This is a genomic window from Rahnella selenatireducens, assembly GCF_046449555.1.
GTDB lineage: Bacteria > Pseudomonadota > Gammaproteobacteria > Enterobacterales > Enterobacteriaceae > Rahnella > Rahnella selenatireducens.
Window position 1 is genome coordinate 288358 of record NZ_JBKEZJ010000004.1, and the last position, 57671, is coordinate 346028.

At 52.9% G+C, this 57671-nt stretch carries 46 protein-coding genes (2 of these 46 only partly in view); 30 read left to right on the forward strand and 16 right to left on the reverse strand.

What is annotated here, in order from left to right:
- Both surA and lptD read right to left on the reverse strand, forming a co-directional pair.
- Positions 1–1263 carry the 5' portion of a peptidylprolyl isomerase SurA gene (gene surA, locus ACLBVC_RS09085; protein ID WP_410149332.1) on the reverse strand. It extends 33 nt beyond the left edge of the window, so the window shows 1263 of its 1296 coding nt (coding positions 1–1263); it begins with the start codon at positions 1261–1263; the stop codon falls past the left edge of the window.
- Positions 1264–1348: 85 nt separating this feature from the next.
- Positions 1349–3724, reverse strand: a complete 2376-nt coding sequence (gene lptD / locus ACLBVC_RS09090; protein ID WP_410149333.1) for an LPS assembly protein LptD — start codon at positions 3722–3724, stop codon at positions 1349–1351.
- A gap of 181 nt (positions 3725–3905) precedes the next feature.
- On the opposite strand from lptD, the gene djlA reads away from it, so the two are divergent.
- The gene (djlA, locus tag ACLBVC_RS09095; protein WP_410149334.1) at positions 3906–4727 is read left to right on the forward strand and encodes a co-chaperone DjlA; all 822 of its coding nucleotides are present in this window, start codon (positions 3906–3908) and stop codon (positions 4725–4727) included.
- Positions 4728–4789: 62 nt separating this feature from the next.
- On the opposite strand, the gene rluA is transcribed toward djlA, so the two are convergent.
- From rluA to ACLBVC_RS09110, 3 genes are all read right to left on the reverse strand, one after another.
- Positions 4790–5491, reverse strand: a complete 702-nt coding sequence (gene rluA, locus ACLBVC_RS09100) for a bifunctional tRNA pseudouridine(32) synthase/23S rRNA pseudouridine(746) synthase RluA (RefSeq protein ID WP_410149335.1) — start codon at positions 5489–5491, stop codon at positions 4790–4792.
- 68 nt (positions 5492–5559) lie between these two features.
- A complete protein-coding gene (gene rapA, locus ACLBVC_RS09105; protein WP_410149336.1) occupies positions 5560–8457 on the reverse strand; it encodes an RNA polymerase-associated protein RapA in 2898 nt (965 codons plus the stop codon).
- Between the two features lie 223 nt (positions 8458–8680).
- Positions 8681–11086 (reverse strand): DNA polymerase II, encoded by a 2406-nt coding sequence (locus ACLBVC_RS09110; RefSeq protein ID WP_410149436.1) that lies wholly within the window; start codon positions 11084–11086, stop codon positions 8681–8683.
- Positions 11087–11330: 244 nt separating this feature from the next.
- On the opposite strand from ACLBVC_RS09110, the gene ACLBVC_RS09115 reads away from it, so the two are divergent.
- From ACLBVC_RS09115 to ACLBVC_RS09125, 3 genes are all read left to right on the forward strand, one after another.
- A complete protein-coding gene (locus ACLBVC_RS09115; RefSeq protein ID WP_410149337.1) occupies positions 11331–12098 on the forward strand; it encodes a DedA family protein in 768 nt (255 codons plus the stop codon).
- 409 nt (positions 12099–12507) lie between these two features.
- Entirely contained in the window at positions 12508–13272 is a 765-nt protein-coding gene (locus ACLBVC_RS09120) for a nucleoside-specific channel-forming Tsx family protein (protein WP_410149338.1), read from the forward strand.
- A 44-nt stretch (positions 13273–13316) separates the two neighbouring features.
- Entirely contained in the window at positions 13317–14573 is a 1257-nt protein-coding gene (locus tag ACLBVC_RS09125) for a nucleoside permease (RefSeq protein WP_410149339.1), read from the forward strand.
- Here ACLBVC_RS09125 and thiQ read toward each other — a convergent pair.
- From thiQ to sgrR, 4 genes are all read right to left on the reverse strand, one after another.
- A complete protein-coding gene (gene thiQ / locus ACLBVC_RS09130; protein ID WP_410149340.1) occupies positions 14563–15276 on the reverse strand; it encodes a thiamine ABC transporter ATP-binding protein ThiQ in 714 nt (237 codons plus the stop codon). The genes ACLBVC_RS09125 and thiQ overlap by 11 nt on opposite strands.
- Entirely contained in the window at positions 15260–16870 is a 1611-nt protein-coding gene (gene thiP, locus ACLBVC_RS09135) for a thiamine/thiamine pyrophosphate ABC transporter permease ThiP (protein WP_410149341.1), read from the reverse strand. The genes thiQ and thiP overlap by 17 nt, the downstream gene beginning before the upstream one ends.
- Entirely contained in the window at positions 16846–17829 is a 984-nt protein-coding gene (thiB, locus tag ACLBVC_RS09140; protein WP_410149342.1) for a thiamine ABC transporter substrate binding subunit, read from the reverse strand. Before thiB ends, thiP begins: the two co-directional genes overlap by 25 nt.
- A gap of 334 nt (positions 17830–18163) precedes the next feature.
- Positions 18164–19825, reverse strand: coding sequence for an HTH-type transcriptional regulator SgrR (gene sgrR, locus ACLBVC_RS09145; protein WP_410149343.1), 1662 nt, complete (start codon positions 19823–19825; stop codon positions 18164–18166).
- Between the two features lie 101 nt (positions 19826–19926).
- Between sgrR and sgrT the strand changes: the two genes are divergently transcribed.
- Positions 19927–20112, forward strand: a complete 186-nt coding sequence (sgrT, locus tag ACLBVC_RS09150; RefSeq protein WP_410149344.1) for a glucose uptake inhibitor SgrT — start codon at positions 19927–19929, stop codon at positions 20110–20112.
- 260 nt (positions 20113–20372) lie between these two features.
- Positions 20373–21536: an MFS transporter gene (locus ACLBVC_RS09155; RefSeq protein WP_410149345.1), complete on the forward strand. Its 1164-nt coding sequence runs from the start codon at positions 20373–20375 to the stop codon at positions 21534–21536.
- Positions 21537–21595: 59 nt separating this feature from the next.
- Here ACLBVC_RS09155 and leuD read toward each other — a convergent pair whose 3' ends face one another.
- The 4 genes from leuD to leuA are packed head-to-tail and all read right to left on the reverse strand — an operon-like array spanning position 21596 to position 26294.
- A complete protein-coding gene (gene leuD, locus ACLBVC_RS09160; RefSeq protein WP_195813714.1) occupies positions 21596–22198 on the reverse strand; it encodes a 3-isopropylmalate dehydratase small subunit in 603 nt (200 codons plus the stop codon).
- A 10-nt stretch (positions 22199–22208) separates the two neighbouring features.
- Positions 22209–23609, reverse strand: a complete 1401-nt coding sequence (leuC, locus tag ACLBVC_RS09165; protein ID WP_410149346.1) for a 3-isopropylmalate dehydratase large subunit — start codon at positions 23607–23609, stop codon at positions 22209–22211.
- 1 nt (position 23610) lies between these two features.
- A complete protein-coding gene (gene leuB / locus ACLBVC_RS09170) occupies positions 23611–24702 on the reverse strand; it encodes a 3-isopropylmalate dehydrogenase (RefSeq protein WP_410149347.1) in 1092 nt (363 codons plus the stop codon).
- A 2-nt stretch (positions 24703–24704) separates the two neighbouring features.
- Entirely contained in the window at positions 24705–26294 is a 1590-nt protein-coding gene (gene leuA / locus ACLBVC_RS09175) for a 2-isopropylmalate synthase (RefSeq protein ID WP_195813715.1), read from the reverse strand.
- Positions 26295–27046: 752 nt separating this feature from the next.
- Between leuA and leuO the strand changes: the two genes are divergently transcribed.
- The 21 genes from leuO to lpxC all read left to right on the forward strand — a co-directional run bounded on the left by leuO (position 27047) and on the right by lpxC (position 52405).
- A complete protein-coding gene (gene leuO, locus ACLBVC_RS09180; protein ID WP_410149348.1) occupies positions 27047–27994 on the forward strand; it encodes a transcriptional regulator LeuO in 948 nt (315 codons plus the stop codon).
- Between the two features lie 292 nt (positions 27995–28286).
- On the forward strand, positions 28287–30083 hold the full coding sequence (locus tag ACLBVC_RS09185) for an AMP-dependent synthetase/ligase (protein WP_410149349.1): 1797 nt from the start codon (positions 28287–28289) through the stop codon (positions 30081–30083).
- 419 nt (positions 30084–30502) lie between these two features.
- Positions 30503–32221, forward strand: coding sequence for an acetolactate synthase 3 large subunit (gene ilvI, locus ACLBVC_RS09190; protein ID WP_410149350.1), 1719 nt, complete (start codon positions 30503–30505; stop codon positions 32219–32221).
- 2 nt (positions 32222–32223) lie between these two features.
- Positions 32224–32715 (forward strand): acetolactate synthase small subunit, encoded by a 492-nt coding sequence (gene ilvN / locus ACLBVC_RS09195; protein ID WP_192938010.1) that lies wholly within the window; start codon positions 32224–32226, stop codon positions 32713–32715.
- 167 nt (positions 32716–32882) lie between these two features.
- A complete protein-coding gene (gene cra, locus ACLBVC_RS09200) occupies positions 32883–33887 on the forward strand; it encodes a catabolite repressor/activator (protein WP_195813719.1) in 1005 nt (334 codons plus the stop codon).
- Between the two features lie 708 nt (positions 33888–34595).
- Entirely contained in the window at positions 34596–35054 is a 459-nt protein-coding gene (gene mraZ / locus ACLBVC_RS09205) for a division/cell wall cluster transcriptional repressor MraZ (protein ID WP_104923345.1), read from the forward strand.
- Positions 35055–35056: 2 nt separating this feature from the next.
- The gene (rsmH, locus tag ACLBVC_RS09210; protein ID WP_165058997.1) at positions 35057–35998 is read left to right on the forward strand and encodes a 16S rRNA (cytosine(1402)-N(4))-methyltransferase RsmH; all 942 of its coding nucleotides are present in this window, start codon (positions 35057–35059) and stop codon (positions 35996–35998) included.
- Positions 35995–36315: a cell division protein FtsL gene (gene ftsL, locus ACLBVC_RS09215; RefSeq protein ID WP_410149351.1), complete on the forward strand. Its 321-nt coding sequence runs from the start codon at positions 35995–35997 to the stop codon at positions 36313–36315. The genes rsmH and ftsL overlap by 4 nt, the downstream gene beginning before the upstream one ends.
- Before the next feature lie 27 nt (positions 36316–36342).
- Entirely contained in the window at positions 36343–38106 is a 1764-nt protein-coding gene (locus tag ACLBVC_RS09220; RefSeq protein ID WP_104923342.1) for a peptidoglycan glycosyltransferase FtsI, read from the forward strand.
- A complete protein-coding gene (gene murE, locus ACLBVC_RS09225) occupies positions 38093–39580 on the forward strand; it encodes a UDP-N-acetylmuramoyl-L-alanyl-D-glutamate--2,6-diaminopimelate ligase (RefSeq protein WP_410149352.1) in 1488 nt (495 codons plus the stop codon). The genes ACLBVC_RS09220 and murE overlap by 14 nt, the downstream gene beginning before the upstream one ends.
- A complete protein-coding gene (gene murF, locus ACLBVC_RS09230) occupies positions 39577–40938 on the forward strand; it encodes a UDP-N-acetylmuramoyl-tripeptide--D-alanyl-D-alanine ligase (protein WP_410149353.1) in 1362 nt (453 codons plus the stop codon). The genes murE and murF overlap by 4 nt, the downstream gene beginning before the upstream one ends.
- Positions 40932–42014 carry a phospho-N-acetylmuramoyl-pentapeptide-transferase gene (gene mraY / locus ACLBVC_RS09235; RefSeq protein ID WP_101075164.1) on the forward strand — a complete coding sequence of 361 codons (1083 nt, stop codon included), beginning with the start codon at positions 40932–40934 and terminating at the stop codon, positions 42012–42014. The genes murF and mraY overlap by 7 nt, the downstream gene beginning before the upstream one ends.
- A 2-nt stretch (positions 42015–42016) precedes the next feature.
- Entirely contained in the window at positions 42017–43333 is a 1317-nt protein-coding gene (murD, locus tag ACLBVC_RS09240) for a UDP-N-acetylmuramoyl-L-alanine--D-glutamate ligase (protein ID WP_410149354.1), read from the forward strand.
- A 5-nt stretch (positions 43334–43338) separates the two neighbouring features.
- Positions 43339–44541 carry a cell division protein FtsW gene (gene ftsW / locus ACLBVC_RS09245; protein WP_410149437.1) on the forward strand — a complete coding sequence of 401 codons (1203 nt, stop codon included), beginning with the start codon at positions 43339–43341 and terminating at the stop codon, positions 44539–44541.
- Positions 44538–45605 carry an undecaprenyldiphospho-muramoylpentapeptide beta-N-acetylglucosaminyltransferase gene (gene murG, locus ACLBVC_RS09250; RefSeq protein WP_410149355.1) on the forward strand — a complete coding sequence of 356 codons (1068 nt, stop codon included), beginning with the start codon at positions 44538–44540 and terminating at the stop codon, positions 45603–45605. The genes ftsW and murG overlap by 4 nt, the downstream gene beginning before the upstream one ends.
- 78 nt (positions 45606–45683) lie before the next feature.
- On the forward strand, positions 45684–47159 hold the full coding sequence (murC, locus tag ACLBVC_RS09255) for a UDP-N-acetylmuramate--L-alanine ligase (RefSeq protein WP_410149356.1): 1476 nt from the start codon (positions 45684–45686) through the stop codon (positions 47157–47159).
- The gene (locus ACLBVC_RS09260) at positions 47152–48072 is read left to right on the forward strand and encodes a D-alanine--D-alanine ligase (protein WP_410149357.1); all 921 of its coding nucleotides are present in this window, start codon (positions 47152–47154) and stop codon (positions 48070–48072) included. Before murC ends, ACLBVC_RS09260 begins: the two co-directional genes overlap by 8 nt.
- Before the next feature lies 1 nt (position 48073).
- The gene (ftsQ, locus tag ACLBVC_RS09265) at positions 48074–48910 is read left to right on the forward strand and encodes a cell division protein FtsQ (protein WP_410149358.1); all 837 of its coding nucleotides are present in this window, start codon (positions 48074–48076) and stop codon (positions 48908–48910) included.
- Entirely contained in the window at positions 48907–50163 is a 1257-nt protein-coding gene (gene ftsA / locus ACLBVC_RS09270; RefSeq protein ID WP_009634688.1) for a cell division protein FtsA, read from the forward strand. Before ftsQ ends, ftsA begins: the two co-directional genes overlap by 4 nt.
- Positions 50164–50234: 71 nt before the next feature.
- The gene (gene ftsZ, locus ACLBVC_RS09275) at positions 50235–51389 is read left to right on the forward strand and encodes a cell division protein FtsZ (protein WP_013577005.1); all 1155 of its coding nucleotides are present in this window, start codon (positions 50235–50237) and stop codon (positions 51387–51389) included.
- 98 nt (positions 51390–51487) lie between these two features.
- Positions 51488–52405 carry a UDP-3-O-acyl-N-acetylglucosamine deacetylase gene (gene lpxC, locus ACLBVC_RS09280; RefSeq protein WP_410149359.1) on the forward strand — a complete coding sequence of 306 codons (918 nt, stop codon included), beginning with the start codon at positions 51488–51490 and terminating at the stop codon, positions 52403–52405.
- A 12-nt stretch (positions 52406–52417) separates the two neighbouring features.
- Here lpxC and ACLBVC_RS09285 read toward each other — a convergent pair whose 3' ends face one another.
- Positions 52418–52945: a DUF721 domain-containing protein gene (locus tag ACLBVC_RS09285; RefSeq protein ID WP_410149360.1), complete on the reverse strand. Its 528-nt coding sequence runs from the start codon at positions 52943–52945 to the stop codon at positions 52418–52420.
- Between the two features lie 26 nt (positions 52946–52971).
- On the opposite strand from ACLBVC_RS09285, the gene secM reads away from it, so the two are divergent.
- The 3 genes from secM to mutT all read left to right on the forward strand — a co-directional run bounded on the left by secM (position 52972) and on the right by mutT (position 56811).
- Positions 52972–53499, forward strand: a complete 528-nt coding sequence (gene secM, locus ACLBVC_RS09290; RefSeq protein WP_410149361.1) for a secA translation cis-regulator SecM — start codon at positions 52972–52974, stop codon at positions 53497–53499.
- Positions 53500–53579: 80 nt separating this feature from the next.
- Positions 53580–56297 carry a preprotein translocase subunit SecA gene (gene secA, locus ACLBVC_RS09295; RefSeq protein WP_410149362.1) on the forward strand — a complete coding sequence of 906 codons (2718 nt, stop codon included), beginning with the start codon at positions 53580–53582 and terminating at the stop codon, positions 56295–56297.
- A 112-nt stretch (positions 56298–56409) separates the two neighbouring features.
- A complete protein-coding gene (gene mutT / locus ACLBVC_RS09300) occupies positions 56410–56811 on the forward strand; it encodes an 8-oxo-dGTP diphosphatase MutT (protein ID WP_195813728.1) in 402 nt (133 codons plus the stop codon).
- 80 nt (positions 56812–56891) lie between these two features.
- On the opposite strand, the gene yacG is transcribed toward mutT, so the two are convergent.
- Both yacG and zapD read right to left on the reverse strand, forming a co-directional pair.
- Positions 56892–57095, reverse strand: a complete 204-nt coding sequence (yacG, locus tag ACLBVC_RS09305; RefSeq protein WP_152325120.1) for a DNA gyrase inhibitor YacG — start codon at positions 57093–57095, stop codon at positions 56892–56894.
- Positions 57096–57104: 9 nt separating this feature from the next.
- On the reverse strand, positions 57105–57671 hold the 3' portion of the coding sequence (gene zapD / locus ACLBVC_RS09310) for a cell division protein ZapD (RefSeq protein ID WP_410149363.1). The gene runs 186 nt beyond the window's last position; the window shows 567 of its 753 coding nt (coding positions 187–753); the start codon falls outside the window, past its right edge — the gene reads right to left on this strand; it ends in the stop codon at positions 57105–57107.

Here is a 57671-nt window from a genome sequence, read left to right on the forward strand (position 1 = left end):
CGCTTCAGCACGTTGTTCCTGCATCCAGGTCTGGGCTTCTTCCGCAAATTTACGGTTGAACAGCATGCGGTAAGCACGTTCTTTTTGTGCAGCATCTGTTTTATCAACCTGGCGGGTATCCAGTAACTGGATCAGGTGCCAGCCGAAGGAGGAGTGAACCGGCGCACTGACTTCACCTTTCTTAAGGTTCATCAGCGCATCACGGAACGCAGGATCGTACATATCCGGAGACGCCCAACCTAAATCGCCACCCTGATTTGCAGAACCCGGATCCTGAGAAAGCTGTTTCGCTTCATCAGCAAACGTCGCTTTGCCACTCTTAATATCTGCGGCAACTTGTTCAAGTTTCGCGCGCGCCTGTGCATCTGTCATCACGACAGAGGGCTTGATCAGGATATGGCGTGCATGAACTTCAGTCACAGAAACGGTTTTGTTATCACCACGGATATCGTTCACTTTCAGGATGTGGAAGCCCACGCCTGAACGGATCGGACCGATAACCTGACCTTTCTGTGCGGTGCTCAGCGCCTGAGCGAACAGGGAAGGCAGCTCCTGCAATTTGCCCCAACCCATGTTGCCGCCTTTCAGCGCCTGAGAGTCAGCAGAATATGTGATAGCCAGTTTGCCGAAGTCCGCACCGTTGTTCAGATCGGCGACGATTTTTTTCGCCAGCTGTTCAGCAGTATCAACCTGATCCTGCGTTGGGTTTTCTGGCAATGGCAACAGGATGTGGCTGAGGTTAAATTCAGCACTGCCGCCGTTCTGGGCCGCAACCTGCTTGGACAACTGATCGACTTCCTGAGGCAGGATCGTCACGCGACGGCGAACTTCGCTGTTACGGACTTCGCTGATCAGCATTTCTTTACGGATCTGGGCGCGATAGGTGCTGTAGTTCAGACCGTCATAAGCCAGACGGCTACGCAGCTGATCAACGGAAATATTGTTCTGTTGCGCAATACCGGCAATCGCTTTATCCACATCCTGATCGGTCAGCGTAATACCCATACGGGTCGCCATCTGCAACTGGATCTGATCCATGATCAGACGATCAAGGATCTGGTGGCGTAATGTTGCTTCATCGGGCAGCTGCTGGTTCGCTTGCTTGGCCTGCTGTGTCACTGACTGATACAGGCTGTCTACGTCACTTTGCAACACGACGCCGTTGTTCACGACGGCGGCAACTTTATCAACTTCCTGAGGGGCTGCAAACGCAGTGCTGGCACAAAGCGTCACGCCGAGGAGAAGTGTTCTCCAGTTCTTCATACTTTTTCCATTTGTCTAATCCGCAAGCGCGGGTTTCAAGTTCACTGAGTTCGTAGAGTCTTAACTCATCAATCGTGGTATCGGCTTAGAAAGCGCGTTGATAAGGCAGTATGCCGCTGGCCAACATTTCTTTCGTTCCGAGGGTTTGATTGTTCCCCAGGCCTCTAAGTTCAATGTTGAATCCAATCTTATTGTCATACTTACTTTCTGACTTAACAGTATCGTAGTTGGTGATCTTACGTTCGTAACCCACGTTGATGGCCCAGCAGCAAGTGTTGTACTGCAAACCAATCAGCTGATCGGCAGATTGCTGTGCTTTCGTGTCGTAATAATAGGCCGCAACAATTGCCCAGCGGTCAGCAATCGGCCAGCTGGCGATCCCGCCCACCTGAGAAATACCATCCTGATAACCCGGGTTGGTCACGCTCGGCAGTGTCGCCTGAATATATTCCGGGCTGGCATAACGGTAGCTCAGCTGAACCATTCTTTCTGAGTCAGCGCGGTATTCCAGAACGGCATCGCCCAGCGCCAATGCATCTAAACGGGTGTCATACTGCACGCCGCCACGAACGCCCCAGAAGTCATTGATTTTGTAATAGCTGTCACCGGCCCAAACCAGACTACCTCTGTCATCACTTTTATCCAGAACACTGTTCACGTCACCCGTGCGTGGTGGCTGGAAGTAGTAAATCTGACCGGCAGACGCATTGAAGCGCTCTTCCAGATTTTCGTCGTAAATACGGGTTGTTAAACCGGTTGCCACCTGGTTTGCCGAAGCAATACGGTCCAGGCCGCTGTAGCTCTTATCGCGGAACAGACCGGTATAGTCGGACTGTAACAGCGTCGAGTCATAGGTATTAATCCCGCTCTGGTTACGATACGGAATGTACAAATATTGTGCGCGCGGTTCGAGGGTCTGTGTGTAATCACTGTTCCAGTCCATCGTCCGGTCGAAGACCATTTTGCCGTCGGTCTTGAACTCAGGCATCACACGGTTTACCGAAGAACGCAGTTTGGTATTCGGGTTCGCATCGTAATACGCATCCGGAATATCTTGCTGATAGTGTGTCGCCATCAGCTTCACTTCGTTATCCAGGCTTCCCCAGCCGTTACTCAGTGGCAGGCTCAGGGTCGGTTCGAAGTGAGTACGGACCGCTTCCGGGTTGTCAGGGTTAACGCTGGTGAATTTCACCGCCTGACCATAAAGATGCAGGTCGAAAGGCCCCACATCGTTTTTGTAATAGTTGATGTCCAGCTGTGGCTGGGCGCGGTAAGCGTTGCTGTTACCGTAGTCCGAGAACACCTGGAATTGTTTACTGGCCAGCGTCACATCCCAGTTTTCGTTGGCATAACCAACGCTAAACTTCTGGGTGGAATAGCCGTCAGTACTTGAACCGTATTTCGAGTCAAAATCGGTGAAGTAGTACGGATCACTGACCTTGGTGTAGTCGACGTTGAAGCGCCAAACCTGATCGTATACCCCGGCATGGCGCCAGTAGTACATCCATCGCTTGGTCTTATCGCTGGTCCGGTTCTCATCATCAACGTATTGCTGATCTATTTTCTTATCATTACCCAGATAATCGAACTCCATCAGACCTGCACCAGCCACGGTCAGATAGCGGAATTCGTTCTGCAATTGCAGACCACGGTTGCTCATGTAGTTCGGCGTGATCGTGGCATCGTAGTTTGGCGCGATGTTCCAGTACCACGGAACGGTCAGGCCGAAACCGTTGTTGCTGCTGTATTTGGCGTTCGGAATAAGGAAGCCCGAGCGGCGTTTGTCACCGATCGGCAACTGCATATACGGGCTGTAGAACACCGGAACCGGGCCGATATGGAAACGGGCGTTCCAGATTTCAGCCACTTCTTCCTGGCGGTCCTGAATCACTTCTGAACCCACCACGCTCCAGCTGTTATCGCCAGGCAGACAGGTCGTGAAAGTGCCGTTATCCATGATGGTGTAGCGGTTGTTGTCACGCTGCTTCATCTTGTCGGCATTACCACGCCCCTGACGGCCTACCATCTGGTAATCACCGTTCTGAACATCGGTATCTTTGGTGGTCAGGTTTGCAAAGCCTTTCGGCCCGTTCAGCTTGATCTGGTTATCGTTATAACGCACGTTCCCGGTCGCCGTGGCGGTACGGGTCGGGGTGGGCTGATTGGGATTGGCAATTTGGTTGAGCTGAACATGATCGGCATCGAGCGTACTGTTACCCTGAACGATATTCACGTTGCCGCTGAAAAGCGAGCTGTCAGGATAATTTCCGGTGGCCTTGTCGGCATTGATGGTCACAGGCAGTGAATTAGGATCACCCTGCACCAAAGGTTTGTCATAGGTCGGAACGCCGAGCATACATTGCTGCGCGAGGTCGGCCATTGCGCCGTGACTGTACAATACTGACCAGATTGTGGCAGCCAGCACTGTGGGTAAGCGTGTTTTCAGACGTCTGTTTTTCATACGTAAAATGGTGTTCCGTCATCAGAGGCATCATGCCGGCAAACGGTCAGAGACTATCTCACTCATCATGGTTGCGCTAGTGTTAAATCCAACCTGTTACGCTGTCGCCGTTAGGCACAACGATAAATGCCGGTTATGATAAAGCAATTTTTAAGCGACGGCATGGCGAATTGAGGAGTATATGCAGTATTGGGGAAAACTGCTCGGACTTATCCTGGGCTTATGGTCCGGTTTAGGCTTCTGGGGAATTGTTTCAGGGGTGTTGATAGGGCATATGTTTGATACCGCGCGTTCCGCGAAACGCCGGGGATATTTCGCCGATCAACAGACACGTCAAACCATCTTTTTCCGCACCACATTTGAAGTGATGGGGAATCTGACTAAATCAAAAGGCAGAGTGACCGAGGCGGATATACAAATCGCCAGTCTTTACATGGAACGTATGCAGTTGCACGGTGAGCAGCGTGAAGCCGCCCAGCGCGCCTTCCGCGACGGGAAAGAAGCAAATTATCCGCTGCGGGAAAAAATGCGGGCATTACGCAGTGCGTGTTTCGGTCGCTTTGATCTGATCCGGACTTTTCTGGAAATCCAGATCCAGGCGGCGTATGCCGACGGCTCTTTGCACCCGAACGAGCGCGAAGTGCTGTATGTGATTGCCGAAGAACTTAGGATTTCCCGCATGCAGTTCGATCAGTTCCTGCGCATGATGGAAGGCGGACAACAGTTCGGTGGAAGTCAGCAGGGCGGTCACTCTTATCGCGGCGGTTATCACCAGACGCAGCAAGGCCCGACGCTGGCCGATGCGTGTAAAGTGCTGGGCGTGAATGCCACGGACGACGCGACGACCATCAAACGGGCGTACCGCAAACTGATGGGCGAACATCACCCGGACAAACTGGTCGCAAAAGGTTTGCCGCCGGAAATGATGGAAATGGCAAAAGAGAAAGCGCAGTCGATTCAGGCCGCGTATGACCTGATCAAAAGAGAGAAAGGTTTTAAGTAATCTTCTCCAACGCAAAAGTAAAAGGCGCTGAATTCAGCGCCTTTTTTATTTCTTCCGGAAACTTAAAAATCCGGATCGCAGTTGAATACCAGCGGCGCGTCAGTGATCGGATGGTAAAACGACAGCTCCTGCGCATGCAATTGCAAACGGTCAGCGGCGGCCAGCGCCTGCGGATGTGCATAAAACTTATCGCCCAGAATCGGATGCCCGAGCGCCAGTAAATGCACGCGCAGCTGATGCGAACGCCCGGTAATCGGCCGGAGTTTGACACGCGTCGTACCGTCTTCATCCCAGGACATCACTTCATACTGCGTCAGCGCTTTCTTCCCGGTTTCATGGCAAACCTTCTGCTTTGGCCGGTTGGGATAATCGCAAATCAGCGGCAAATCTATAATGCCGTAATCTTCTTCGACCCGTCCCCAGACACGCGCGATATACACTTTCTTGGTTTCGCGTTCGCGGAACTGGCGTTTGAGTTCCCGCTCCGCGTCTTTGGTCAGCGCCACCACAATCACGCCGCTGGTCGACATGTCCAGACGATGCACCGATTCCGCTTCCGGAAATTGCTGCTGAATGCGCGTCATCAGGCTGTCCTGATGCTCGGCTAATTTGCCCGGCACAGAAAGCAACCCGCTTGGCTTATTCACCACCATGATGTGTTCATCCTGGAAAATCACCTGCAACCAGGGATCGGTCGGCGGATTGTAATTCTCCAGCGGCCGGGTTTTGGACGGTTCAGGCATTGTCGGTTGATGTTCGCTCATAGCGGTTTCAGTCTGCATTCAGGGTGAAATAAAAGAGGGGATGCAGAAGCGGCTGCATCCCGACAGGCTTACTGGTGGCTGACGACCACCAGACGGATCGCATCCAGACGCCAGCTGGCGTCATTGAGATTGGCCAGCACCTGCTTACGGTTTGAGTCTACCGATTCCAGTTCGTCATCGCGAATGTTCGGGTTCACTTCTTTCAGGGCTTTCAGACGATCCAGCTCTTTCGTCAGTTGCTCGTCCGCTTCAACTTTCGCCGCTTCAATCAGCGCACGTGCCTGCTCAGCAATTTCCGCTTCAGCCTGTTGCAGCATGGCGTGGACATCCTGCTGCACAGCATTCACCAGCTTGCTGGAGTTATGACGGTTGATGGCGTTCAGCTGGCGGTTAAAGCTTTCGAATTCCACCTGCGCGGCAAGGTTAGTGCCTTTGCGATCCATCAGCATGCGCACCGGCGTCGGCGGCAGGAAGCGGGTCAGTTGCAGGTGTTTCGGCGCCTGACATTCGACCACGTAAATCAGCTCTGCCAGCAAAGTACCGACCGGCAGCGCTTTGTTTTTCAGGATCGACACCGCACAGCTGCCGGTATCGCCGGAGAGGATCAGATCCAGACCGTTGCGCACGATCGGATGCTCCCAGCTGATGAATTGCGCATCTTCACGCGACAGCGCCTGTTCACGGTCAAACGTCACCGTACAACCGTCTTCCGGTAGGCCCGGGAAATCCGGCACCAGCATGTGATCGGACGGCGTCAGGACGATCAGATTATCGCTGCGATCGTCCTGATTGATGCCGACGATATCGAACAGATTCAGCGCGAAATTCACCAGATTGACGTCGTTATCCTGCTCGCCAATTTCTTTCGCCAGCTGCTGCGCACGTTCGCCGCCATTGGAATGCATCTCCAGCAGACGGTCGCGGCCATTTTCCAGCTTCTCTTTCAGCACGTCATGTTCAGCGCGGCATTTGAGAATAAAGTCGTCCAGACCTTCCTGTTCAGCCGGTGTGGCGAGGAACGTAATCAGCTGATCGTAAGCGCTGTCATAAATCGTCCGTCCGGTCGGGCAGGTATGTTCGAACGCATCCAGACCTTCGTGGAACCAGCGAACCAGCACCGACTGCGCGGTTTGCTCAAGGTAAGGCACCATGATGTCAATATTGTTTTGCTGGCCGATACGATCCAGACGGCCAATACGCTGCTCGAGCAGATCCGGGTTGAACGGGAGATCGAACATCACCATCTTGCTGGCGAACTGGAAGTTGCGACCTTCAGAGCCGATTTCAGAACACAGCAGAACCTGTGCGCCTTCTTCCTGAGAAGCGAAGTACGCGGCGGCGCGGTCACGTTCGATGATCGACAAACCTTCGTGGAACACGGCAGCTCGGATCGCTTCGCGTTCACGCAGAACCTGTTCCAGTTGCAGCGCCGTAGCGGCCTTGGCGCAAATCACCAGCACTTTTTCGTCACGGTTGGCGGTCAGATAACCGAGCAACCATTCAACGCGCGGATCGAAGTTCCACCAGGTGGCGTTTTCGCCTTCGAATTCCTGATAAATCTGCTCCGGATACAGCATGTCATGCGCACGGGCTTCGGCGGTTTTCTTCGCGCCCATAATGCCCGAGACTTTAATCGCGGTCTGATACTGCGTCGGCAGCGGCAGTTTCACCGAATGCAGATGGCGCTCCGGGAAACCTTTTACGCCGTTACGGGTATTACGGAACAGCACGCGGCTGGTGCCGTGGCGATCCATCAGCATGGAAACCAGCTGTTTCGCGGCGGCTTCGTCACCTTTATTGGCGGCGGTCAGCAGCGAGTCGGTGTCAGCATTGCCGACGCTTTCGCCCAGCAAGGCCAGCGCTTCCGGCGTCAGCGGCTCTTTGTTGAGCAGCAGCGTCACGGCATCTGCCACCGGCTGATATTGCTGTTGTTCTTCAAGAAATTCTTCGTAATCGTGGAAACGGTCCGGATCCAGCAAGCGCAGACGCGCAAAGTGACTTTCCTGGCCCAGTTGCTCCGGCGTTGCGGTCAGCAGCAGGACGCTCGGGATTTGCTGAGAGAGCTGCTCGATAACCTGATATTCGCGGCTTGGCGCGTCTTCGCTCCACACCAGATGGTGTGCTTCGTCGACGACCAGCATGTCCCAGGATGCATCGGACAGTTGCTCGAGGCGGGACTTGTTGCGGCGCACGAAATCAAGAGAACAGATAACCAGTTGCTCGGTTTCAAACGGGTTCGTCGCCTCATGCACGGATTCGGCATAGCGGTCGTCATCAAACAGAGAGAAACGCAGGTTGAAGCGGCGCAGCATCTCAACCAGCCACTGATGTTGCAGGGTTTCAGGCACCACGATCAGCACGCGTTCAGCGCGGCCGGACAGCAATTGCTGATGAATAATCATGCCGGCTTCGATGGTTTTACCCAGACCGACTTCATCGGCCAGTAAAACGCGCGGCGCATGACGCTGGCCGACTTCGTAAGCGATGTGCAACTGGTGCGGTATCAGGCTGGCGCGCATACCGCGCAGGCCGCCGAACTCCAGACGGAACTGCTCGCGCTGATATTTACGCGCACGGAAACGCAGGGCAAAACGATCCATGCGATCAATCTGACCGGCGAACAGACGATCCTGAGGTTTGCTGAATGTCAGTTTGCTGTCGAGCAGCACTTCACGCATGGCAACGCCGGTTTCTTCCGTATCCAGACGGGTACCGATATAGGTCAGCAGACCTTTGTCTTCAATGACTTCTACGACTTGCAGTTGCCAGCCTTCGTGGCAACTGATGGTATCACCGGGATTGAACATAACGCGGGTGATTGGGGAATCATTTCGGGCATACAAACGGTTTTCACCGGTGGCGGGGAAAAGCAGGGTAACCATGCGCACATCCAGCGCGACCACGGTTCCTAATCCTAATTCGCTTTCCGTATCGCTTATCCAGCGTTGACCCAATGTAAACGGCATAATCTCTCTCTGTGTTATTTGCTCTGTATACGATAACTGCGGCAGCGACTGCGCATTGCTCGCCATGCCTCTGATAATGCTTGGGCAATAGTTTTCTTTTCCCGTCAGCAGGCGGGAAGTGATTCACTGTGTGAGGATGATTCAGAAATGGGAAAGGGCGCTATGGTAATGGAAGGTAAGCGATTCGTCACCTTAGAATCACATCCGCAGCGCCTTCTTTTGCTTAAAATAACCCCATCTGACCTGTAATGAGTGTAGCAAAATCGTCATGAAGGAAAGGCAAAATGCCATCGGCCACCGGTTCCAGCTGGCGTTCGATGTAGTGATCGTAATCGACCGGTGACTGGCGGTTCTCCAGCGGCTCCGGCCCGGAGGTGGTCATCACGTAGCTTATCCATCCGCCGTTCTGGTACTGCTTTGCACGGCCATGCTCCACATTATAGTCATCCGCCAGTCGTGCAGCGCGGACGTGCGGCGGCACATTTTTCTCGTAATCACTGAGCTTGCGGCGCAGGCGTTTGCGGTACACCAGCTTGTCGTCCAGCTCGCCGTTGAGCGTGCGCGCCACATAATCGCGGACATAATCCTGATACGGCTGCTGATGGAAAATCCGCTGATACAACTCCTGCTGAAACTCCTGCGCCAGCGGCGTCCAGTCAGTGCGCACCGTTTCCAGTCCCTTATAAACGATGTGTTCGCCGTCGGCATCTTTCACCAACCCGGCATAACGTTTTTTACTGCCGGTTTCGGAACCGCGGATTGTCGGCATCAGAAAGCGTTGATAATGCGTTTCGAATTCCAGCTCCAGCGCGCTTTCCAGCCCGTACTCCTGCTGTAAATGGTTTTTCCACCAGGCGTTCACCTGCTCCACCAGACGGCGGCCAATCACATTGGCGTCTTCCTGCGTATGCGCTTTATTGAGCCAGACGAAGGTGGAATCCGTATCGCCGTAAATCACCTGATAGCCTTCGGCCTCAATCAGCTCGCGGGTCTGACGCATGATGTCGTGCCCGCGCAGCGTAATTGAAGAAGCCAGCCGCGGATCGAAGAACCGACAGCCGCTCGAACCCAGCACGCCATAAAAAGCGTTCATGATGATTTTCAGCGCCTGCGACAGCGGCTTGTTCTGGTGTTTTTTCGCGGCTTCGCGCCCCTGCCAGATCTGGCTGACGATTTCCGGCAGACAATGTTTTTCCCGCGAAAAACGGGCGTTGCGGTAGCCGGGAACAGAGTGTTCATCGTCGGGCTGTTGCAGCCCGGCCACCAGCCCGACCGGATCGATCAGGAATGTGAGGATAATCGACGGGTACAGACTTTTGTAATCGAGCACCAGCACGGAATCGTATAAGCCGGGGCGGGAATCCATCACGAATCCACCGGGGCTCATTTCCCCTTCCAGCTCGCCCAGATTAGGCGCGACATAGCCGGCACGGTGCATGCGCGGTAAATAGAGGTGCGTAAAGGCGGCGACTGAACCGCCGCTACGGTCGGCGGCCAGCCCGGTTACCGATGCGCGTTCAAGAAGAAACGGCATCAGTTCAGTTTTGGCAAAAATGCGCGTGACCAGCTCGCAGTCTTTCAGATTGTAACGTGCCAGCGCGGGTTTATTTTCGCGAAAGCGTTGCTCGATTTCGGCCAGACGCTGATACGGGTTATCGCTGGATTTGCCTTCGCCTAACAGACTTTGCGAGACGAATTCCAGGCTGAAAGAATTGAAGTTCCAGAAGGCGGATTTCAGGGCTTCGATACCGTCGATAATCAGACGCCCCGCAGCGGCGGCAAAAAAATGCCCCTGTTTGAAGCCGTGCTCGCGCCATTCAAGTTCACCGCCGCCCCGTCCGAATCTGAGCGGGATTTTGTAACGGTCGGCATGCTTTTGTAATACGCGCAGATCAAACTGTATGACGCTCCAGCCGATAATCGCATCCGGATCGTAAGTTTCCAGCCACTCGTTGAGTTTTTGCAGCAGTTGCGGACGGCTGTCGACGTATTCCAGATTGAAATCGAACTGACTGTCCGGGTAACCGTTCTGCGGCCCGAGCATATAAACGTGGCGCTGCCCGCAGCCTTCCAGCCCGATGCAGTACAGTTCGCCGTTACCGCTGGTTTCGATATCCAGAGAACAGAGTTTCAGCGGCGGGCGGTATTCCTGCGCTGGTTTCATTTTCGTTTCGAACAGCAGATTGCCCGGACCCGGTTTGCCGCTAAACCACACCGGCGCGGTGATATAACGCTCCATCAGAAAACGTTCCGGCGGACGGATATCCGCTTCATAGACCCTGACGCCATTCTCTTTTAACCGCTTTTCAATGCGCATTAACTGCCGGTGTTGCGGGCAATACAGGCCGAGAACCGGCCGGGAATGGAAATCCTGCAACGGTAATTCGCGCAAACTGACATTTTTTTCATCGGTCAGCAGACGTTCAGCCTGTGTGCGCTGTTCCGCCGGAATAAACGCCACCGACTCCTGCAACGGCAAACGAACTTTCTGCGGGCCGTCGTCAGTCGCCAGCCACAGTTCCACTTCCGTGCCACGCGGCGTGTCGCGCCAGTGGCGGGTCAGCACGAATCCCTGACGCGGTGCCGTGTCAGTGGTGCGTGTGGCGGAAGGAGTGGATTGTGCGTTAATAAGCGCCTCGGAAGCGGAATGAAAAAATCAATGACAGAGTATGGTTATTTATACAGTCTTTGTCCACGACTCTGGATTCTGCCAAATACGCATACAATTACTGGGTTGACGGCAATACTTCAGGCGCTGACAATTCAGCCGCTTGATGTATTTACTACAATCAAAGTTCAGAAAACTGACACTAGTCTCATTATTTATCCGTACTGATGCTCTATGCCTTTTGGGTCACAATTACTGGGAATTTATGGAAGCCTATTTACAACATCTGGTCGCTCAGTCGGTGGGCTTTGCTTTAATTATTGTCGCCGTGGTGGCTTTTTTCGAATCGCTGGCGCTGGTCGGGCTGATTCTGCCCGGCACGGTGATGATGGCGACACTCGGGACGCTGATCGGTAGCGGTCAGGTCGGCTTGTACGAAGCCTGGCTGGCTGCCGGACTCGGTTGCTTCTTCGGCGACTGGGCGTCTTACTTCATCGGGCGGCGTTTTAAAGAACCGCTACATCAGTGGAAATTCCTGCAACGCTATCAGTCATTGCTGGATAAAACCGGGCACGCGCTTGATCGTCACAGCTTTGCGACGGTGATTATTGGCCGCTTTATTGGGCCGACGCGTCCGCTGGTGCCGCTGGCTGCCGGTATGCTGAACCTTCCGCCGTATAAATTTGCGCCGCCGAATATCATCGGCTGTATCACCTGGCCGCCGGTCTATTTCCTGCCGGGAATTCTGGCAGGCGTCGCGATCGACATACCGACCGGCCACAACAGCGGGGTCTTCAAATGGATGCTGTTTGCGGCCTTCGTGCTGATCTGGCTGAGCGCCTGGCTTCTCTGGCGCTGGTTCCGTGCCGGAAAAGCCGCGCCGGACGCGATGACAAAATGGTTACCCTTGTCGCGGCTGCGCGTGGTTTGCGTGCTGGGTCTGGTTGCGACGGCGGTGAGCATCGTGATGCTCAGTAAACAGCCGATGATGCCGGTTTACGGACATCTGTTGTGGAAAGTGATTACCCGCTGACGGGAACGGCAATATCCTGCAAAAAGTCTTGTGCAGGATATTGCCGCATTATTTCGGTTTATATGAAAATAATATCGTCTGCTAATTGTTAGTGATAACGTGCCTTGGTAAACGTTTCGCCTTACTGTTTAATATTGATTTTATTTCCTTAATTTGAACTCACTCTCATATCTGACCGATAGTTTATTTCTTCTTTCGGTTTTAGTGTTTTGTGATGTTTTATAATGAATTGTTTTATATAGATAAAAATCCCTTTTGGGTGATTTATAGATAAAAGCTATAAATACCTCGCTAAATCAATATTGGTTTAGCCCTTTCCTCATCGTGAATACTCCCAGCGCTCGGATATTTGAATCTTATATGCACTTCTTTCCGGAATGTGCATTTCTGGCTAAGGGAATTAAGCACAGTGAAAAAATTAATTAAATATGCATTACCTCTGGCATTAACATTCTTACCCCCCGGCGCTCAGGCCGAGTATTTATGGGGTTTCTTTGATACCGGTTTGCATTATCTGGATTGGACGCAAAACACCACGCACAGAACCGGAATGAATTCGCATAAAGATGACTTTTTCTATCTTGAACTGGAAGGTGGTGCAGGATTTACCTGGGGTGAAACTTACGGTTTCTTCGATCTGGAAAATCCGCTGAATAAAGAACATGACCAGCCGGGAGATGAACAGCGCTATACCTTTAAAAGCACCAACCGGTTCTATCTGGGTAATTCAGGTTTTAATCTTTACGGCCATTTATACGGCACCTACGGCGCGCCGCTCGGCGTGCATTTCCATGATGTCATGGCGTTGTACGGAATAGGCTACAACATTAAAGCCGGTAACTTCTGGTATAAGCCTTTTATCGCGAAACGTTATACCGATCAGACGTATTACACCGGTGACAACGGCTATGTATTTGGCTGGGCGGCGGGGTATGACTTCACCGCCTGGGGTGAGAATTTCAGCCTGACCAACTGGACGGAATATGAGTTTGATCGCGCCGACCAATATGCTGCCGGTAACGGCGGTAAAGAAGGCGTCAACGGTGGCGCAGGTTTCTGGTGGAAGCCCAATTCCAGCCTGACGGTCGGATTACAGTATCGTTATGCGGATAATAAATTGGGTGAAAGTTTCCTCCAGGACGGAATTATCTACTCCATAAAGTATAACTTCTGATCTGCGCGCATCGCATTGTTCATGCTCTTCTGAAAGGAAATAAAATGACAATACAAATTCGGCTGAAAATTATGTTCTTCCTTCAGTTTTTTATCTGGGGTTCCTGGCTGGTGACGCTGGGTTCTTATATGATCAACACATTGCATTTTACCGGGGCGCAGGTGGGATTAGTTTACGGCGCTAAAGGTATTGCCTGTATTATTATGCCCGGCATCGTCGGTATTATTGCGGATCGCTGGGTAAAGGCCAATAAATTGTATGCGTTGTGTCATTTCTTCGGTGCGGTTGCCTTATTTACGGCGGCCGGCATTGCTGATCCCCATCTGATGTTCTTTGCGATGCTATTTAATGCCATGGTGTATATGCCGACCATCGCATTATCCAATACCATTTCCTATATTTGCCTTGAGAAGGCCGGGCTGGATACGGTAAAGAATTTCCCTCTGGTGCGCGTGTTTGGCACGGTCGGGTTTATTTTGGCCATGTGGGTTATCAGTCTTTCCGGTTTCGAGCTCAGCAATATTCAGCTGTATATCGCGTCGGGCATCTCGGTGGCGCTGGCTCTTTACGCGTTAACGCTGCCGGCTTGCCCGACGTCCGGCGTGAAAAAAGGCAGTTCGTGGGTGACCTTGCTGGGGCTTGATGCGTTTGTGTTGTTCCGCCAGAAGAAGATGGCCGTTTTCTTCCTGTTCGCCATGCTGCTGGGTGTTTCCTTGCAAATCAGCAACACGTTTGCCAGCCCGTTTATGCATGATTTCTACCGCAATCCGCTGTTCCACGACAGCCTGGTGGTGAAGTATCCGTCCATCCTGTTATCGATGTCCCAGATTGCAGAAGTCTTCTTTATTCTGACCATCCCGTTCTTCCTGTCCCGGTTCGGGATCAAGCGGGTCATGATGATCAGCATGGCGGCCTGGACGCTGCGCTTCGCACTGTTCGCTTTCGGCGACCCGTCGTTTGGCGGGATGATTTTCCTGTTGCTGTCGATGGTTGTTTACGGCTGCGCGTTCGACTTCTTCAACATTTCAGGGGCGATTTTTGTTGAAAAAGAAGTGGCGCATAACATCCGTGCCAGCGCTCAGGGCTTATTTATGACGATGGTGAACGGCGTAGGAGCCTATGTTGGCGCTATAGCCAGCGGGCATGTAGTTGACCACTTTACGGTAGATGGCGTGAAAGACTGGCAGAGTATCTGGCTTTCCTTTGCCGCTTATACCGTGGTTCTGGTGATCGTGTTTGCCTTCACGTTTAAGTACAAACATAACCCGGCAGAATTCGCCAAACCGGTTCTCAGCCACTGATATCCGGCCGCCGGATGCCCAGCACTTTGGCTTCCGGCGCGGTGCCGTCGGCCAGCGCCTGCGTCGGGCCATCGTAGAAAATCCGGCCATCCACAATCAGCAATGTGCGCGGCGCAATCCGCGCCGCATCGTCCAGATTGTGCGACACCATCAGCAGCGTGAGATTGCGCTGCTCACACACTTTATCCAGTAAACTCAGCATTTCGCTGCGCAGCGCCGGATCGAGCGCGGAAAACGGTTCGTCGAGCAACAAAATCGGCTGGCTGCGCAACAGACAACGCGCCAGTGCCACGCGCTGACGTTGCCCGCCGGAAAGCTGTGACGGCAGGCGTTCCAGGCAATCTTCCAGCCCAACCTGCCGGGCGATTTCCTCTAATGCCTGCTTTTGCTGCGCGCTGAGTTTCAGCCCCGGATGCAGCCCCAGCCCCATGTTCTGGCGTACGGTCAGATGCGAAAAAAGATTGTTTTCCTGAAACAGCATCGACACCGGACGTTTCGCCGGGGCCGTTGCGCTGTGATCGGCACCGTTCAGCAAAATCTGTCCGCTGACCGGCGTCAGAAAACCCGCCACCAGGCTGAGCAGGGTACTTTTCCCCGCACCGCTCGGGCCGAGGATCGCTACACGTTCACCCGCCGCAATGCGCAAATCAAAGCGCATCGGCAAATGCTCGTACAGATAGGTCAGTTTATTCAGCGTCAGCATGGCGGCCCGGTAATTTCTCAATCAGGGTAAATAACAGGAAGCATAGCAGCAGGAGTAAAAGTGCCGTGACCGCACCGTCCTGGCTGCGATAGGAACCTATCTGCTGATACAGATAAAACGGCAGCGTACGGAAATTCTCGTTGCCGAACAGCGCTATCACGCCGAAATCCCCGAGCGATAGCACACAGGCGAACGCCAGTGCCTGCGCAATCGGACGTTTTAGTGCACTGAGTTCTACACGGCGCAACCGCTGCCAGCCGCGCATATCCAGCGAAAGGCACAGCGGATTGGAGCGTTCGGCCACGTCGCGCATCGGGTTATCCAGCACTTTTAAAGCGTAAGGCACGGCCATCAGTGCGTTGGTTAAAATGACCAGCGGCCACGGTGATTGCGGCAATCCGGTAGTGTCACCGAGCAGCAGGAAAAATCCCGTGGCCAGCACGATGCCCGGCATCGCGAGGATCAGCATTCCGCTGAGATCCATGGCCTGCGCCCAGCCATTTTTCTGGCGTAAACGCAGCTCACGGCTGCTCCACAACAACATCATCGTCAGCAACACGCACAATAATCCGCTGCCCAGCGCGATACGGACTGACGTCCATAAAGCCTGCCACAGCGCGGGCTGTTGCAGCACGCTGATGGCGGCGCGATTTATACCATCGAAAACCACGGCCAGCAGCGGCGGCAGGATTAGCAGTAAAGCCAGGCCAATCAGCAGACCGTCGGTAATGCGGCGCAGCGGGGAATCGTCCGGATTGCGCCAGCTGTGAGCCTGCGTTTGCCCGACCGGCAGCGCCTGACTCAATTTCTGACTGAGCAAGACCAGCGCCAGACAGCAAAACAGCTGGATCAGCGCCAGCGTGGCGGCACGGCCTAAATCGTAGTCGTAACTCAGTGCCTGATAGATCGCCAGCTCAATGGTGGTCGCCTGCGGGCCGCCGCCGAGGGAAAGGACTGTCGCAAAGCTGGCGAAACACAGCATAAAAATCAGCGCCGCCGCCGGGAAAATCTGGCGACGCAGCGCGGGCCATTCAACAAACCGGAACTGGTGCCACCTGTTCATCCCCAGCTGAGCCGCCAGCTGGCGCTGCTCAACCGCGATATCTTCCAGCGCCTGCAACAAAAGGCGCGTTGCCAGCGGCAGATTGAAAAATACGTGCGCCAGCAAAATGCCCTGCAAACCGTACGGCGAAAAATGGTAATCCACGCCCAGCCAGCCGTAAATCTGCGCCAGCCAGCCCTGTCTGCCGTACACGCTGAGAATGCCGAACACCGCAACTAAAACCGGCAATACCAGCGTCATCGCGCACAACCGTAATAACAGCTGACGGCCGGGAAAACGGCGGCGGAAGAGGGCGCGCGCCAGCAAAATGGCGGGCAGCACCGAGCAGAGCGCCGAAAGCAGCGCCTGCCAGAAGGTGAAGCGGATGACGTGCCAGAGATACGGATCCTGCCACAGTGATGCGCCGCTCATTTGTGGCGCATGACGCCACAATGAGCCTAACGCCAGCGCGGCAACCAGCAGCATCGCCAGCGATGCCATCGCGCCCGGCCACAGCCAGCGGGGGATCAACGGCTGACGGCGTTTTGCCATGCCTTAATCCATTCGCTGCGGTGAGAAGCCACATCCTGTGCGCTGTATTGCAGGGATTTCGCCGGTACGGTCAACTGTTTAAAGGCATCAGGCAATGGCGTGCTGATCACCGGATACATCCAGTTGCCGGTCGGAATGACTTTCTGGAAATCTTCAGTAGTGACGAATTTCATGAACTGTTCGGCCAGTTTTGGCTGTTTGCTGCTGGCCAGCTGACCGGCGACTTCCACCTGCATGTAATGACCTTCGGTGAAGTCAGCGGCGGCGTAATTGTCCTTCTTCTCTTCGACAATGTGATACGCCGGGGAAGTGGTGTAGCTCAGCACCAGATCGCTTTCGCCTTTGAGGAACAGGCCGTAAGCCTCGCTCCAGCCTTTGGTGACGGTCACGGTTTTCGCCGCCAGTTTTTGCCAGGCTTCAGGCGCTTTATCGCCATAGACTTTTTGCATCCACAACAGCAGGCCAAGGCCCGGCGTGCTGGTCCGCGGATCTTCGTAAATCACTTTCCACTTCTGGTCGCTGTTGATCAGCTCATCGAGGCTTTTAGGCGGATTTTTCAGTTTGTTTTTGTCATACACGAACGCGAAATAACCGTAGTCGTAAGGCACAAACGTCGTGTTATTCCAGCCACCCGGCACCGTCAGTTTAGCATCGGTTTTCGGTGCTTTGGCAAACAGGCCGGTTTGCTCGGCCGCCTGCAACAGGTTGTTATCCAGACCGAGCACTACGTCCGCTTTAGTGTTTTTTCCTTCCATCCGCAGACGGTTCAGCAGCGACACGCCATCTTCCAGCGCGACATATTTGAGTTCGCAGCCGCACTGTGCCTCAAAGGCTTTTTTGATGGCCGGGCCGGGGCCCCATTCGGCAGAGAAGGAATCGTATGTATAAACCGTCAGAACGGGTTTTGCAGCAAAGGCAGATGCAGAAAGTAACAGCAGGCAGGGCAATAATTTTTTCAACTTTGCGCTCCAAAAAAGAAAAGGGGCAAAGGATTTTGAGTGAGCATCGCACAGTCTCAAATCCCTCCGCCGGGGTTAACCGGATCAGGTTCGACGGGTATACTCTCAGCCTTTTAAACATGCTGCGCGTGTGTAGATCGGGCGTCGTGCAGTGCTCGAAATGCTCACGTACTTTGTGTACGCTCCGCTTTCTGTGCGCTGGACTTCACCCGCTGAACACGCGCTCGCGGCGTTTAAAAATCGAGGTCATTCTTCATTACAAAAGAAGTCACTCGGGCACCCCGTTGAGAACGGATGTCATTCTAGTGATTAACGGCGCAATGCGATAGTCCGATTAACTGTCGGGCGGTGCGAACCAGGCAGATTTGAAGTCGAACCAGCCGAGGGTGTTCATCCGAACGCCGCGCATACTGCGCTGGCCTTGCAAAACCAGCCAGTGATGGAACAGCGGATGAATATGATGGCTGGCGATCTGCTTCTGACTCCAGTCGGCGATCGAGAGTTTTCCGGCGTGCCATAACGCGGCGTCTTCTCCCATCGTTTGCGGGAAACAATACGCCAGCAGCGGCAGTTCGTAGAAGGAGGCAAACAGCGAAAACTCCAGCGGCAACGTGAAGTTGGCACTGCCCAGCCACAGATCAGTTTTCACGCCGCCGCGATACCACACCGCATAATCGACAATCTGAATCACCAGCTCAATGCCTTCTGCCGCCAGCAGCGGACGCAGTGCATTGCAGATAGCGTGATGCTCCGAGTGCTCGTTATAAAACGTCAGCGTGACCTGCGTCAGACCGTCAGGTTTGGGCGGGTGGGGAAGCAGCGCTTTATGATGCCAGCGCGGCAACAGGCCGTAAGCCGGAGACCAGTAACGCTGATAAACCGGCTCGGCGGCGTTGAGCAGCGCAATCGGATTGAACAAATCGCACAGCCACTGGCGCGTTTGTGCGTTTTGGCCGACCGGCGAACGCTGGTCGAAAAGCAGAAAATAACAGCCTTCCTCAAGGCGGCTTTCAAGCTCGCTTTTGCCGGATTCGTCAGCCTGAAGTTGGACGCCGGAATGCACCAGTTCCTCACTGAGTTCAGGTAAAACCCAGATAATGACCTCATCGATCAGCGCCCGGAATCCAAAATATTCGTCAAATGCGCGGATCCGCAGCTGCGTTTTCTGATTTCGTACCACGGCATACGGGCCGGTTCCCACCGGATGGCGGGCAAAATCGGGCAATGACTCCCACTCCTGTGGCAGGATCGTCGCATGGATATTCCCGAACAGCCACGGCAGCCAGTGGTCGGGCGCGTTCAGATGGATGTCGATGACGTTTGGCGTCGGTGAGATCACCGAGACGATATTGCCGAATAAGCGGTGAGATTTGAGACGCGCGAAGGTGGTAATAATATCGGCCATTTCCAGCTCACGACCGTGATGAAAATGAATGGCCGGACGCAGATAAAACCGCCAGTGCAGCGGAGAGATTTCCTGCCAGTGATGAGCCAGATCGCCTTCTACTTCCCCGTTTTCCTCATTTATGCGTGTCAGCCCGCTGAAAATCTGTCGCGCGATGTGCGTTTCTGAGCGGCGTAACATAGTGCCGGGCAGCAGGTTAAACAGCGGGCGATAATACAGCACGCGCAGGATATGTTTGCCCTGACGGAAGCTGCGTCCCAGCTGGGATAACAGCATCTGGCGCACCATGCTTTTATCACCAACCAGCTGTACCAGCTGATCAATCCGGTCCTGCTCAAGCAGTTCTTCGGCGCGTTGCTGCTGGAGCGCCAGGCCGGTGTACAAAAAAGTGAGCTTTGACCGCTTACCGCGCCCGGCTTCGGCATCCCAGCTGAGCCAGCCCTGTTCCTGCATGGTGCTGAGCAATGACCGCATATGCCGCCGCGAGCAGTTCAGGATTTCCGATAACGCCAGCAAGGTCGTCTCGGTTTCTTCGCCGTGGCAGCTTTGCCACAATCTGATGAACTGCTGTTGCAAACGGGACGAGGTCATAAAAGAGGAACTCCGGAGGAAATCTCATCAATTTATCTTTCCTCATATTACCCCGATACTGATCTCCAACGAAAGCCAGTCATGAAGATCAGGAGGTCATCATGAAAAACTCTTTAACTGCCCGTTTCTATCAGCGTTACTTCTCTGCCATCAGCAGAAATGCGGTCAGAAATCATGCTGACTGGCTGTCATGGGTTCCGGTGGAATACCGTTTAGACATTCTCTCACGTCTGACGCAGTGGGACATCGCCTCGCAGGACGATGAGCAATACCGCCGTCATTTATAACCCGCAGGTGCGGCCAGATTCAAATTTCTGAGTAATGGTGTAATGTCACCAGCCAGTGGGGTAACTCACTGGTTTTTTTCTATTCATTATCCCCTTCACACTTTGAGCCGCAGATGCGTTGGCCGCTCTTGCTCACCCGAATCACTGACTCACGTCAGCTCAACGGGATTCGCGCGTTTGCCACCTTCCTGCAACTCGAATTGTTTTGGGTATACACTGTATCTTTCGTTGTAAGACTTTCATTTCTCAGGGATGGCGTTATGTCTAAACCTCGTATTAATGCAATTTATGTCACCTTTCTGGTGGTGTCCTTGCTGTGTGGTGTCGCGGGCGCGTTGCAGGCACCGACGCTTAGCCTGTTTCTGACCAATGAAGTGAAAGTCCGGCCAATGTGGGTCGGTTTCTTTTATACCGTCAACGCGATTGCCGGGATTGCGATCAGCTTTCTTCTGGCGAATCGTTCGGATAACAAAGGCGACCGCCGCAAGTTATTGATGTTTTGCTGCCTGATGGCCATCGGCAACAGTCTGGTGTTTGCTTTCAGCCGTGATTATCTGGTGCTTATTACCGTCGGGGTTTTGCTGGCAGCCATCGGGAATGCGGCGATGCCACAGTTGTTTGCACTGGCGCGTGAACACGCCGACCGTTCATCCAGCGAAGTCGTCATGTTCAGCTCAATGATGCGTGCGATGCTCTCGCTGGCGTGGGTGCTGGGTCCGCCGTTGTCATTCATGCTGGCGCTGAATTACGGTTTTACGCCGATGTATCTGAGTGCGGCCGCGGTGTTTGTCGGCAGCATTCTGATGATTGCATTTTTCCTGCCGTCCGTACCACGCCTCGAACAGCCGGTGGATGAAAAAGTCGTGCCGGTCAGCGCGTGGCGGAACAAAGATGTGCGTCTGCTGTTTTTCGCGTCATTGCTGATGTGGACGTGCAATATCATGTACATCATTGATATGCCACTGTATATCACCAGTGATTTGGGTTTGCCGGAAGGGCTGGCAGGCTTGCTGATGGGAACGGCTGCAGGGCTGGAAATCCCGGCTATGCTGTTGGCTGGCTATCTGGTTAAGCGTTTTGGGAAACGCAAACTGATGTTGTATGCGGTGGCGAGCGGGGTGATTTTCTATGCCGGTCTGGTGGCGTTCCCGTTTAAAGCCGCACTGATGATCCTGCAACTGTTTAACGCGATTTTCATTGGCATCGTGGCGGGTATCGGGATGCTGTATTTTCAGGATCTGATGCCGGGTCGCGCGGGTTCGGCGACCACATTATTCACCAACAGTATCTCGACCGGCGTGATTTGCGCAGGTTTGCTTCAGGGCGTGATCGTGGAGAACTTCGGCCATTATCCGGTGTATTGGGCGGCGACTATTCTGGCGGTTCTGGCGCTCGGCCTGATGTGTAAAGTCAAAGACGTCTGATCGCACTGAAAAGAAAAACCCGCGAAGCTCGCGGGTTTTTTATGCCTGAAGCACGGTCATCAGTGCATAAATGCAGGCTGATTTTTCTCGTAGCCGGAGATGTTCTCTTCGTGCTGCAAGGTCAGGCCGATGCTGTCCAGACCGTTAATCATGCAATGGCGGCGGAAGCTGTCGATGACAAACGGATAGCTTTTGTCACCGGCTTTCACGGTTTGCGCTTCCAGATCCACTTCAAACTGAATGCCTTCGTTATCTTTCACCAGCTGGAAAAGCTCATCAACTTCCGCTTCGCTCAGCGTGATGGGCAGCAACTGGTTATTGAAGGAGTTGCCGTAGAAGATATCGGCAAAGCTCGGCGCGATGACCGCGTGGAAACCGTAGTCGGTCAGCGCCCACGGCGCATGTTCACGGGACGAGCCGCAACCAAAGTTTTCGCGTGCCAGCAAAATACTTGCACCTTTGTAGCGCGGTTTGTTCAGCACGAAATCCGGGTTAGGCACCTGACCGGCATCGTCCAGAAAACGCCAGTCGTTGAACAGGTGCTGGCCGAAGCCGGTGCGGGTGACTTTCTGCAAAAACTGTTTCGGGATAATCGCATCGGTATCGACGTTTGCTGCATCCAGCGGAACCACCAGACCGATGTGTTGGGTAAATTTAGCCATGGTGTTTTCCTCAGTTCAGTTCACGGATATCAGCGAAGTGGCCGGTGACCGCCGCAGCGGCAGCCATTGCCGGGCTGACCAGATGTGTGCGTCCACCACGGCCCTGACGGCCTTCGAAGTTACGGTTGCTGGTGGACGCGCAGCGTTCGCCTGGTTCCAGACGGTCGTTGTTCATCGCCAGACACATGGAGCAGCCCGGCAGACGCCATTCAAAACCGGCTTCGATGAAGATCTTATCCAGACCTTCTTCTTCCGCCTGCGCTTTGACCGGACCTGAGCCTGGCACCACAATCGCCTGCACGCCGGTCGCTACTTTGCGGCCTTTGGCAATGGCTGCGGCGGCGCGTAAATCTTCGATACGTGAGTTGGTGCATGAACCGATAAAGACTTTGTCGATGGCGACGTCGGTCAGTTTAATGCCCGGCTGCAAATCCATATACGCCAGCGCTTTTTCAGCGGAAGCGCGTTCTACCGGATCAGCAAATGAAGCAGGGTTTGGGATCACCTGATTAACCGCCATCACCTGACCCGGGTTGGTGCCCCAGGTCACCTGTGGCGCGATTTCAGAGGCGTTCAGCGTCACGATGGTGTCGAATTTCGCGCCGTCTTCGGTTTTCAGGGTTTTCCAGTATTGTACCGCGGCGTCCCAGTTCTGCTCTTTCGGCGCAAACTGGCGGCCTTTCAGATAAGCAAACGTGGTTTCATCCGGCGCAACCAGACCAGCTTTCGCACCCATTTCAATCGCCATGTTGCACAGGGTCATACGACCTTCCATGCTCAGCGCTTCAATGGCTTTACCGCAGAATTCGACCACGTGGCCGGTACCACCCGCGCTGCCGGTTTTACCGATAATAGCCAGCACGATGTCTTTCGCCGTGATGCCCGCAGGCGCTTCGCCGGTGACCTCAATTTTCATGGTTTTCGCGCGGCCCTGTTTCAGGGTTTGCGTCGCCAGAACGTGTTCAACTTCTGAGGTGCCGATACCGAAAGCCAGTGAGCCGAACGCGCCGTGCGTCGCGGTATGGGAGTCGCCGCAGACGATGGTCATACCCGGCAACGTCATACCCTGCTCAGGGCCGATGACGTGAACGATGCCCTGGAACGGGTGGTTCAGGTCATACAACTGCACGCCAAATTCGGCACAGTTTTTGATTAATTCCTGCATCTGAATGCGCGCCATTTCGCCGCTCGCATTGATGTCTTTGGTTTGCGTGGATACGTTGTGATCCATGGTCGCAAAGGTTTTGCCCGGCTGACGCACAGGACGCCCCATTGCTCGCAGGCCATCGAATGCCTGCGGAGAGGTCACTTCGTGAACCAGATGGCGGTCAATATATAACAATGGCGTTTCGTTTTGCGCTTCGTAAACCACGTGAGCATCAAACAATTTTTGGTACAGAGTCTTGGCCATGTTATGCCCCTTCTTTCACAAAGCGGGCAATAATGTCGCCCATTTCACTGGTGCCCAACGCCTGCTGGCCGTTCGCCAGATCGCCGGTGCGGTGACCTGCTTCCAGCGCTTTATTCACGGCCTGTTCGATTGCATTTGCCGCGTCATCTGCGCCCAGGCTGTAACGCAGCAACAACGCTGCAGACAGGATTTGTGCAATCGGGTTAGCGATATTTTTACCGGCGATATCCGGCGCTGAACCGCCTGCCGGTTCGAACAATCCAAACGCCTGTTCGTTCATGCTGGCAGAAGGCAACATGCCCATAGAACCTGTGATCATCGCGCATTCGTCAGACAGGATGTCGCCAAACAAGTTGGAACACAGCAGCACATCAAATTGAGACGGATCTTTAATCAGCTGCATGGTCGCGTTGTCGATGTACATGTGGCTCAGGCTGACATCCGGGTAATCTTTCGCGATTTCGTTAACCACTTCGCGCCACATAATAGAGGTCTGCAACACGTTGGCTTTATCGATGGAGGTCACTTTGCTGCGGCGTTTGCGCGCAGATTCAAACGCGATACGTGCAATACGTTCAATTTCAAAGCGGTAATAGACTTCGGTATCAAATGCTTTTTCGTGCTGACCCTGACCTTCGCGGCCTTTCGGCTGACCGAAGTAGATACCGCCAGTCAGTTCACGTACGCACAGAATGTCGAACCCTTTTGCGGCAATGTCGGCACGCAGCGGACAAAACTCTTCCAGACCCTGATACAGACGGGCAGGGCGCAGGTTGCTGAACAATTTGAAGTGCTTACGCAGCGGCAATAATGCGCCACGCTCAGGCTGATCGTTTGGCGGCAAATGTTCCCATTTCGGTCCGCCGACGGAGCCAAACAGAATCGCATCAGCCTGTTCGCAACCCGCAACGGTGGCTTGCGGCAACGGGCTGCCGTGTTTATCGATGGCTGCGCCACCGACGTCATATTCGCTGGTCGTAATTTTCAGGCCAAAACGCTGACGCACTGCGTCCAGAACTTTATAGGCCTGGGCCATAACTTCAGGGCCAATTCCGTCTCCGGGTAAGACGGCAATATGATGGGTCTTGCTCATGTTCACACCGTTTCCTGATTATTTTGAATGTTGTTGTGTTGCTGACTTTCCTGCTGCAAACGTTGTTTTTCAATCTCAACTTGTTTGCTGCGCCAGATGTTGTTCAGTACGTGCACCATCGCTTGTGCGGAGGATTCGACAATGTCTGTCGCCAGACCCACGCCGTGGAAGCGGCGGCCATTAAAGGAGACGACAACGTCGACCTGGCCCAGTGCGTCGCGACCCTGGCCTTTTGCACTCAGTTGGTATTTGACCAGCTCAATCTGATAGCCGGTGATACGGTTGATGGCCTGATAGACAGCATCAACCGGGCCGTTGCCGGTGGCGGCTTCGGTCATGATTTCTTCGCCACAGGCCAGATTCACAGAAGCCGTTGCGGTAATTTTGGAGCCTGACTGCACGCTGAAGTTATCCAGACGGTAGAATTCCGGCTCTTCCTGCTGCTTATTAATGAAGACCAGTGCTTCTAAATCGTAGTCGAAAACCTGGCCTTTTTTGTCGGCCAGTTTCAGGAATGCGGTATACAGATGATCCATGTTGTAATCGGATTCTTTATAGCCCATTTCTTCCATACGATGCTTCACGGCCGCGCGGCCGGAGCGGGAAGTCAGGTTCAGCTGAATCTGGTTCAGACCGATAGATTCCGGGGTCATGATTTCGTAGTTTTCGCGGTTTTTCAGCACGCCGTCCTGGTGAATACCGGAGGAGTGTGCGAACGCGTTAGACCCGACAATCGCTTTATTGCCCGGGATTGGCATGTTGGTGATCTGGCTGACAATCTGGCTGGTGCGGTAGATTTCTTTGTGATTGATGTTGGTGTGAACATTCATGTATTCCGAACGGGTGCGGATTGCCATGATCACTTCTTCCAGCGCGGTATTACCGGCGCGTTCGCCGATACCGTTCAGCGTGCCTTCTACCTGACGCGCACCGGCCTGAATGGCGGCGATGGAGTTGCCGACCGCCATGCCCAAATCATCGTGGCAGTGAACGGAGATAATCGCTTTATCGATATTAGGCACGCGTTCGTACAGGTTAGTAATGATGCCGCCGAACTGAACCGGCGTGGTGTAACCGACAGTGTCCGGGATATTAATGGTGGTCGCACCGGCTTTGATGGCGGCTTCCACGACGCGGCACAGATTATCCAGCGGCGTACGGCCTGCATCTTCGCATGAGAATTCAACGTCATCAGTGTAATTACGGGCGCGTTTCACGGAGTGAACCGCCATATCCAACACCTGATCAAACGAACGCTTCAGTTTGGATTCAATGTGCAGGGTAGAGGTTGCCAAAAAGACGTGGATACGGAACGCTTCGGCTACGCGTAACGCTTCGGCTGCGGCGTCGATATCACCGTCTACGCAACGGGCCAGACCGCAAACGCGGCTGTTTTTAATCTGGCGCGCGATGGTTTGTACAGACTCGAAATCGCCGGGAGAAGAGACTGGGAAGCCAACTTCCATGACATCCACGCCCATTCTTTCCAGCGCCATTGCAATTTGAATCTTCTCTTTAACACTCAGGCTGGCTTGTAACGCCTGTTCACCATCACGCAGCGTGGTATCGAAAATAATGACTTGCTCGCTCATGGGTTATTCCTTGTCTGTTTTATTTTCGCGCCCTGCGGGGAGATAAAAAAAAACCCGCGCATCGGCGCGGGTTTATTGTCTGTGGAAGTTGAAATCAGTTCTGATTTTCGCCCACTGGCTTACCGCGCAAATTTTCTGCGTTGAGTAGTAGGCCTAGGAGACGGGTAATCATGAACATATTTTCAGCTTCTCATAATCGGGTGGTCAGAACGGATATCGTTCAAACAGTGCATAAAGTGATACGGGAATGTCCTTTGTATGTCAACCTTCACTGTGTGGAAATCGCGAAAAACCTTACAAATGATATTTTATCTCATTTAGCATAATAAACTGGTTGCCAGAACATGTCTGGTGCAAAGATTGTAGCTGTTTTCCCCTTCTGTTAATGCTTAAAAAAAGACCTAAAAAAGGCAGCAACTTCAACAAGCAGGTTAAATACTCTTTCTAATACAAATGATTAGAGATGATGTAGCTCTGCTTAACTTATTATTCATTTTTCGCATGTTGTTTCCGTAAACATTTTATTGTCTTATATCATCAGTTTTTAAGGGGGAAGTGAGATTTATATTTCCCTTTATGATTATTAGAAAGGAACTTTCTATATCCTTTCCAAAATAACATGATGAAATTTCACGGAGTTACCGGTCGTTGATTCTGTATGGCTGATATTTTTTCATGCCCTGTTTTTATTAAGAAAGTTATTAACGTCGTTGCTCCTTTTTGATATTGGAGTGATCTTGATGGAGAACTTCATGTCAGATATGACCACGGAAATTAAAGCTCAGCAGACCGATGCCGAAACACATCTTCGTAATGTAGATTTAAATTTATTAACGGTGTTCGATGCTGTAATGCAATTGCAGAATATTACCCGCGCTGCAAATATGTTGGGAATGTCTCAGCCTGCGGTCAGTAATGCCGTAGCCCGGTTGAAAGTCATGTTTAATGATGATTTATTTGTGCGATATGGCAGGGGTATTCAGCCTACAATGCGTGCCCGCCAACTCTTCGGGCCTGTACGTCAGGCATTACAATTGGTGATGAATGAGTTGCCGGGTGCCGGTTTTGACCCGCACCACAGCATGCGCCAGTTTAACGTGGCCATTTGCAGCCCGCTGGATAAGCGTCTGACACCTCAGGTTCTCAATGCGATTGAAACGTTATCAACCGGTGTCAGCATTAAATTGCAGACCATCGTGAATGATAATATTGAACATCAGCTTCGTTATCAAAATATTGAATTTATGATCAGCTATCGTAAATTTGAACGTGCAGATTTTTGTAATCAGGCGTTATTTAATGACGAACTTGTTCTGGTTGCTGCGAAAAATCATCCGCGCATTAGCCCGCATATGTCTGATGAGAAATATCTGAAAGAAAAACATGCCGTGATGGTGCTGGATCGTTTTTATTCGTTCAGTTCTGCTTATTACGATGACCCCGAATTGCAATCTTTAATTACATATCAGGGAACCGATCTTTTCAGCGTAATGGAAATTGTGTCTAAAACCGAAATGGTTGCACTGGTTCCACGCTGGCTGGCACAGTCGAATGCCGGAATGCTCAATTTGTCCGTGATCCCTTTGCCGTGGATGAAAAATCATCTGACGTGCTACCTTTCCTGGCATGAATCTTCCAGCAAAGATAAAGGGAATATGTGGATGAAATCTTTATTGAGCCAATGCGTTCTGTCCTTGTAGTAAGCCAACGAATCACACTTTTACTGAGGCCTGGTCTGAAGTAAAAGTGGCTGGTTATGAAGTTCTTTGGAGTTTTTTATCCTGCCTGATTTTTTCACCTCGTTAAAATCAGGCAGGTTTTTTTTTGCAATAAAAATTCGTCAAACTTCCTTTCCAAAAGCGTTTTACGCACCCACAATTTCATTTCACCGTGCTCTGTTTGCCGGTAAACTGCGTTAAATCTTTGTAATAAAGAAATGCAGTCAGATCCTCCTCCTTTCCTGATGACGCTGGATGCCGGTACAAACACTCAATGAATCCAACCTTAAATAACTATCACCTGATTACCCGTTTTCGCCAGCAAGTCAGTGCCCGTGCTGAGCAAGTTGCTTTTCGTGAATGGTCGCCTGTGTCAGAAACTTCCCTTACCTGGCGTGAACTTGGCGAAAAAGTGGATGCCCTGTCCGACGTATTATTGCAAGAACAGGTGAGTGTTCAGGAACGCATCGCGATTTGCGGAAATAACTCGATGGCATGGGCTATCGCCGATCTGGCGATTCTCCAGTTACGTGCCGTGACCGTGCCCATTTATGCTACCAATACGCCTTCGCAGTCGGCGTATGTGCTTAATGATGCGGATATCCGCATCCTGTTTGTCGTCGGTCAAAAGCAGTTCGATGCCGCGGTGGCCTTACGCGAACTATGTCCGCAGCTGAAACATATTTTTGTGCTCGACAACAGCGTCGACCTGCGCGGTATCACAATGGCCCGGCACGTTTCCCAGCTCGTTCCGCAGGACCGGCTGCTGGCGGCTGAACGTGAAGTCCGTGTGAGTGCCACTAATCTGGATGATTTGTTCACGCTGATTTATACCTCCGGCACAACCGGCGAAGCGAAAGGCGTCATGCTTGATTACACCAGCATGGCGACGCAACTGCGCCAGCATGAAGAACGCCTGAGCATTTCGGACAGCGATGTTTCGCTGTGTTTTCTGCCGCTGGCGCACGTCTTTGAACGGGCCTGGAGTTTTTTTGTGCTTCACTCCGGCGCGCAGAATGTTTTCCTGCGGGAAACCGATCTGGTTCGCGATGCATTGCAGGCGATTAAACCGACGGTCATGTGCGCCGTTCCGCGCTTCTATGAAAAAGTCTTCAGCGCGATCCACGATAAAGTTGCGCGTTCTGGCTCGCTGAAAAAGCGGCTTTTCCATTGGGCGGTGGCGCAGGGCAAAGAAAAATATCTGACGGAACGTCGCGGCGAACATTATTCATTCTGGCTTTCTCCGGCTCATTTTCTGGCGGACAAGCTGGTGCTGAAAAAACTGCGCGGGTTACTCGGCGGAAATCTGCGTTTTCTGCCTGCGGCCGGTGCGAGTCTGGATGACAACGTGATTCTCTTTTTCGAATCCCTCGGGCTGCACATTAAATACGGTTATGGCCTGACGGAAACCTGCGCTACGGTGACCTGCTGGGAAGAAAAGGATTTTCGATTTGGCTCTGTAGGAACCGCGTTGCCGGAGATCGAAGTGCGCATCGGGGATGAAAATGAAATCCAGGTGCGCGGTCCGACGTTGCTGCGCGGTTACTTTAATAAGCCGGAAGAAACTGCCGCCAGTTTTACCGCGGATGGCTGGTTCAAAACCGGCGATGCCGGGAAAATGGACGAGCAGGGCAACGTATTCATCACTGAACGCCTCAAAGATCTGATGAAAACGTCAGGCGGGAAATACATCGCACCGCAACGGATAGAAGGCACGCTGGTGCAGGATCGTTACATTGAACAGGCCGCGGTAATTGCAGATGAGCGGCATTTTGTTTCCGCGCTGATCGTGCCGGATTTTGATGTACTGAATGTGTATGCGCAGGCGCATCATATTGATTATTTTAATCGTGCCGGATTGGTGAAAAACGAACAGATCCTGTCCCTCTTTGCGCATCAGTTGCGTGAGATCCAGCACGATCTGGCCGGTTTTGAGCAGGTGAAGAAATTTGTACTGCTGACGAAACCGTTCACTATGGAAGCCGGAGAACTGACCCCGACGCTCAAACTGCGACGGAAGATCATTTTCAGCCGTTATAAGCAGGAAATCGATCAGCTTTATCGCGAGTAGCGCGAACCCATCTCGCTACCGCTTTTCCGTTAAAAACACCGGCCGACGCCCGTTTGCCGGTTTCTTCCCCATTTTTGCGTCAGCCCCGGACATAATTTAATACTGTAATTTTTCTGACCTTCCTGATATTTCTGACTGGTTGCCGCACGCAGGCAGTGTTTTGTCCCGAACGGGCGAATGAAGGCAGTGTGAGGCAAAAAAACAACGGTTCCGGACAATTTTTGGCGTTTGCCTGACTCAGATTCTGACGCTAAGGTACTGAGTTAGATTCGTGAACGCCAATAAGAACAGCAGGGTTTTATAAACTCGACAGAAAGTCCTAAAATTCAGCGGGTTATCATTAAACCGCTGCCTGATAGAACAGCGAGCTGAAAGAAAAGTCATCCTATAAAAGAAGCAAAAAGCCTGGAGGCAAAACCATGGAGATGTTGTCAGGAGCCGAGATGGTCGTCCGGTCGTTAATCGACCAGGGCGTTAAGCACGTATTCGGTTATCCCGGCGGAGCGGTGTTGGATATCTATGATGCCCTGCATACGGTCGGTGGGATTGATCATGTGCTGGTGAGACATGAACAGGGTGCTGTTCATATGGCTGACGGTTATGCGCGCGCCACAGGCGATGTGGGCGTGGTGCTGGTGACTTCCGGTCCCGGCGCAACCAATGCTATCACCGGTATTGCCACGGCTTATATGGATTCCATTCCACTTGTGGTGCTATCCGGCCAGGTACACAGTTCACTCATTGGTTATGACGCGTTCCAGGAATGCGACATGGTGGGGATTTCCCGTCCGGTGGTGAAACACAGTTTTCTGGTAAAACGCGCGGAAGATATCCCGACTGTCCTGAAGAAAGCGTTTTATCTGGCATCAACCGGCCGCCCCGGTCCGGTGGTGGTCGATTTGCCTAAAGACGTGGTGAATCCGCAAATCAAACTGCCTTACGCCTATCCTGATCAGGTTACGATGCGTTCGTATAATCCGACGGTGCAGGGCCATCGCGGGCAAATCAAACGTGCCGTTCAGACTCTGTTGGGCGCGAAAAAACCGGTGCTGTATGTCGGCGGCGGTGCGATCAACTCTGAATGTGATGCTGAATTACTGCAACTGGCCGAGAAACTGAATCTGCCGGTGACCAGTTCCCTGATGGGGCTGGGCGCGTTCCCGGGCACACATCGTCAGAGCCTCGGTATGTTGGGCATGCACGGTACGTACGAAGCCAATATGGCGATGCACAATGCGGATCTGATCTTCGGTGTGGGCGTGCGTTTCGATGACCGCACCACCAACAATCTGGCGAAGTATTGCCCGAATGCGACGGTCATGCACATTGATATCGATCCGACCTCAATCTCCAAAACAGTCAATGCGGACATCCCGATTGTCGGCGATGCGAAGCAGACGCTGGTTCAGATGCTGGAACTGCTGGCGCAAAGCGATGAGAAGCAGGAGTTCGATGCGCTGCGCGACTGGTGGCAGAATATTGAGAACTGGCGCGGGCGCGAATGCCTGAGCTACGACAAAAATACCGGCACCATCAAACCGCAGGCGGTTATCGAAACGCTGCATCGTCTGACCAATGGCGAGGCGTATGTGACGTCTGACGTCGGCCAGCACCAGATGTTTGCTGCGCTGTATTACAAATTCGACAAGCCACGACACTGGATCAACTCCGGCGGTCTGGGCACGATGGGCTTCGGCTTACCGGCCGCGCTGGGCGTGAAACTGGGCCTGCCAGACGAAACGGTGATTTGTGTCACGGGTGACGGCAGTATCCAGATGAATATTCAGGAGCTTTCTACCGCACTGCAATACGATTTGCCGGTGATTGTCGTCAACCTGAACAACGGTTATCTCGGCATGGTGAAACAGTGGCAGGACATGATTTATTCCGGCCGCCATTCCCAGTCGTACATGCAGTCCCTGCCTGATTTCGTCAAACTGGCGGAAGCTTACGGGCATGTGGGCATCGCTATCCGTAAGCCTGAAGAGCTGGAAAGCAAACTGGCGCTGGCGCTGGAACAGAAAAATCGTCTGGTATTTGTCGATATCAGCATTGATGAAACAGAACACGTTTACCCGATGCACATCCGTGGCGGTGCGATGGACGAAATGTGGTTAAGCAAAACGGAGAGGACCTGATCATGCGCCGGATTTTATCAGTATTACTGGAAAACGAATCGGGCGCGTTGTCCCGCGTAGTCGGCCTGTTCTCTCAGCGTGGCTATAACATTGAAAGCCTGACCGTGGCCCCGACAGATGATCCGACTTTGTCCCGCATGACGATTCAGACCGTCGGTGATGCCAAAGTGCTGGAGCAAATCGAAAAGCAGCTGCACAAGCTGGTTGACGTACTGCGTGTAACTGAACTGATTCAGGGCGCGCACGTTGAACGTGAAATCATGCTGGTGAAGGTGCAGGCTTCGGGTTATGGCCGTGAAGAAGTGAAGCGTTCGACTGAGATTTTCCGCGGGCAAATCGTGGATGTGACTGCAACGCTTTACACCGTTCAGCTGGCCGGAACCAGTGATAAACTTGACGCATTCTTAGCCAGCATCCGTGATGTGGCTGAAATCGTGGAAGTTGCCCGTTCCGGCGTCGTCGGTGTTTCCCGCGGTGAGAAAATTATGCGCTAAAGCGTAAATAATCAGCAGGATGTGAAATTTATCTGCTTTATAAAAGCCCAACTTTTTCGTTGGGCTTTCTTTTTTGCGGCTCAGGTGAAGCGATTCGGTAAAACACCTTGCCCGGCAATGGCTTCTGGGGTTAGATAAAGCATTATCTTTATTAAGGGGTTTTCTCAGTGAAGCTGGATGAGATCGCGAGGTTAGCGGGCGTTTCGCGTACGACGGCCAGTTATGTCATTAACGGCAAGGCGAAACAGTATCGTGTCAGCGATAAGACAGTCGAAAAAGTCATGGCTGTCGTGAAGGAACATAACTATCACCCGAATGCGGTGGCAGCAGGTTTGCGTGCCGGCCGTACCCGTTCTATTGGTCTGGTGATCCCCGATCTGGAAAATACCAGCTACACCAAAATCGCCAATTTCCTTGAGCGTCAGGCCAGACAGCGCGGGTATCAGCTTCTGATTGCCTGTTCTGAAGATCAGCCGGATAACGAGATGCGCTGCATCGAACATCTGCTTCAGCGGCAGGTTGATGCGATAATTATCTCCACGTCTTTACCGCCGGAACATCCATTCTATCAGCGCTGGGCCAACGATGATTTCCCGATCATTGCACTCGATCGCGCACTGGATCCTGAGCATTTCATCAGCGTCGTGGGCGCTGATCAAGACGACGCCCTTATGCTGGCGCAGGAACTGCGCACATTTCCGGCTGAGTCGGTGTTGTATCTGGGCGCGTTGCCTGAGCTTTCTGTGAGTTTCCTGCGTGAGCAGGGCTTCCGCCAGGCGTGGGCCGAAGATTCACGTCAGCCAAAATATCTGTACGCCAACGCGTACGATCGCGAATCAGCGGCAGTCGTTTTCGCCGAATGGCTGAAAACCAACCCGATGCCGCAGGCGTTGTTCACCACATCGTTCCAGCTGTTGCAGGGTGTAATGGATGTGACGCTGAAAACAGAAGGGCGCTTGCCTGTTGATCTGGCGATCGCAACTTTCGGCGATAACGAACTGCTCGATTTCCTTGAGTGCCCGGTTCTGGCGGTCGCTCAGCGCCATCGTGATGTGGCTGAACGCGTGCTGGAACTGGTGCTGGCCTGCCTTGATGAACCTAAAAAACCAAAAGCCGGGCTAACCCGTATCCGCCGTAATTTGTTCCGGCGTGGCCGTCTGAGCCGCAAGTAAACACCGCAACGGGCATTCATCCGCAATGCCCGTCACTTTCTTCCCTGCATGTTCAGTCCTTGTTTCAGATAATTCGAGTTAACCCTTTGCATAATACGATTACGAAAATTCCCATAGGAGTTGGAAGGGTAATTTAGGAGCATTCCCAGACGACTGAATTATTAAGAAATGTTTTCTCGCTTTCTTTGCCGATATAAACCTCCCAATCAATTTCTAAAATACGTTAATGCTGCCTGCCAAAGTGCTGTAGAATTCCCCGCTTAATTTCCTTCGGTGCGAGTTTCCCCGGACGCTGATGGTTTTTAAAACGCCTGAAAGGCTTATGTCATGCGGGTTGGCATGCAAAATGATGATGATTTAGCAGTGATAGCCGGAAAAAAATTGAGAATGATTTTTTTTATGGCAAACCGGTCAAGAAATGAGAGTTAGATAGCAGAAGAATATAAATAGTTAAATAATGTTCAGTTTGGTTTTTTTTTAAACGAAATTATTAACCCTGCGAAATTTCTTCAACTAATCATGACGTTATTTTCTATCCCTCCTCTAAAACACCTCACTACAATGCGCAGTGCTTTCGTTTACCTGCGTAAATATTGCCAAACCGCCTCTGCTCTGGCTTGACAAGGTTTTAAAACCATCCGTAAACTCTTTTCAGTGGGAATTTGTGGGGGAAAGTGGTGAAAAGGGTCATAGAGGGGTAGATCGGTCATGTTTCGTGGCGCGACGATGGTTAACCTCGACAGCAAAGGGCGACTTGCCGTACCCACCCGTTACCGGGATTTGCTGAGCGAAGAATCACAAGGTCAAATGGTGTGCACCATAGACCTCCATCACCCATGTCTTCTTCTTTACACCCTACCCGAATGGGAAGTTATCGAACAAAAATTGTCCCGTCTGTCGAGCATGAACCCCGTCGAGCGCCGTATTCAGCGCCTGTTACTCGGGCATGCGAGTGAATGTCAGATGGATAACGCCGGGCGTTTGCTGATTGCGACCACATTGCGTCAGCACGCCGGGCTCGCAAAAGAAGTGATGCTGGTTGGACAGTTCAACAAGTTTGAACTGTGGGATGAACAGACCTGGTATCAACAAGTTAAGGAAGACATCGACACTGAACAATCGTCTCAGGAACCTCTTTCTGAGAGATTACAGGACTTGTCATTATAAGCATGGTTGAAAACTACAAACATACTTCCGTTTTGCTGGATGAAGCCGTCAACGGCCTCAACATTCGACAGGACGGCATTTACATAGACGGAACTTTTGGCCGTGGCGGCCATTCACGTCTGATTCTGTCCCAGCTTGGGCCGGACGGACGATTGCTGGCGATTGACCGCGATCCACAGGCGATCAAAGCCGCAGAGGCTATTGAAGATTCACGGTTCTCGATTGTTCACGGGCCGTTTTCGGATCTTGCAGAGTATGTCCGCGATCGTGGCCTTGAAGGCAAAATTGATGGTGTATTGCTGGATCTGGGTGTTTCTTCACCGCAGCTGGACGATGCCGAACGCGGGTTCTCTTTCATGCGCGACGGGCCGCTGGATATGCGTATGGATCCAACCCGGGGTTATTCAGCAGCAGAATGGCTGATGAAAGCGGAAGAAGAAGACATCACCTGGGTATTGAAAACGTTTGGCGAAGAGCGTTTCGCGAAACGTATTGCGCGCGCGATTGTTGAACGTAACCGTGAATTGCCAATGACCCGTACCAAAGAACTGGCTGATTTGATTGCAAATGCTTCACCGTTTCGTGAAAAGCATAAGCATCCGGCTACGCGCAGTTTCCAGGCGATCCGTATCTACATCAACAGCGAGCTGGAAGAAATTGAACGTGCGCTGGACGGCGCGCTGGAAATTCTGGCGCCAAAAGGGCGTTTGTCCGTGATCAGCTTCCACTCGCTGGAAGACCGTATCGTGAAGCGCTTTATCCGCCAGCACAGCCGTGGCGCTCAGGTTCCGGCGGGTATCCCGATGACCGAAGCGCAGATCGCTGAACTCGGCGGACGTTCGCTGAAATCTGTTGGAAAAATGATGCCGTCCGAAGCGGAAGTTTCGGAGAACCCGCGGGCACGCAGTTCTGTTCTGCGTTTTGCTGAGAGAACGAGCGCGTGATTGGCAACGAACGCCACGGACTGGTGGGGGTCATTGCCAGCGATATTATTCGCAACGGCAAGATCCCGATGATTTTGCTGACCGCCGTTCTGGTCAGCGCAATATTTGTTGTGACCACGGCGCACCGTACACGTTTGCTGACGGCGCAGCGTGAACAACTGGTATTGGAAAGGGATGCGCTGGACATTGAATGGCGCAACCTGATCCTCGAAGAGAACGCTCTCGGCGATCACAGCCGGGTAGAACGCATCGCAACGGAGAAATTGCAGATGCAGCACGTTGATCCATCTCAAGAAATTATTGTGGTTCAGCCTTAAAATGCGCACGGAGAATACAGGCAGCTAATGAAAGCAACACGCACCGCGAAGTTAAAGCGTCCCGAAGATCAAGCCAGCTTTATCAGCTGGCGTTTTGCGTTGTTGTGCGCCTGTATCCTTCTGGCCCTGGTGGGTCTGATGTTGCGTGTGGCTTACCTGCAAGTCATTAATCCGGACAAACTGGTCAAAGAAGGGGATTTACGTTCCCTGCGAGTCCAGACCATCCCCACATCTCGCGGCATGATTACCGACCGCTCTGGTCGTCCTCTGGCGGTGAGCGTGCCGGTCAATGCAATCTGGGCTGATCCGAAAGAAATTAACGATCGCGGTGGCATTACGGTTGATACGAAATGGAAAGCACTGGCCGATGCGCTGAACATGCCGCTCGATCAACTTTCTGCCCGCATCAATGCGAATCCGAAAGGCCGTTTTGTGTATCTGGCGCGTCAGGTGAATCCGGCCGTCGGCGAATATGTCCATAAACTCAAGCTGCCGGGGATTTCTCTGCGTCAGGAATCCCGCCGTTATTATCCGGCCGGCCAGGTGACATCGCACGTCATTGGCGTGACCAACATTGACGGTGAAGGCATTGAAGGCGTTGAGAAGAGTTTTGACCGCTGGCTGACCGGTAAACCGGGTGAACGTACCATCCGTAAAGACCGTTTTGGCCGCGTCATTGAAGACATTTCTACCGTCGATAGCCAGGCCGCACACAATCTGGCGCTGAGCATAGACGAACGTTTACAGGCACTGGTTTACCGCGAACTGAACAACGCCGTGGCTTTCAACAAGGCGGAATCCGGTACGGCGGTGCTGGTCGATGTGCAAACCGGCGAAGTGCTGGCCATGGCTAACAGCCCATCCTACAACCCGAATAACATGCCGGATACGCCGAAAGACGTGATGCGTAACCGTGCAATCACTGACATCTTCGAACCGGGTTCTACCGTGAAGCCGATGGTCGTCATGACCGCGTTGAAGAATGGTGTGGTTCGTGAGAACAGTGTGCTTAATACGCTGCCGTACCGGATCAACGGCCATGAGATTAAAGATGTGGCCCGTTACGCGGAGCTTTCCGTGACGGGTATCTTGCAGAAGTCGAGTAACGTCGGTGTTTCACGACTGGCGTTATCGATGCCATCCGCAGAGCTGGTAGACACTTACTCGCGATTCGGATTGGGAAAACCGACCAATTTGGGGCTGGTTGGAGAAAGCAGTGGCTTATACCCTAAAAAACAACGGTGGTCTGACATAGAGAGGGCCACCTTCTCTTTCGGCTACGGGCTAATGGTGACACCTCTCCAGCTAGCGCGAGTCTATGCCACGATCGGCAGCATGGGCATTTATCGTCCGTTGTCGATCACACGTGTTGATCCCCCCGTTTCCGGTGAACGCGTGTTCCCGGAACCTCTGGTACGTACCGTCGTTCATATGATGGAAAGCGTTGCGCTGCCGGGCGGTGGCGGTGTGAAAGCCGCCATCAAGGGTTACCGTATTGCGATTAAAACCGGTACTGCGAAAAAAGTCGGTCCGGACGGCAAATACGTCAATAAATACATTGCTTATACTGCTGGCGTTGCACCAGCAAGCAACCCGAGATATGCCCTGGTGGTCGTGATTAACGATCCACAGGGAGGGAAGTATTACGGTGGGGCCGTTTCCGCACCGGTGTTTGGCGCCATCATGGGCGGGGTGTTGCGCACCATGAACGTTGAACCTGACGCGCTGACTGCCGATGAAAATGCAGACATAGTGAATAATCAAAAAGAGGCAACAGGTGGCAGATCGTAATTTGCGCGACATCTTAGCGCCCTGGGTGAGTGAAGCCCCGGCAGTAGCGCTAAAAGACATGATCTTAGACAGCCGCATCGCGGCTGCCGGCGATCTGTTTGTCGCGGTCTCAGGCCATACCAGTGATGGGCGTCGTTTTATTCCCCAGGCAATTGCTCAGGGCGTCGCTGCCGTCGTGGCCGAAGCAAAAGGTGAACAAGAGCACGGAACGGTTTGCCAGATGCATGGTGTACCGGTGATTTATCTTGAGGATCTCAACGTCTTGCTTTCAGAACTGGCAGGACGTTTTTATCAGCAGCCGGGTAAATCATTGCGTCTGGTTGGCGTGACCGGCACCAACGGTAAAACCACCACCACACAATTGCTGGCGCAGTGGAGCCAGTTGCTGGGCGAGACCAGCGCGGTGATGGGGACCGTGGGGAATGGCCTGCTCGATAACGTGGTTCCGGCGGAAAACACCACCGGTTCTGCCGTTCAGGTACAGCATATTCTGGCTGATTTAGTGAAACAAGGTGCCACCTTCGCCGCGATGGAAGTCTCTTCCCACGGGCTGGTGCAGCATCGTGTGGCCGCGCTACCGTTTGCTGCCGCGGCGTTTACTAACCTGAGCCGCGATCATCTGGATTACCACGGTGACATGCAGAGCTACGAAGAAGCCAAATGGCTGCTCTTCTCCTCGCATCCGGTCGGTCAGAAAATTATCAATGCTGACGATGAGGTCGGGGCGCGCTGGCTGGCGAAAACCCCGGATTCTGTTGCGGTCAGCATGGAAGACAAAATCCCGGCGGGCTGGAAAGGTCGCTGGCTGGTTGCCCGTAGCGTGAACTATCACGACAACGGCGCGACGGTGAATATCGATTCAAGCTGGGGCGAAGGCAAGCTGGAGAGCCGCCTGATGGGCGCGTTCAATGTCAGCAATCTGCTGGTTGCGTTGGCGACTCTGCTTTCCCTTGATTATCCGCTGGCACAATTGCTGGCGACGGGTTCCCAGTTACAACCGGTTTGCGGGCGTATGGAAGTCTTCAACGCGCCGGGTAAACCGACCGTTGTTGTTGATTATGCACATACGCCGGACGCGCTGGAAAAAGCGCTGGCGGCTGCCCGTTTGCACTGCACCGGGCAACTGTGGTGCGTGTTCGGTTGCGGTGGCGATCGCGATAAAGGTAAACGTCCTCTGATGGGCGGGATCGCCGAACAGTTCGCCGATCGCGTTATCGTGACCGATGACAACCCGCGCAGCGAAGAACCTCGCGCCATCGTGGCGGATATTCTTGCCGGATTGCTTGATGCAGGCCGTGCGCAGGAAATCCACGGTCGTGCGGAAGCGGTGACCAGCGCCATCATGCAGGCGAAGGAAGATGACGTCGTTCTGATTGCTGGTAAAGGCCATGAAGATTATCAGTTGGTGGGAAATCAGCGTCTTGATTACTCCGATCGCGTGACTGTCGCACGTTTGCTGGGGGTGATCGCATGATCCGCGTTTCTCTGCAAACTCTCGCTGACGCGCTCAACGCTGAACTTGTCGGCACGGATACGCAAATTGACAGCGTGACGACGGATACCCGTCAGATCACCTCCGGCTGTCTGTTTGTGGCGCTGAAAGGCGAAAAATTCGATGCACACGATTTTGCGGTAGATGCCGTTAAAGCGGGGGCAGGGGCATTGCTGGTAAGTAAGCGCTTACCCGTGGAAGTCCCTCAGTTAGTGGTCGCTGATACCCGCATTGCGCTGGGGAAACTCGGCGGCTGGGTTCGCCAGCAGGTTCCTGCTCGTGTGGTTGGGCTGACCGGCTCTTCCGGCAAAACCTCTGTGAAAGAAATGACCGCGGCGATTTTACGTGAGTGCGGCAACGTGCTGTATACCGCAGGCAACTTCAATAACGACATCGGCGTACCGCTGACGTTGCTGCGCCTGACCGCAGAGCATGATTTTGCCGTCATTGAGATGGGCGCAAACCATCCGGGCGAAATCGGCTATACCACCGCGCTTGCAGGTCCTGAGACAGCGCTGATCAACAACCTCTCTGCGGCGCATCTCGAAGGTTTTGGTTCTCTGGCTGGCGTTGCTCGCGCAAAAGGCGAGATTTTTGAAGGTTTGCCGGAAAACGGTATCGCAGTGATCAACGCTGAGAGTAATGACTGGGCAAACTGGCAGCACAAACTGACCGGAAAAACCGTCTGGCAGTTCTCTTCTGCAAAAAATGAGGGCATCGATTTCAACGCGACCGACGTCAGACTCAGCCCGCTGAACACCGCTTTCACTCTGCATTCACCAAAAGGCAGCATTGATGTTTCGTTGCCGGTGCCGGGACGTCACAACATTGCCAACGCTTTGGCTGCAGCTGCGCTTGCGCTGTCTGTCGGCGCTTCGCTTGAAAACGTGCGTGCTGGCCTGAAAACCCTGCAATCCGTCAAAGGACGTTTGTTCCCGATTGCCCTTAGCGACGGTAAAACCCTGCTTGATGACAGCTATAACGCGAACGTCGGTTCAATGACGGCAGCTGCACAGGTATTGTCAGAAATGCCGGGCTACCGCGTGATGGCCGTCGGTGATATGGCTGAACTGGGCGCTGAAAGCGAAAGCTGCCACCGTCAGGTCGGCGAAGCGATCCGTGCAGCAGGTATCGATAAAGTATTCAGCATTGGCCACGACAGCCGCATCATCAGCGATGCCAGCGGATGTGGTGAGCATTTAGAGGATAAGGCAGCCCTGACGGCCCGTTTAACGAGCTTACTGTCTGAACATGCGGTAATTACCGTTTTGATTAAAGGTTCACGTAGTGCCGCAATGGAGCAGGTAGTACGCGCGTTACAGGAGAATGCAACATGCTAGTTTGGCTGGCCGAACACTTGGTCAAATATTATTCCGGCTTCAACGTCTTTTCCTACCTGACGTTTCGCGCCATTGTCAGCCTGCTGACTGCATTGTTCCTGTCTTTGTGGATCGGACCACGGATGATTGCCCGCCTGCAAAAAATGTCTTTTGGTCAGGTTGTCCGTAACGATGGCCCGGAATCGCATTTCAGTAAACGCGGGACGCCAACGATGGGCGGCCTGATGATCCTGGCTTCCATCACGATTTCCGTCCTGATGTGGGCTTACCCGTCTAACCCGTACGTCTGGTGCGTGCTGTTTGTTCTGCTGGGCTACGGTGTTGTCGGTTTTATCGATGACTACCGCAAAGTTGTCCGTAAAGACACCAAGGGTCTGATCGCCCGCTGGAAATACTTCTGGCAGTCTGTTATCGCACTTGCCGCCGCTTTCACGATGTATGCCATCGGGAAAGACACGCCAGCCACTGAGCTGGTTGTTCCGTTCTTTAAAGACATCATGCCGCAGCTTGGCCTGCTGTATATCCTGCTGAGTTACTTCGTGATTGTCGGAACCAGCAACGCGGTCAACCTGACCGATGGTCTGGATGGTCTGGCGATTATGCCCACCGTGTTCGTCGCGGCCGGTTTTGCGCTGGTGGCTTGGGCGACCGGTAACATGAATTTTGCCAGCTACCTGCACATTCCTTACCTCCGCCACGCGGGCGAACTGGTGATCGTGTGTACTGCTATTGTCGGTGCAGGACTGGGGTTCTTGTGGTTCAACACTTATCCGGCACAAGTCTTCATGGGCGATGTCGGTTCACTGGCTCTGGGCGGTGCACTGGGGACTATCGCCGTGTTGCTGCGTCAGGAGTTCTTGCTGGTGATTATGGGCGGTGTGTTTGTGGTTGAAACACTGTCGGTCATCTTGCAAGTCGGGTCCTTTAAGTTACGTGGTCAGCGCATTTTCCGTATGGCGCCGATCCATCACCATTACGAACTTAAAGGCTGGCCGGAACCGCGCGTCATTGTGCGTTTCTGGATCATTTCGCTGATGCTGGTCCTGATTGGCCTGGCGACGCTGAAGGTGCGGTAATTATGGCTGACTATCAGGGTAAAAAAGTGGTCATCATCGGGCTGGGTCTAACCGGCCTGTCCTGTGTTGATTTCTTTGTGGCACGGGGCGTGACGCCGCGTGTTATTGATACCCGCGTCAGCCCGCCCGGACTGGATAAACTCGCGGATAACATTGAGCGTCATCTTGGTTCGCTCAATGAAGACTGGTTGCTCGATGCGGACCTGATTATTTCCAGCCCCGGTATGGCGCTGGCCACCCCTGCACTGAGCGCTGCTGCTGATGCGGGTGTGGAAATTGTGGGTGATATCGAGCTGTTCTGCCGCGAAACGCAAACGCCGATTGTGGCGATCACCGGTTCTAACGGTAAAAGTACTGTAACAACGTTGGTCGGCGAAATGGCGCAAGCTGCCGGATGGCGCGTCGGCGTGGGCGGCAATATCGGTTTGCCGGTGCTGACCATGCTTGATCATGAATACGATTTGTTTGTGCTCGAACTGTCCAGTTTCCAGCTTGAAACCACGCACAGTCTGCACGCCGCGGCTGCGACGATCCTCAACGTGACCGAAGATCATATGGATCGCTATCCGTTTGGCTTGCAGCAATACCGCGCGGCAAAACTGAAAGTTTATGAAAACGCCGCGCTGTGCGTCGTCAATGCAGATGATGCACTGACAATGCCGGTGCGTGGCGCGGATAAACGTTGTGTGAGTTTTGGCGTGGACGTCGGTGATTACCACCTGACACGCCAGCAGGACGATATCTGGCTGCGCGTGCGTGGCGAGAAGGTTCTGAATACCAAAGAAATGCCGCTGACGGGCCGCCACAATTATACCAATGCGCTGGCTGCGCTGGCGCTGGCGGATGCCGTGGGCATTCCTCATGCATCAGGCCTGAAAGCGCTGACGACCTTTACCGGTCTGGCGCACCGTTTTCAGGTTGCGTGGCAACACAATGGCGTGCGTTGGATTAACGATTCCAAAGCCACCAACGTCGGCAGCACCGAAGCGGCACTGAACGGCCTGCAGGTTGATGGCACATTGCATCTTCTGCTGGGCGGTGACGGAAAATCTGCAGATTTCTCGCCGCTGACGAAATATTTGCAGGGCGATAACCTGCGCATTTACTGCTTTGGCCGTGACGGCGCAGAGTTGGCGGAATTACGTCCTGAAGTTTCTTCTCTGTTTGAAACGATGGAACAGGCGATGCATGACATCAGCACGCGCGTAGTATCAGGCGACATGGTTTTACTGTCTCCGGCCTGCGCGAGCCTCGATCAGTTCCGCAGTTTTGAACAACGTGGTGACGTCTTCACTGCGCTGGCGAAGGAGCTGGGTTAATGCGGATACGTATTCCGGGGCTGGGCCTCGTCGGAAAATTTAACGACTGGGTGATGGGGTCGAAAGAAAACGACTCATTAACTCTGGTGCTGTATGACCGCACCTTACTGTGGCTGACCTTTGGTCTGGCGATTATCGGCTTTGTGATGGTGACATCGGCTTCGATGCCGATCGGCCAGCGTCTGGCTGATGACCCGTTTTTGTTTGCCAAGCGTGACGCGGTTTACCTTGCACTGGCCTTCGGCTTGTCGCTGGTGACGCTGCGGGTACCGATGGCGGTCTGGCAGAAATACAGTAACGTCCTGCTGCTGCTTTCCGTGGTGATGTTGCTGGTTGTACTGGTGGTCGGGAGCTCAGTAAACGGGGCATCGCGCTGGATTTCGCTGGGGCCACTGCGTATTCAGCCCGCAGAGTTTTCCAAGCTGTCACTGTTTTGCTATCTCGCCAGCTATCTGGTGCGAAAGGTCGATGAAGTCCGCAGTAACTTCTGGGGCTTCTGTAAACCGATGGGGGTAATGGTGGTTCTGGCGGTTCTCCTGCTGGCTCAGCCTGACCTCGGTACCGTCGTAGTGCTGTTTATTACCACGCTGGCGATGTTATTCCTGGCGGGGGCAAAGATGTGGCAGTTCCTGGCCATCATCGGGTCCGGTGCTTTCGCCGTTGTGCTGCTGGTTCTTGCTGAGCCGTACCGTATGCGTCGCGTAACGTCCTTCTGGAATCCATGGGCCGATCCGTTTGGCAGTGGCTACCAGTTAACCCAGTCACTGATGGCGTTTGGTCGCGGTGAATTCTGGGGACAGGGGCTTGGGAATTCGGTTCAGAAGCTGGAGTATTTACCGGAGGCGCATACCGACTTTATCTTCTCCATTTTAGGGGAAGAGTTGGGGTATTTCGGTGTGGTTCTGGCGCTGTTGATGGTATTCTTCGTCGCTTTTCGTGCCATGTCCATCGGGCGTCGCGCATTAGAGCTTGATCAGCGCTTTTCCGGCTTTTTGGCCTGCTCTATTGGCGTGTGGTTCAGCTTCCAGGCGCTGGTTAACGTCGGTGCTGCCGCAGGGATGTTGCCAACGAAAGGGCTAACCTTACCGCTCATCAGTTACGGTGGTTCGAGCCTGATTATTATGTCGACGGCAATCGTGTTGTTGCTGCGAGTGGATTTTGAAACGCGCCTGGCAAAAGCCCAGGCGTTTGTAAGGAGCGCCCGATGAGTGGCAATACCCGGCGTTTAATGGTGATGGCAGGCGGTACCGGCGGGCACGTTTTCCCCGGTCTGGCCGTCGCACATCATCTGATGGCGCAAGGCTGGGAAGTTCGCTGGCTGGGCACGGCAGACCGAATGGAAGCGGATTTGGTGCCAAAGAATGGCATCGAGATTGATTTCATTAAAATCTCAGGATTACGTGGGAAAGGTCTGAAAGCGCAACTCACTGCCCCTGTTCGCATATATCATGCGTGGCGCCAGGCGAAAGCCATCATGAAACGCTTCCAGCCTGATGTGGTTTTAGGTATGGGCGGTTACGTTTCCGGCCCCGGCGGTCTTGCGGCATGGTCGCTGGGTATTCCGGTGGTGCTGCATGAACAAAATGGTATTGCGGGCATGACCAATCGCGGTTTGTCGCACATTGCCAAAAAAGTATTACAGGCGTTTCCCGGCGCATTCCCGAATGCTGCCGTGGTAGGTAATCCGGTGCGCACCGATGTGCTGGCGCTGGAATTACCGCAAACCCGTCTGGCCGGGCGCGAAGGTCCAATCCGTGTGCTGGTCATTGGCGGAAGCCAGGGCGCGCGGGTGCTAAATCAGACCATGCCGGAAGTGGCAGCGCTGATGGGCGAAAAAATTACGTTGTGGCATCAGGTCGGTAAAGGCGCGCTGGAGTCGGTGAATCAGGCTTACGAAAAAGCCGGTCAGACTCAGCATAAGGTCACCGAATTTATCGACGATATGGCGCAGGCTTATGCCTGGGCAGATGTCGTGGTCTGCCGCTCGGGTGCGCTGACCGTCAGCGAAATTGCGGCAGCGGGTTTGCCGGCGATCTTCGTGCCGTTCCAGCATAAAGATCGTCAGCAGTACTGGAATGCGTTGCCGCTGGAAAAAGCCGGTGCCGCGAAGATTATTGAGCAGAAAGATTTTAGTGCCGCAGCCGTCTCTGATCTGATGGCCGGATGGGACAGAACCCATCTGATGGAAATGGCCGTTGCTGCCCGCGCAGCCGCTATTCCCGATGCGACAGAGCGTGTGGCCGCCGAAGTGGTCGCCGTCAGCAAAAAATGAAATTGAACGGGCCATGCGCAGCGTGGTCCCAGCCGTAAGAAACGGATTAATCAGTAACCTGAAATAGTGAATAAAAACGTGAATACACAACAATTGGCGAAACTGCGTACCTTCGTGCCCGAGATGCATCGTGTCCGGCACATTCACTTTGTTGGCATCGGTGGTGCCGGCATGGGTGGTATCGCCGAAGTGTTGGCCAATGAAGGCTATCAGATTAGCGGTTCTGACTTAGCACCGAATGCAGTCACGCAGCAGCTGACCGCACTCGGCGTGACAATTTATTTCAATCACCGCCCGGAGAATGTGCTGGATGCCAGCGTGGTGGTGGTTTCGACGGCGATCTCTTCCGATAATCCGGAAATTGTTGCCGCCCGTGAAGCGCGTATTCCGGTTATCCGTCGCGCGGAAATGCTCGCCGAACTGATGCGTTTTCGTCACGGCATTGCCGTGGCAGGTACACACGGTAAAACCACGACCACGGCGATGGTCACCAGCATATACGCAGAAGCCGGGCTGGATCCGACTTTTGTAAATGGCGGACTGGTTAAAGCAGCCGGAACGCATGCACGTCTGGGTTCAAGCCGTTTTCTGATTGCAGAAGCGGATGAAAGCGATGCGTCCTTCCTGCATCTGCAACCGATGGTGGCGATTGTGACCAACATCGAAGCAGACCATATGGATACGTATCAGGGCGATTTTGAAAACCTGAAACAGACGTTTGTGAATTTCCTGCACAACCTGCCGTTCTACGGACGCGCAGTGATGTGCATTGATGATCCGGTGATCCGTGAGCTGATCCCGCGCGTAGGCCGCCATATGACCACCTACGGTTTCAGCGAAGACGCGGATGTCATTATCGAGAATTACCGTCAGGTTGGCGCACAGGGGCACTTTACGATCCGTCGTCAGGATCTGCTGCTGATCAGCGTAACGCTGAACGCTCCGGGCCGACATAACGCCCTGAATGCTGCTGCGGCAGTGGCCGTAGCGACAGATGAAGGCATCAGCGATGACGCTATCCTGCGCGCGCTCGAAGGTTTCCAGGGAACCGGTCGTCGTTTTGATTTCCTGGGCGATTACGCGCTGGAAAATGTAAACGGAAAAACCGGGAGCGCGATGCTGGTTGATGACTACGGTCACCATCCGACAGAAGTGGATGCGACAATCAAAGCCGCGCGTGCGGGCTGGGCGAACAAGCGTCTGGTGATGATTTTCCAGCCTCACCGTTACACGCGTACCCGTGATTTATATGACGATTTTGCGAATGTGCTGTCTCAGGTCGATGTGCTGATCATGCTTGACGTTTACCCGGCCGGTGAAGCGCCAATTCCGGGAGCTGACAGCCGCTCGCTATGCCGCACCATTCGTGCGAGAGGCAAGCTGGATCCTATTCTGGTTTCTGATATTGACGCAGTACCTGAAAGTCTGGCGCAGATCCTCGAAGGTGATGATTTAGTGCTGGTGCAGGGTGCCGGTAATGTTGGCAAAGTGGCCCGTAAATTGGCTGATCAAAAGTTGCAGCCAGTGAGAAAAGGTGAAGAACATCATGTCTGAGAAAGTAGCGGTATTGTTGGGTGGTACTTCCGCAGAGCGCGATGTGTCATTGCAGTCCGGTGCTGCCGTGCTGGCAGGTTTACGCGAATCAGGTGTGGATGCGCACGGCATCGATACTAAAGCATTCAACGTGGCGCTTCTTAAAGAAGAAGGGTTCAGCAAAGTCTTTATCGCGCTGCATGGCCGCGGCGGTGAAGACGGTACGTTGCAAGGGTTGCTCGAGCAAATCGGCCTGCCGTATACCGGCAGTGGCGTGATGGCTTCCGCGCTGACCATGGATAAATTCCGCACCAAATTGGTGTGGCAGGCGCTGGGTTTGCCGGTTGCCCCATTCGTTGCATTGCATCGTTCACAAATTGAAGAAGCAGGGCAGGGCGCTCTGGCGGTAAAAATCGCCGAATTAGGCCTGCCGGTTATCGTCAAACCGAGCCGCGAAGGTTCCAGCGTCGGCATGAGCAAAGTGACAACTGAAAAAGAGTTGTTGCCCGCCCTGCAGGAAGGCTTTCGCCATGACGATAACGTACTGATTGAAAAATGGTTAAGCGGCCCGGAATACACGGTCGCTATCGTTGGCGATCAGGTTATGCCATCAATCCGTATCCAGCCAGCCGGAACGTTTTATGACTATCAGGCGAAGTATCTGTCTGACGAAACGCAGTATTTTTGCCCGAGCGGTTTAAACGAGGAGCAGGAAAAACAGTTATCTGCGCTGGCCTTGCAGGCTTATCAGGCACTCGATTGCAGTGGCTGGGGGCGTGTAGACGTGATGCAGGACGGTGATTGCAGCTTTAAATTGCTGGAAGTGAATACTTCGCCCGGAATGACCAGCCACAGCTTAGTGCCAATGGCGGCGAAACATTCTGGTCTGAGCTTCCCGCAACTCGTTTTCCGTATTCTGGCTTTGGCTGACTGATATGTCTCAAGCCGCCCTGAATACCCGAGAGCGTGAGACGGCCGACAACAGCGGCCGTCGCAGTAACGGTGGCCAGCTGGCAGGAATTTTGTTTTTGCTGTTGGTGGTAGGAACTATTTTATGGAGTGCGTGGGCCGTTATTGGCTGGATGCAGGATGCGAACCGGTTACCGTTGTCCCAGCTTGTGGTTACGGGGGAACGTCATTACACGACCAACGATGATATTCGTCAGGCGATTCTGTCCTTAGGGGCACCTGGAACGTTCATGACGCAGGATGTAAACGTCATTCAGCAGCAGATTGAACGTTTACCCTGGATAAAACAGGTCAGCGTCCGCAAGCAATGGCCGAATGAATTGAAGATACACCTGGTGGAGTATGTGCCGGTCGCACACTGGAATGATTTGCATATGGTTGATGCCGATGGCAAATCATTCAGCATACCCGCTGAACGTGTGGTCAAACAGAAAATGCCGTTGCTTTACGGTCCGGAAGGCAGCGAACAGGATGTTTTGCAGGGCTTTCAAACGATGAGCCAGGCGCTGGCCGCCGGGAAATTCACGCTGAAGGCAGTAGCAATGAGTGCGCGTCACTCGTGGCAGTTAACTCTGGATAACGACGTCCGTCTGGAATTGGGAAGAGATGACCGGATGGGGCGTTTACAACGTTTTATCGAGCTTTACCCGCGATTCCAGCAACAGGCTGAAGCCGATAAAAAACGCATTACGTATGTCGATTTACGTTATGACAGCGGTGCGTCGGTAGGTTGGGCTCCGGAGTTTATTGACCAGCAAAACAGTAATCAGCAACAGAATCAGGCACAGGCTAAACAACAATGATCAAGTCGACGGACAGAAAACTGGTAGTTGGGCTGGAAATCGGTACGGCAAAAGTCGCCGCATTGGTGGGGGAAGTTCTGCCCGATGGCATGGTCAATATTATCGGTGTGGGCAGTTGCCCGTCCCGTGGCATGGACAAGGGTGGCGTGAATGATCTGGAATCGGTGGTGAAGTGCGTACAGCGCGCTATCGATCAGGCTGAACTGATGGCTGATTGCCAGATTTCTTCTGTTTACCTTGCTTTATCGGGTAAACATATCAGTTGTCAGAATGAAATAGGGATGGTTCCTATTTCGGAAGAGGAAGTCACGCAGGAAGATGTAGAGAACGTTGTGCATACCGCAAAATCGGTTCGCGTTCGTGATGAGCATCGTGTTCTGCATGTGATCCCTCAGGAATATGCCATTGATTATCAGGAAGGGATCAAAAACCCTGTCGGGCTTTCCGGCGTGCGTATGCAGGCAAAAGTTCACCTGATTACCTGCCATAACGATATGGCGAAGAATATTGTTAAGGCGGTTGAACGCTGTGGCTTGAAAGTAGACCAGCTTATTTTTGCCGGTCTGGCAGCCAGTTATGCGGTTCTGACCGAAGATGAACGCGAATTAGGGGTCTGTGTCGTCGATATTGGTGGTGGAACCATGGATATCGCGGTTTATACCGGCGGCGCACTACGTCATACTAAGGTTATCCCTTATGCAGGGAACGTGGTCACCAGCGACATCGCTTATGCGTTTGGAACGCCACCGACCGATGCCGAAGCCATCAAGGTTCGCCACGGTTGTGCATTAGGTTCGATCGTCGGCAAAGACGAAAACGTCGAAGTGCCGAGCGTAGGCGGACGTCCGCCACGCAGTCTGCAACGCCAGACACTGGCTGAAGTCATCGAGCCTCGTTATACAGAATTGCTGAATCTAGTGAACGACGAAATTTTGCAATTGCAGGAGCAGTTACGTCAGCAAGGCGTAAAACATCATCTGGCCGCAGGTATTGTTTTGACAGGCGGCGCAGCACAAATTGATGGTCTGGCAGCTTGTGCGCAGCGGGTATTTCATACCCAGGTGCGTATCGGGCAACCTCTGAACATCACAGGGCTGACAGATTATGCGCAGGAACCTTACTACTCAACGGCTGTAGGGCTGCTGCACTACGGGAAGGAGTCTCACCTGAGCGGTGAGGCCGAAGTGGAAAAACGCGCCTCAGTGGGCAACTGGTTCAAACGAATCAACAGCTGGCTGAGAAAAGAGTTTTAATGTTTTAACAACGGGATCATGCTGTTATAGCTTTTGATTCCGACGCGACAGGCACAAAACGGAGAGAAACTATGTTTGAACCTATGGAACTGACCAACGACGCGGTGATTAAAGTCATCGGCGTCGGCGGTGGCGGCGGTAATGCTGTCGAACACATGGTGCGTGAGCGCATCGAAGGTGTTGAATTCTTTGCCGTTAACACAGACGCACAGGCGTTGCGTAAAACGGCTGTAGGCCAGACAATTCAGATCGGTAGCGGTATTACCAAAGGTCTGGGTGCTGGTGCGAACCCTGAAGTGGGTCGTAATTCTGCAGAAGAAGACCGTGAAGCCCTGCGCGCTGCGCTTGAAGGTGCAGACATGGTCTTTATCGCTGCAGGAATGGGCGGCGGCACCGGTACCGGTGCAGCGCCAGTAGTCGCTGAAGTTGCAAAAGATTTGGGTATTCTGACCGTTGCCGTGGTGACTAAGCCTTTCAACTTTGAAGGCAAAAAGCGCATGGCATTCGCGGAGCAGGGTATCGCTGAACTGTCCAAGCATGTGGACTCCCTGATCACCATCCCGAACGACAAGCTGTTGAAAGTTCTGGGTCGCGGTATTTCTCTGCTGGACGCATTCGGTGCGGCCAACGACGTGCTGAAAGGCGCGGTGCAGGGTATCGCTGAGCTGATCACCCGTCCGGGTCTGATGAACGTCGACTTTGCTGACGTGCGCACCGTAATGTCCGAAATGGGTTATGCCATGATGGGGTCCGGCGTGGCATGTGGTGAAGACCGTGCTGAAGAAGCGGCTGAAATGGCGATCTCCAGCCCGTTGCTGGAAGACATCGACTTGTCTGGCGCGCGCGGCGTTCTGGTCAACATTACAGCGGGCTTCGACCTGCGTCTGGATGAATTCGAAACCGTGGGTAACACTATCCGTGCTTTCGCTTCTGACAACGCGACCGTGGTTATTGGTACTTCCCTTGACCCGGAAATGAATGACGAACTGCGTGTTACCGTGGTTGCGACCGGCATCGGCATGGACAAACGTCCTGAGATCACTTTGGTGACCAACAAGCCAGCCAGTCAGCCAGTGATGGATCACCGCTACCAGCAGCACGGAATGTCTCCGTTGCCGCAGGAAACCAAGCCAGCGGCTAAAGTGGTGAATGATCAAAGCGCGCAATCTAATAAAGAGCCCGACTATCTGGACATCCCGGCCTTCCTGCGTAAGCAGGCAGACTAGTCCGAATTGTAGGATCTCCGCTCTTTGTGCTAAACTGTCCCGCCGATCTTAAGGTAAGCTTAGGTCGGTTGGATAGATAACATTGCGAGATAAAAACGATGATCAAACAACGTACATTAAAACGTATCGTTCAGGCGACGGGCGTCGGTTTACATACCGGCAAGAAAGTCACCCTGACTCTGCGTCCTGCACCGGCAAATACCGGGGTCATCTATCGTCGCACTGACTTGAATCCCCCGGTTGATTTCCCGGCAGATGCAAAATCCGTGCGTGATACCATGCTCTGCACTTGTCTGGTTAATGAGCATGACGTACGCATTTCTACGGTAGAACACCTTAATGCGGCATTAGCTGGCCTGGGCATTGATAACATTGTTATCGAAGTCGATGCGCCTGAAGTGCCGATTATGGACGGTAGCGCCGCGCCTTTCGTCTATCTGTTGATGGACGCCGGGATCGAAGAACTGAGTAGCGCGAAGAAATTCCTGCGCATCAAAGAAACTGTGCGTGTTGAAGACGGTGATAAATGGGCAGAGTTTAAACCATTCAATGGTTTCTCTCTGGACTTCACCATCGACTTCAATCATCCGGCGATTGATTCCAGTTCTCAGCGCTACAAAATGAACTTCTCCGCAGAAGCATTCGTTCGCCAAATCAGCCGCGCACGTACTTTTGGTTTTATGCGTGATATCGAGTATCTGCAGTCACGTGGTTTGTGCCTGGGTGGCAGCTTCGATTGTGCGATTGTTGTGGATGATTACCGCGTGCTTAACGAAGATGGCCTGCGTTTTGAAGACGAATTTGTTCGTCACAAAATGCTTGATGCTATCGGTGACCTGTTCATGTGTGGGCATAACATCATTGGTGCGTTTACCGCATTCAAATCTGGCCACGCGTTGAACAACAAGTTATTGCAAGCGGTACTGGCTAAGCAGGAAGCCTGGGAATTAGTTACCTTCCAGGATGAAGCTGAAATGCCTGTGGCTTTTAAAGCACCTTCTACAGTATTGGCGTAATCGGTACTGATATCATGACTTATTACGACTGGTTGTTTTGGCACCCTCTCCGGCCAATTCAGCCAGTCGTTCTAATGCCTTTCTGAGCTTTTCCGGGCTACGGCTCGCAAGTCCCCGTAATTCTTCCGCACTTTGCGCACTCAAATGTCTGACCGGCATCGATTCAGATGCGATCGCTTTATTTTTAACCGCAATCTGCGACGCATTTTCCATTTTCGCCATGAGCGAAGGATTAATCCTGATGTCGATTGACGACAATGATGGTAGAATTTGCGCTCGAAGTGCAGAGAGTAATGCGGGTTGTTCATAGCGTAAGCGCATCATCCAGCTGGCATTAGCTATCTCGAGCACTAAAACTCCCTGTCGATAATTACCGACACGACACCATGGTTGCATGGGCACCGGTAACAGACCTTTCACTGCGCGGTTAAGTTTTAATAACGCCGCCGCACGCTGTTGAACAATGCGCAGCGGGCTTTGCTCTGTGGAAGAGGCGTCATCGAACAGGATATCTAATAATTGTGGGCGGCTATCGCGCATGATGGGCTCCGGCGGATTGTAAACTTGTGATTGGTATTCTAAATCGTTGGCGACAATTTGGCAGAAGGTATTTTTGGCCGCATCTCCTGTTGGGGATGGTCGCGGCGAGCCTTGGCGTGTCAACGAACCTCTCGCAAACGGAACTTCCTGCGGTTCCCAATACTTCCTCAAGTCTAAACCGACTTAACATCGGCAGTACAGGGCTGAGTAACCTCGCGTTGCTCCAGGCAAATCGCCGCCCGTCTTTCGGTGTCGATTACTGGCAGCAGCATGCACTGCGCACGGTCATCCGTCATCTTTCTTTTGCACTGGCACCTCAGGTCGTTTACACCGCAGTTCAGCCTGAAGCTGTTGCACAGGAAGCTGAACCTCTGCATGTACAGCAACTTGCGCTGCTGGTGACTCTGAATGCATTACTGACGCATGAATCCAAACCGCCTGTTATCATCCGTCACACGCAACAACCTTTCCTGAATTTCTCTTCATCGCATCAAACCGGCCTGTGGTTAGCACAGGTGCAAGGCATTCGTGCTGGCCCGGCCTTCCTGATTTAACAGACTGTAAATTTAAACTCTATTTATAAATCAATGAATTAGTGGCTACATTGAGTGGCCTCCAAGAGATATTAAGCATCATGTTAATCAAATTATTGACCAAAGTTTTTGGTAGCCGTAACGATCGTACACTGCGCCGCATGCGTAAAGTTGTGGACCTTATCGGTCGCATGGAACCTGAAATTCAAAAGCTGACCGACGAGCAACTGAGAGCTAAAACCGATGAGTTCCGTGAGCGTCTGGCAAAGGGCGAAGTCCTGGAGACTCTGATCCCGGAAGCCTTTGCAGTGGTTCGCGAATCCAGTAAACGTGTCTTCGGTATGCGTCACTTTGATGTCCAGTTACTCGGCGGCATGGTGCTCAACGAGCGTTGCATCGCGGAAATGCGTACCGGTGAAGGTAAAACCCTGACCGCAACGCTGCCGGCTTACCTGAACGCATTGAGCGGTAAAGGCGTTCACGTCGTAACCGTCAACGACTACTTAGCCCAGCGTGACGCCGAAAATAACCGTCCATTGTTTGAGTTCCTCGGTCTTAGCATCGGTATTAACCTGCCGGGCATGCCTTCTCCGGCTAAACGCGCTGCTTACGCTGCCGACATCACTTACGGTACAAATAACGAATACGGTTTTGACTACCTGCGCGACAACATGGCTTTCAGCCCTGAAGAACGCGTTCAGCGCAAACTGCACTACGCGCTGGTAGATGAAGTTGACTCCATCCTGATCGATGAAGCTCGTACTCCGCTGATCATTTCCGGTCCGGCAGAAGACAGCTCAGAGATGTACACCCGCGTGGACAAACTGATCCCTAAACTGATCCGTCAGGAAAAAGAAGATTCCGACACTTTCCAGGGGGAAGGCCACTTCTCCGTCGATGAGAAAGCACGTCAGGTTCATCTGACTGAGCGCGGTCTGGTTCTGATCGAAGAAATGCTGGTTGAAGCAGGCATTATGGAAGAGGGTGAATCTCTGTATTCACCGACCAACATTATGCTGATGCACCACGTCACCGCTGCGCTGCGCGCACACGTGCTGTTCACCCGCGATGTCGATTACATCGTGAAAGACGGTGAAGTTATCATCGTTGACGAACACACCGGTCGTACCATGCAGGGGCGCCGCTGGTCTGATGGTCTGCATCAGGCAGTGGAAGCGAAAGAAGGCGTTGATATTCAAAACGAAAACCAGACGCTGGCTTCAATTACTTTCCAGAACTACTTCCGTCTGTATGAAAAACTGGCCGGTATGACCGGTACTGCGGATACTGAAGCGTTCGAATTCAGCTCCATTTACAAACTGGATACCATCGTTGTGCCAACGAACCGCCCTATGGTGCGTAAAGATATGGCTGACCTGGTGTACATGACTGAAATGGAAAAGATTGGCGCGATTATCGAAGATATCCGTCAGTGTACTGCCAAAGGCCAGCCGGTTCTGGTGGGTACCATTTCGATTGAGAAATCTGAAGTCGTTTCCAACGAACTGACTAAAGCGGGCATCGCTCACAGCGTTCTGAACGCCAAGTTCCACGCCAAAGAAGCAGATATTGTCGCACAGGCAGGTCAGCCAAGCGCGGTAACCATCGCAACTAACATGGCTGGTCGTGGTACCGATATCGTGTTGGGCGGCAGCTGGCAGGTTGAAGTTGAAAACCTCGGCGAAGAAGTCACTGACGAGAAAATCGCAGAAATTAAAGCCGCATGGCAGATTCGCCACGATGCAGTTCTCGCTTCCGGTGGTCTGCACATTATCGGTACTGAGCGTCACGAATCACGCCGTATCGATAACCAGCTGCGTGGCCGTGCAGGTCGTCAGGGGGACGCCGGTTCATCACGCTTCTATCTGTCAATGGAAGATGCCCTGATGCGTATCTTTGCGTCTGACCGTGTGTCGGGCATGATGCGTAAACTGGGTATGAAACCGGGCGAAGCGATTGAGCACCCTTGGGTCACCAAAGCGATTGCCAATGCTCAGCGTAAAGTGGAAAGCCGCAACTTTGATATTCGTAAACAATTGCTGGAATACGATGATGTCGCCAGCGACCAGCGTCGTGCGATCTACAGCCAGCGTAACGAATTGCTGGACGTGTCTGATGTGAGCGAAACCATCGCCAGCATCCGTGAGGACGTGTTCAAAGCGACTATCGACAGCTACATTCCACCACAGTCTCTGGAAGAAATGTGGGATGTTCAGGGTCTTCAGGATCGCCTGAAACAAGATTTCGAGCTGGAAATGCCAATTGCAGAATGGCTGGATAAAGAGCCTGAATTGCATGAGGAAACCCTGCGCGAACGTATTATGGAAATCGCAAAAGAATCTTACGCCCGTAAAGAAGAAGTGGTTGGCGCAGAAATGATGCGTAACTTCGAGAAAGGCGTGATGCTGCAAACGCTTGATTCCCTGTGGAAAGAGCATCTGGCCGCGATGGACTATCTGCGTCAGGGCATTCATTTACGGGGTTATGCGCAGAAAGATCCTAAGCAGGAATACAAACGCGAATCCTTTGCCATGTTTGCCGCCATGCTGGAGTCACTGAAATATGAAGTGGTCAGCGTGCTGAGCAAAGTTCAGGTTCGTATGCCTGAAGAAATTGAAGCAATGGAAATCCAGCGCCGCGAAGAAGCCGAGCATCTGGCACGTCAGCAGCAGCTGAGCCATCAGGATCAGCAGGAAATTGAAGTGGCTGAGGCTGCGCGTCTTGCCGCATCCGGCGAGCGTAAAGTTGGCCGTAACGATCTCTGCCCATGTGGTTCTGGTAAAAAATACAAACAATGTCATGGCCGTCTGCAAAAGTAAGATATCAGGCTAAGTCATCGTGTTAATCTTAAAGGCGGCTAATCACCGCCTTTATTTTTGTCTAAAAATCCTTATTTAAGACAGTCATTATAGTCAGTCAATAGGTGGAAAAGTGACGCTTAAACAACTGAATATCGCAGCCGGTATTATCCGTAATTCCGGTAAAGAAATCTTTATTACTCAACGTGATGCATCTTCACACATGGCGGGATTCTGGGAATTTCCGGGTGGTAAAATAGAAGCGGGTGAAACGCCTGAGCAGGCCGTCATTCGTGAGTTGCAGGAAGAAGTGGGCATTGAGGCGAAAGCCCCTGTTTTGCTGAAAACGCTTGAGCACCGGTTCCCGGATCGCATTATCACGCTTTACTTCTTTCTGGTGGAAGATTGGCAGGGCGAGCCATATGGAAAAGAAGGGCAACCAAAGCGCTGGGTTAAACAGTCAGACCTGAAAGCGGAAGAATTTCCTCCCGCCAACGAGGCTGTTGTAAACGCCCTGAAAAACAACGAATTCTGATTTTCTGGGCATCAGAGCGCCCACAAAAAAGGGGCTACGCCCCTTTTTTAACATCTGCTAAATGCGGCATCTTACAGATGTCAGTGTGAAATTTCTTCTTCGCTCCAGTCATCCAGATCATTCACATCCCCTTTGCTCGGAATGCGTTTCTCTTCATCGGCCCACTCGCCGAGATCAATAAGCTGGCAGCGTTTGGAACAAAAAGGACGGTAAGGACTTTCTTCGCCCCAGACCACCGTCTTGTTACACGTCGGGCAATTTACTTCAATAATTTCGGGATCCATTTGCAACTCCTAGCAGCAGGCAAGTTCAAAACTCAGTCGTGCCGGAACCACGCCATGCTCGCTGTCCAGCGGTAAGAAGCGGATGGCATAACGGGTTTTGTGCCCGGAAACTTGCGGGTAAAGCTGGTTTTCCATCGAGAGGCGCAAGCGTAACAGATCTGCACCTTCTGCGTTATCCTGGAAAAAACCATTCAGGCTGATTTGGTTACGAAAAGCGCCGGACTGGCGGATCAAACCCAGTACCATCGTGAGTGAGTTGTTGAGCGGAGCCAGTGTTTCAAGCCAGTTCTGGACTTCGCTGTCACGCTGGGATTGTGCAAGATGCAGCCAGAGGTGAAGCGTTGGCAAATCGAAACTGCAACAACCACCCGGAATACTCTGACGTTGACGAACCAGTGCAATCAGACGATCTTCTTTGAGCGCCTGACCGATTCGCGGTGCTTTCATCAATACGGAAGCGCACTGTTTTAGTTCGGCACGCAATCCGTCAATTCGCGATGCATCGACACCCGGAACATCCTGCCATTGGGATAATTTTTGTTGCTGGCGTTCCAGCTCTTTCAGCAAATCAGTACG

Coding starts and splice junctions, on each gene's coding strand:
- lptD (WP_410149333.1), bottom strand. CDS start 3,724: ATGAAAAACAGACGTCTGAAAACACGCTTACCCACAGTGCTGGCTGCC.
- djlA (WP_410149334.1), top strand. CDS start 3,906: ATGCAGTATTGGGGAAAACTGCTCGGACTTATCCTGGGCTTATGGTCC.
- rluA (WP_410149335.1), bottom strand. CDS start 5,491: ATGAGCGAACATCAACCGACAATGCCTGAACCGTCCAAAACCCGGCCG.
- rapA (WP_410149336.1), bottom strand. CDS start 8,457: ATGCCGTTTACATTGGGTCAACGCTGGATAAGCGATACGGAAAGCGAA.
- ACLBVC_RS09115 (WP_410149337.1), top strand. CDS start 11,331: ATGGAAGCCTATTTACAACATCTGGTCGCTCAGTCGGTGGGCTTTGCT.
- ACLBVC_RS09125 (WP_410149339.1), top strand. CDS start 13,317: ATGACAATACAAATTCGGCTGAAAATTATGTTCTTCCTTCAGTTTTTT.
- thiQ (WP_410149340.1), bottom strand. CDS start 15,276: ATGCTGACGCTGAATAAACTGACCTATCTGTACGAGCATTTGCCGATG.
- thiP (WP_410149341.1), bottom strand. CDS start 16,870: ATGGCAAAACGCCGTCAGCCGTTGATCCCCCGCTGGCTGTGGCCGGGC.
- sgrR (WP_410149343.1), bottom strand. CDS start 19,825: ATGACCTCGTCCCGTTTGCAACAGCAGTTCATCAGATTGTGGCAAAGC.
- sgrT (WP_410149344.1), top strand. CDS start 19,927: ATGAAAAACTCTTTAACTGCCCGTTTCTATCAGCGTTACTTCTCTGCC.
- ACLBVC_RS09155 (WP_410149345.1), top strand. CDS start 20,373: ATGTCTAAACCTCGTATTAATGCAATTTATGTCACCTTTCTGGTGGTG.
- leuD (WP_195813714.1), bottom strand. CDS start 22,198: ATGGCTAAATTTACCCAACACATCGGTCTGGTGGTTCCGCTGGATGCA.
- leuC (WP_410149346.1), bottom strand. CDS start 23,609: ATGGCCAAGACTCTGTACCAAAAATTGTTTGATGCTCACGTGGTTTAC.
- leuB (WP_410149347.1), bottom strand. CDS start 24,702: ATGAGCAAGACCCATCATATTGCCGTCTTACCCGGAGACGGAATTGGC.
- leuA (WP_195813715.1), bottom strand. CDS start 26,294: ATGAGCGAGCAAGTCATTATTTTCGATACCACGCTGCGTGATGGTGAA.
- leuO (WP_410149348.1), top strand. CDS start 27,047: ATGTCAGATATGACCACGGAAATTAAAGCTCAGCAGACCGATGCCGAA.
- ACLBVC_RS09185 (WP_410149349.1), top strand. CDS start 28,287: ATGAATCCAACCTTAAATAACTATCACCTGATTACCCGTTTTCGCCAG.
- ilvI (WP_410149350.1), top strand. CDS start 30,503: ATGGAGATGTTGTCAGGAGCCGAGATGGTCGTCCGGTCGTTAATCGAC.
- ilvN (WP_192938010.1), top strand. CDS start 32,224: ATGCGCCGGATTTTATCAGTATTACTGGAAAACGAATCGGGCGCGTTG.
- mraZ (WP_104923345.1), top strand. CDS start 34,596: ATGTTTCGTGGCGCGACGATGGTTAACCTCGACAGCAAAGGGCGACTT.
- rsmH (WP_165058997.1), top strand. CDS start 35,057: ATGGTTGAAAACTACAAACATACTTCCGTTTTGCTGGATGAAGCCGTC.
- ACLBVC_RS09220 (WP_104923342.1), top strand. CDS start 36,343: ATGAAAGCAACACGCACCGCGAAGTTAAAGCGTCCCGAAGATCAAGCC.
- murF (WP_410149353.1), top strand. CDS start 39,577: ATGATCCGCGTTTCTCTGCAAACTCTCGCTGACGCGCTCAACGCTGAA.
- mraY (WP_101075164.1), top strand. CDS start 40,932: ATGCTAGTTTGGCTGGCCGAACACTTGGTCAAATATTATTCCGGCTTC.
- murD (WP_410149354.1), top strand. CDS start 42,017: ATGGCTGACTATCAGGGTAAAAAAGTGGTCATCATCGGGCTGGGTCTA.
- murG (WP_410149355.1), top strand. CDS start 44,538: ATGAGTGGCAATACCCGGCGTTTAATGGTGATGGCAGGCGGTACCGGC.
- ACLBVC_RS09260 (WP_410149357.1), top strand. CDS start 47,152: ATGTCTGAGAAAGTAGCGGTATTGTTGGGTGGTACTTCCGCAGAGCGC.
- ftsQ (WP_410149358.1), top strand. CDS start 48,074: ATGTCTCAAGCCGCCCTGAATACCCGAGAGCGTGAGACGGCCGACAAC.
- ftsA (WP_009634688.1), top strand. CDS start 48,907: ATGATCAAGTCGACGGACAGAAAACTGGTAGTTGGGCTGGAAATCGGT.
- ftsZ (WP_013577005.1), top strand. CDS start 50,235: ATGTTTGAACCTATGGAACTGACCAACGACGCGGTGATTAAAGTCATC.
- lpxC (WP_410149359.1), top strand. CDS start 51,488: ATGATCAAACAACGTACATTAAAACGTATCGTTCAGGCGACGGGCGTC.
- ACLBVC_RS09285 (WP_410149360.1), bottom strand. CDS start 52,945: ATGCGCGATAGCCGCCCACAATTATTAGATATCCTGTTCGATGACGCC.
- secA (WP_410149362.1), top strand. CDS start 53,580: ATGTTAATCAAATTATTGACCAAAGTTTTTGGTAGCCGTAACGATCGT.
- yacG (WP_152325120.1), bottom strand. CDS start 57,095: ATGGATCCCGAAATTATTGAAGTAAATTGCCCGACGTGTAACAAGACG.